Source organism: Brevundimonas sp. (assembly GCF_044336875.1).
Taxonomy (GTDB): domain Bacteria; phylum Pseudomonadota; class Alphaproteobacteria; order Caulobacterales; family Caulobacteraceae; genus Brevundimonas.
In genome coordinates, this window is sequence record NZ_JBIIOP010000011.1 from 57,672 (window position 1) to 114,114 (window position 56,443).

The window sequence follows — 56,443 nt, forward strand, 5'->3', positions numbered from 1 at the left end:
TCGTCGCCAGAGGCTGCGGCGTGAAGAATGCCGGATGGCGCGGCGCTTATGTTGACGCCGGCTTTTTCTACGCACGCCAATCTGTGTGGAGCGGCAGCGGATACGCCGGGGGGCCAGAGGGCGCGGCAGGCGGGGTTCGTGGCTCGAACCAGGCCGTGCTGATGATTAGGGAGGTGGATGCAACCCACTGCACAAACGGGGCCTACCTCAGCGACTGTATTGCGAATGTCTCCGATGCCGACTTCTCGAACGCCTCAAATATCGGGTTAGGGGTTCATGCAGGAGCCAACGTCTATGGCGGCGGCGTCAAGGCGGACGATTGCGGCCTGCGAGGCCTTCATGTGACGCTCGGCGGCCGGCTGGTTTCGGGAGAGTCTTCAAACGCCCTGGGCGCCTATCCATCGGCCCGGAATTGCGGTCAGAACGCCGCGCACGTCGACGACGGGGGCGAGCTCGTTCTCGAAAAGGCGGCGCTGTCTTCCAGAAACGGTCATGCCGTCGAGGTCATCAATGCGACAGCCCGCCTAAACGCCGCGACGATCACCGCCGCCAAAGGCCGCGGGATTAACGCCGCCGAGAACTCACAGGTCGGCGCCGTGTCGGCGCATATTTCCTCCGCCGAAGACTGGGCAGTGCGCCTCTTCAACGGCAGCTCGTTCAACGCCTGCAACGCTCGCATCCAGGGTCATGGCGGCGACGTCCATCTCGATGGCGGATCTCAGGCCAATCTCGCCAACGCCCGGCGAAGCGACGGCGAGAGCGAGATCATTTCGAACGTCTGGGGTGGAGAATATTCTCCCATGGGCAAGGTTACAGGCCTTGATCAGAGGATCCAGTTCAGGGACGAAACCTCGTCATTTGCCCTCTTCCCGGAAAGTCGTCCACACCATATCGTGCGTGGAGACTTGGCCGATCCGATACAAGTTGCGCTTTTCACAAGCACACAATCGCCCCACAAGCGCTTCGAGATTTCACACATCGGAACAGGGGCGGATGTCCTCATTTACGAAGACAGTCATCACTCCAAGCTGATCGCGACGCTTTCACCGCGCCAGACCTGCCGTTTGACGCCTGACGGCCGAGGCGGGTGGTTCACGTGACAATGCCCAGCGAGTTTCAGATGCTGAAATCCTCCGTCGAAAACCGGCCGTCCAGCCAGGCGACGATCCGCTCTGCGGCCTCATCCGGCGACATGGTGGTGGTGTCGACGACGATCTCGGGACTTTCCGGGGCCTCGTAGGGGCTGTCGATGCCGGTGAAATTCTTCAGCTCGCCGGCGCGGGCTTTCTTGTAGAGCCCCTTCACGTCGCGGGCCTCGGCCACGGCCAGCGGCGTGTCGACATGGACCTCGACGAACTCGTCCTCGCCCAGAAGTTCGCGGACCATCCGGCGTTCGGCGCGGAAGGGCGAGATAAAGCTGACCAGGACGATCAGCCCGGCGTCCACCATCAGTTTCGACACCTCGCCGACGCGGCGGATGTTCTCGACCCGGTCCTCCTCGGTGAAGCCCAGGTCGCGGTTCAGGCCGTGGCGGACATTGTCGCCGTCCAGCAGATAGGTGTGGCGGCCGTCGGCGTGCAGGCGCTTCTCGACCAGATCGGCGATGGTCGACTTGCCGGCCCCGGACAGGCCGGTCAGCCAGATCACCCGCCCCTTCTGGTTCTTGATCGCGGCGCGCGACGTCTTGTCGACCGAGGTGGCCTGCCAGTGGATGTTGTGGGCCCGGCGCAGGGCGAAGTTCAGCAGCCCCGCCCCCACCGTCCGGTTCGAGATCCGGTCGATCAGGATGAAGCCGCCCAGATCCTTGTTCTGGCTGTAGGGCGCGAAGGCCACGGGCGCGTCCAGCGACAGGTTGCAGACCCCGATCTCGTTCAGCTCCAGCCGACGGGCCGGCTGCTGTTCCAAGGTGTTGACGTTCACCTTGTGCTTGGGCTCGGTGATGGTCGCCCCGACCAGTTTGGCGCCGATCTTGAGCAAGTAAGGCCGGCCCGGCAGCAGGGGTTCGTCGTCCATCCAGACCACGGTCGCCTCGAACTGATCGGCGGCTTCCGGCGGCGCCTCGGCGCTGGCCAGGACGTCGCCGCGCGACACGTCGATCTCGTCGGCCAGGGTCAGGGTGATCGACTGGCCGGCGACGGCCTGGTCCAGATCCCCGTCGGCGGTGACGATCCGCGCCACGGTCGAGGTCTTGCCCGACGGCAGCACGCGCACCGCATCGCCCGGCCGCACGGTCCCGGCCGCGATCTGGCCCGAGAAGCCGCGGAAATCCAGATTGGGCCGGTTGACCCACTGCACCGGCAGGCGGAACGGATCGGCCTGCAGATCGTCCCCGACCTCCAGCCTCTCCAGCAGGCTCATCAGCGGCGGCCCCGCATACCAGGGCGAATGGGCGCTGGCCTCGGTGATATTGTCGCCGCGCAGGGCCGACATCGGAATGGCGTCGAAGCCCTTCAGCCCGATCTGGCCGGCGAAGGCGGAAAAGTCGGAAACGATGGCGTCGAACACATCCTGCGACCAGCCCATCAGATCCATCTTGTTGACCGCCAGGATCACGTGGCGGATGCCCAGCAGGCTGACCAGATAGGCGTGCCGCCGTGTCTGGGTCAGCACCCCGCGCCGCGCGTCGATCAGGATGACGGCGGCGTCGGCGGTCGAGGCGCCGGTGACCATGTTGCGGGTGTACTGCTCGTGGCCGGGCGTGTCGGCGACGATGAATTTGCGCTTCTCGGTCGAGAAGAAGCGATAGGCCACGTCAATGGTGATGCCCTGTTCGCGCTCGGCGGCCAGACCGTCGACCAGCAGGGCGAAGTCGATGTCGCCCCCTTGCGTGCCGACGCGGCGGCTGTCCGCCTCCAGCGCCGCCATCTGATCCTCGAAGATCATCTTGGAGTCATAGAGCAGCCGCCCGATCAGGGTCGACTTGCCGTCGTCCACGCTGCCGCAGGTGATGAAGCGCAGCAGGCTCTTGTGCTGGTGGGCGTCCAGATAGGCGTCGATGTCGCGGGCGATCAGGTCGGACTGGTGAGCCATCAGAAATAGCCCTCCTGCTTCTTCTTCTCCATCGAGGCGGACTGGTCGTGGTCGATCATCCGGCCCTGGCGCTCGGAGGTGGTGGTCAGCAGCATTTCCTGGATCACCTCGGGCAAAGTCGAAGCCGTGCTCTCGACCGCCCCGGTCAGGGGATAGCAGCCCAGGGTGCGGAAGCGGACGGACCTCATCTGCGGCGTCTCGCCGGGGCGCAGGCGGAACCGGTCGTCGTCGACCATGATCAGGGCCCCGTCCCGCTCGACCACCGGCCGTTCGGCGGCCAGATACAGGGGCACGATCGGGATCTGCTCCAGATGGATGTATTGCCACACATCCAACTCGGTCCAGTTGGAGATGGGGAAGACGCGGATGCTCTCGCCGGGCCGTTTGCGCGTGTTGTAGAGCCGCCAGAGTTCCGGCCTCTGGTTCTTCGGATCCCAGCGGTGCTCGGCCGTGCGGAACGAGAAGATCCGCTCCTTGGCCCGAGACTTCTCTTCGTCGCGCCGCGCGCCGCCGAAGGCTGCATCGAAGCCGTGCAGGCTCAGCGCCTGTTTCAGCCCCTCGGTCTTCCACAGATCGGTATGCAGGGCCGAACCGTGATCGAACGGATTGATGCCGCGCGCCACGGCCTCCGGGTTCTGGTGGACCAGAAGCTCGACGCCCAGATCGGCCGCCGCCTGTTCACGCATTTCGTACATGGCCCGGAACTTCCAGGTCGTGTCGACGTGCAGCAGCGGGAAGGGCGGCTTGGACGGATAGAAGGCCTTCTTCGCCAGATGCAGCATCACGGCCGAATCCTTGCCGATCGAATACAGCATGACCGGGCGCTCGGCCTCGGCCGCCACCTCGCGCATGATGTGGATGCTCTCGGCCTCCAGACGCTGCAAATGGGTCAGGCGCGCGGGGCTGGGCGTGGTCAGGGTCTCGGTCAGAAGGGCGGCGTCCACCAGGTCAGATCTCCATCGAAGGCTGACGTGACACTCCAATGTGCGACAGGTCGCAAGCGATGGATACTGCCAAAGGCTGAGAGATTTTCGGAACCGGGACCGTATGTGGCGACTTTATGGCGAAAGCAGAAAGACCATGCTCTCCATGAAATCCCTCGCCGCCGTCGCCGTCCTGTCCATCACATTGGCCGCCTGCGTGACCGCGCCTTCGCCGTCCGAGTATCGGGCGCCGCAACCGACCAAGACCATCGATCTGGACCGACTGTGGTCGGGGCGTTGGCACGAGATCGCCCGCCTGCCGGATCGGCTGACGGACGGCTGCGTGGCCGGCGCCTCGATCTACACCCCGGCCGGCGGGGACCGGATCGAGGTGCGCGACACCTGTCAGGTCGGAACCCCGGACGGCAAGGAGAAGGCCATCGGCGGCCAGGGCCGGATCCTGGATCCCGGCATGAACGCCAAGCTGCGGGTCCGTTATCTGCACGGCCTGGTGACCTGGGACTATTGGGTGCTGGACCGGGCCGACGACTACAGCTGGTTCATCTCGGCCGACCCGACCTTCGAACGGCTGTTCATCTATACCCGCGACATCCCCGACCCGGCCGAGGTGCGCGCCCTGACCGACCGGGCGCGGTCGCTGGGCTATGACGTCAGCCGGCTGGAGTATCCGGCCCAGCCCGCTCCCTGAAGCCGCAAGGGATCAGGACACCACCGTCGGCGCGAGGGGCCGCAAGGCCAGGCGACGCCCCAGGCGCATCGTCGGCTCCTCGATGAGGCGATAGGCCATCTCGGCTACGATCAGGGATGAGACCAGGGCCACCGTCACCAGGCCGGCATAGGACAAGCGACCTGCAAGCAGGCTCACGACGACATTGAAGACAATCACATGGGTCAGATAGAGGCTGTAGGACACCCGTCCCAGCCACGCGGCGATCCGCATCTCGAAGACGCCCCTCACCATTGGATCGGTCGCCGTCAGCACCACCAGAATGGTCGCGCCGACAAGAACGAACGGCGAGAATTTCGGCGCCGCAGGCGCCATCAGCAACAGCCAGGCCACGCCGATGGCGGCGATCAGCCCGACCTTCGGCACGCTTTGGGTCAGCAGTCGAATGCGGTCGAGATTGAAGAAGATGGCCGCCCCGATGGCGAAGAAGAAGGCTGTCCGCGTCGTGCCGAGAAGGCTGAACAGAAATGGATCAGCGACGAAATCAATCACCACCAGGCTGGCGACCCAGACAATGAAGAAGACGGCCAGCGCCAATCGCGGCCGCTGACGGACGCTCCACGCGATCAGGGGGAAGACGATGGAAATCCGCATTTCGTGGACCAGGGACCACATGGGATTGTTCAGCCACTCCTCAACACCCGTCATTGCGAGATGATTGAACAGGCTCCAGCCGGTCAACTGGTTCGCAGGCCAGCCCATGTTCATCCAATCGCTGACCTCTGTGGACGGCGCCGGCCGCAGCAGGGACCACAGGGCTGCAGCCGCCAGAATGGAGACCACGAACGGCAGATAGATCCTGCACACGCGCTTGATGATGTAGGGGCGATAGTTCCACCGCTCGACCCGTTCCAGGGTCAGGGCGAGCACGAAACCGCTGATGATGAAAAAGACGATCACGGCCGATTGGCCGCTGATCATCAGCCGCAGCGGCGTACCCTTCAGAATGGATATTGCGCTGCTCCAGAACCCGGCGGCGAACAGGTTGCTGGTCGATGCCGAATAGAGCGGCGACATCAGGACGGCGTGGTGAATGACGACGACGAGCGCCGCCAATCCTCGCAGCCCGTCAAGCGAGCGAAGCCGTGTCGGCCCTAATTCCGCGATGGTCCCCATGACGGGGATCGTTAACATAACTCCGTTCGTCGATCGACGTTGAAAATTCGCTCGCAGCCGGAAAGGCACGACAAGGGCCCCGGCGAAATCGCCGGGGCCCTCATTGATCTGCCAGGGTCGATCAGTTCAGCGGCTGGACCGCGATGGCCGGAGCCTGACCTTGAGCCGGAGCCTGGCCTTGAGCCGGAGCCGGGGCAGGCGCCGGAGCCGCCTGGATCGACGGCGCGGGCGGCGCCGTATTCAGGCCCGGCGTGGCCGACGAGGCGCTGTAGGGGCGCGGGCCGGCGGGTTCGGTCGGCGCCTCGACGCGGGCAGCCGGGCGATCCGCCGGGGCGGCGGCTGCGGGCGCGACACGACGCGGGGCCGGCTCGGCGCGGCGCGCGACCGGGGCCGGCGTCGCCTCGACGGGCTCAGCCAGGACCGGAGCCGGTTGAGCGGTCGGCGTTTGAGCGGTCACGCCCGGGTTGAGAGCGGCGGAATTGATCGCCGACGGGGCCGTCTGCATGGTCTGGACCTGGGCCGGCGCCTGGTCGGCGGCCGGGGCCGGCGCGGGTTGTTCGCCGCCGCCGATCATCAGGGCCGCGGCCGTGCCGATCACCGCAAGGGCGCCGATCGGCGCCACGATCATCCAGGTCTTGACCGGCTTGTTGCTCTTGGCGCGCTTCTGCGCATAGCGCGGCACGAAGACTTCGTCGGCCGTGCGCGGGTCGGCGGCGGTGGTGTCAGCGTCTGCATAAGTCATCGACATGATGTGTCCTCCATAACGTTGGTTGGGAAACACGCCGTCGTCTCGGCCCGTTCCGGCCAAGCCTGAATGACCTTCAAGAAACACCGATACGGACACAGTTGAGGCGACAACCGAACCTTTTGCGGGTGGCTCCTGGTCGATTGCGGCGGGAAATGCGCGTTTGGCTCTGGATTTCCCCAACGTCAAAGGAACAAATGGGACACGGCCATTCGGCAATCGCGATTGTTTCTCAGGTGTTTGTTCGCCTCGTGGTTGACCCGACAGGCCGCCTTCGTTCATCACGAAGGCAGGGCAGGACACGCATAGACCGGAGTAACGGCGCGCATGGGTTTGGTAGCGAATATCCGCCGGGACGTCCGGTTCGCGCGCGGCCTGTTTCGGCTGTTGAAACGCATCAAGCCGATCGAGCTCGATAGCGACGTCCTGCTGTGCGACGATTTCGAGGAGGCCGTCGACAAGTTCGCCGACAATATCGCGGTCGAGGACGAACGCCGCAGCCTGACCTATCGCGACCTGGACGCCATGGCCAACCGCTACGGCCACTGGGCCAAAAGCCGGGGCCTGCGCCGCAACGACACCATCGCCCTGATGATGACCAACCGGGTCGAATATCTGGCGGCCTGGATCGGCTTCTCCAAGGTCGGCATCGCCACGGCCCTGATAAACACCAATCTGGGCGGCCAGGGTCTGGCCCACTGCCTGACCATCTCCAACGCCTTCCAGGTGGTGGCGGACGAGGACTGCTGGCGTCAGATCGAGGCGGCCCGCCCGCTGGTCGGTCATAATCTGATGCTCTGGGTCCACGGCCTGGGCGAAGAGGACGAAACCAGCGATCGTCGCGGCCTGGACAAGCCGGTGCGCGGCGCCTCGTCGGTGCGTCCGGCCAAGTCGGGCCGCGAAGGCCTGACCAACCGCGACACCGCCCTCTATATCTACACCTCCGGCACCACAGGCCTGCCCAAGGCGGCCCGCATCCCCCATTCGCGCGCCCGCACCTATATGCGCGCCTTTGCCGGGGCCACGCGCTCGACGCCGGAAGACCGGATCTTCAACGTCCTGCCCCTGTATCACTCGACCGGCGGCCTGGTAGGGGTCGGCGCCGCCCTGCTGAACGGCGCGCGCCTGATCATTCGCAAGAAGTTTTCGGCGTCCAGCTTCTGGCCCGACGTAAAATCGTCCGGCGCCACCATGTTCGTCTATATCGGCGAACTGTGCCGCTATCTGGTGAACTGCCCGCCGCAGGACGACGAAAAGAAGCACAGGCTGCGCCTCGCCTTCGGCAACGGTCTGCGCGCCGACGTCTGGCCCGAGTTCCAGAGCCGTTTCAACATCCCCGAGGTGCTGGAATTCTACGGCTCGACCGAGGGCAATGTCTCCCTGTTCAACTTCGACGGCAAACAGGGCGCCATCGGCCGCGTCCCCTCCTATCTGAAGAAACAGATCAACATCCGCCTGGTCCAGTTCGACGTCGACAGCGAACAGCCGATCCGCGGCACGGACGGCCTGTGCCGCCTGGCGAAGGTGGGCGAGATCGGCGAGGCCATCGGCGAGATCGGCAACGACATCCGCCACGACTTCTCGGGCTATGCCGACAAGGCCGCCTCGCAGAAGAAGATCCTGACTGACGTCTTCAAGAAGGGCGACCGCTGGTTCCGCACCGGCGACCTGATGAAACAAGACGCCGAGGGCTATTTCTACTTCGTCGACCGGATGGGCGACACCTTCCGCTGGAAGGGCGAGAACGTCTCGACCTCCGAGGTCGAACAGGCCCTGATGGAGGCGCCGGGCGTGGACGAGGCCATCGTCTATGGCGTGCCGGTGCCGGGTCAGGAGGGCAAGGCCGGCATGGCCGCCCTGGTGGTCGACGGCAAGTTCGACGCCAAGGCCTTCGCCGAACACGTCGAGGCCCGCCTGCCCGCCTACGCCCAGCCGGTCTTCGTGCGGCTGATCAAGGCGGCCGAGACCACCGGCACCTTCAAATACCGCAAGGCCGATCTGGTCGCCGACGGCTTCGACCCCGAAAAGACCGGCGCGGCCCTGTATCTGCGCGGCGGCAAGACCGGCTACGCCAAGCTGACGGCGGCGGCGCGCCAGGCCATTCTTGACGGCGAGGGCCGCCTCTAAGGCTTCCGTCCGTTCCTGACGCAGGTCCATGCCAGGGTTCGGCATGGCCTGCCGACCGGTCGGAAGTGCACCAAGTACACGAAGTGCACCCTGTTTTTTTTGCGCATCCCGCCCGCGAAAGTGCACGGACTGCACGAAGTACACGCCGTTTTTCGCCCCCCTCCCGGCCCCGAGCGGCGTTTGGCGAAACGCCGTCTTAATCATTAACGCCGATAGCTTGACGCCTCTCGCGTCAGGATACCTGCGTCCATGTTCCAGATCATCGGCATCGTGCTGCTGTTCGGCCTCGTCTTCGGCAGCTACGCCATCTCCGGCGGCAAGTTCGAAGTGATCCTGCACGCCGCGCCCCACGAACTGATGGCGATCGGCGGCGCCGGCATCGCAGCCTTCCTGATCTCCAACTCCCTGCCGGTGATCAAGGGCTCGATGGCGGGTCTGGGCAAGACCTTCGCCGGCCCCAAGTGGAAGAAGCAGGACTACAAGGACCTGCTGTCCCTGCTGTTCCAGCTGACCAAGACCATGAAGTCTAAGGGCGTGGTGGCCCTGGAAAGCCATATCGAGAAGCCCAAGGAATCCCCGATCTTCCAGAAGTACCCCAAGGTGCTGAAGGACCATTTCGCCGTCGACTTCATCTGCGACACCCTGCGGATGATGACCATGAACCTGGAAGACCCCCACCAGGTCGAGGACGCGATGGAGAAACAGCTCGAGAAGCACCATCACGAGCACCTCGAAAACGCCCACGCCCTGCAGAACCTGGCCGACGGCCTGCCCGCCCTGGGCATCGTCGCCGCCGTTCTGGGGGTCATCAAGACCATGGGCTCGATCACCGAGCCGCCGGAAGTCCTGGGCGGCATGATCGGCGGCGCCCTGGTCGGCACCTTCATGGGCGTCTTCCTGGCCTATGGCCTGGTCGGCCCCTTCGCCGCGCGCCTGACCGCGATCATCAATGAGGAAGCGGCCTACTACAAGATCATCCAGTCGGTGCTGATCGCCCACCTGCACGGCAACGCCGCCCAGATCTCGGTCGAGATCGGTCGGGGCGACATCCCCTCCTCGGCCCAGCCCTCCTTCGCCGAGATGGAAGAGACGCTGAACAATATCAGCAACGACTGATCCCAAGACCCGTCCCGGAACGTCCCGGGGGCCAGCGGGTTTTCGATGCGGCATGACGCCGCCGTGATCTCGGCTTGCTCCGTCGTTCACGGCGGCGTTATCGTTTCCGGCGAGGCTTCAGACCTCGCGAACAGCATCCGGAGGACTCCCCCATGCGCATCACCGCCCTCATCGCCGCCTCGGCCGCCGCCCTCGCCATCGCCGCCTGCTCGAAGGCGCCGGAAGAAAAGGCCCAGGAAGCCGCCAGCGATGCGGTCGAGGCCGCCGGGACCGCAGCCGACGCCGCCGTCACCGCCGATCAGGCCGCCCAGGAAGCTGCGGCCGCCGCCAACGAGGCCGCCCAGGACGCGGGCACGGCCAACGCGCCTGAAGCCGCCCCCGGCTCTGCTCCCGGCGCAGCCATGACGCCGCAGTCGACCGAGGCCGCCCCAGCCCCGGCCGCCGCCCACGACGACGGCCACTAAGGCGTCGAAGAGGTTTTCGACGGATAGGGCCGCCCCGCAAGGGGCGGCCTTTTTCGTCCGGGCGACGAAGGTGCTAGAGCCCCGCCATGACTTTCGAAGACGCCTCCCCCAAACTCACCTGGACCGACGAGGACGAGCCGCGCTCGGGCCGGTTCGGCGACGTCTATTTCTCCAGGGACGACGGGCTGGCCGAGACCCGCGCGGTGTTTCTGCAGGGCTGCGGCCTGCCCGACGCCTGGGCCGGGCGGCGCCGGTTCACCGTGGCGGAACTGGGCTTCGGCACCGGGTTGAACATCGTCGCCCTGCTCGACCTTTGGCGACGCACCCGCCCCGAGGGCGGGCGGTTGCATATCTTCTCCATCGAGGGTTTCCCCCTGACCGCCGACGAGGCCCGCCGCGCCCTGTCCAACTGGCCCGAACTGGCCGAGGCCGCCCAGGCCCTGACCGAGGCCTGGCCGGAGCGGACGCCGGGTTTCCACCGGGTCGACCTGCCCGAATTCCACGCCGTGCTCGACCTCGCCGTCGGCGACGTCGCCTGGGCGCTGGAGCAATGGTCAGGCCCCGCCGACGCCTGGTTCCTGGACGGTTTCTCGCCCGCCCTGAACCCCGGCATGTGGTCGCCCGAGATCATGGCGCGGATCGCCGCGCGTTCGGCGCCCGGCGCCCGCGTCGCCACCTTCACCGTCGCCGGCGCGGTCCGCCGAGGCCTGTCCGACCACGGCTTCGTCGTCGAGAAAAAGCCCGGCCACGGCCGCAAGCGCGAACGTCTCGAAGCCCGGCTGGAGGGCGTGCTCTCCCCCTCCCCCGTCCCCACGCCGCGTGTCGCCGTGATCGGCGCGGGAATAGCCGGCGCCTCGGTCGCCCGCGCCCTGGCCGCATCGGGGATCGCGCCGATCGTCATCGAGGCCGATCATCCGGGCGCCGGCGGATCGGGTTTTCCCGCCGGCCTGGCGACCCCGCGCCTGGACGCCGGGGACGCGGTCATCGCCGGCCTCTACGCCCAGGCGCTGGAACGGGCGCGGCGCCTGTATGACGCCACCCCGGACGCCGTCCTCGCCGAAGGCGTGCTTCAACTGCCCCAGGCCGAACGCGACGCGGCCCGTTTCCACAAGATCGCCGCCCAATCGATCTGGCGCGACGGCGCCATGACGGTCGTCGATGTCCAGACCGCCGGTGATCGGCTGGGCGAGCCCCAGACCGACGGCGGGCTTATGATGGCCGACGCCCGTGTGGTCCAGCCCGCCGCCATCCTCGAAGCCTGGCTCCAGGGCGTGAAGACCATTATCGCCTCGGTCGCCCGGATCGAGCGCGTCGAGGACGGCTGGGCCATGCTGGACGACGCCGGCGCCGCCGTCGCCACGGCGGATGCTGTCGTCGTGACGGCCGGCTGGGGCGTCGCGGCCCTGCTCGACGGCGCCGGCCTGTCGCCCGTTCGCGGCCAGGCCGACTGGTGCGACGCTCATTCCGTCGGGGGCGCGGCCTGGGGCGGCTATGTCGCTCCCACCGCGACAGGTCTGCTGTACGGCGCCACGCACACACGCGGCGACGTCTCCACCGACACCCGCGACGCCGACAGCGCCCAGAACCTCGCAACGCTTCGCGCGCGCCTGCCCGACCTCGCCGCCAAGGCGGAAACCGGCGCAGGTGGTCGCCGCGCCGCGATCCGCGCCACAACCCGCGACCGGCTGCCGATCGCCGGACGTCGCGAAGACGGAATCTGGCTGCTGTCAGGCCTGGGCTCGCGCGGCTTCTGCATCGGGCCTCTGCTGGGCGAGCATTTGGCGGCGTTGATCACCGGCGCGCCTTCGCCGCTGCCCCATGCGCTTTCCGAACGGGTCGCTCCAGACCGAACAAGACAGGCCTAGTCGATCTTCATCCCCGGTTCATGTCCGGCGCCGACTGATGGTCCGTCACTCCCGGTCGAAGGTATTTCCAATGCGCTCCGCACTGACCGCTCTCGCCGTTTCGGCCATGGCCCTTTCCACCGTCTCCGCCTGCGCCCCCTCGGCAAAGATCGCCAGGACCGACGCCGACGAGACGGCTGCGGCGCGCTGTTTCCGCACGGACACGATCCGCAACTTCCGGGCGGACCGCCAGTCCAACCTCTATATTCGCTCCAGCCGAGACGACGTGTTCCAGATCAACACCAGCGGCGGCTGCTGGAGTCTGGACTCCGCGATCTCGATCGCCGTCAGGCCTACCGCAGGGGGATCGAACAATATCTGTGTCGGCGATCCCGTCGCGATCGTCGTTCCCAACGCCAATCCCGGCCAGGGCTCCTGCCGCGCCTTCGTCACCAAATCCCTGACCGCGGAAGAGGTCGCCGCCCTGCCCGACCGCGTCCGGCCCTGACCGGACTGCGGCCCGCCCGCCCATGCGCCGACTCGCTTGAATTCCGACGATCGCGGGTATCAAATCCTCCCCTCTTAGGGAGGATGACATGCGCGGAATCGCCAAACTCACCATCATCGTCGCAGCCCTGGTCGCAGCGACGCCAGCGGGCGCCGAAAACTGGAGCCGGTTCTCGTCCAGTGATCGAACGGCCTATCTGGTCGATCAGGACACCCTGACCGCTGTCGACGGCGTCGTGACCGTTCGCTTCGCCCGCATACCGACCCAGGGCGACGCCGGCGACCAGAGCCATGAGAGCGAGGAAGTCGCCATCCGCTGTTCGGACGGCCAGTCACGCACCACGGCTGACGTCACCCACGGCCCCGACGGCGCCGAAACCGACCGCGTCGCCGAGGACGGCGCATGGGAGGCCACGCCGTCCGGCGGCGTCTATGGCGCTCTCAAGTCCTTCGCCTGCGACGACATGCGGCCCCAGGGTGAGTCCTGGCCGACGATCGCAGCCTTCATCGCGGCAGGGCGAGGGTCCTAGCAGACCGGCCCCTCCCCGAATCCGGGAGGGTCGCATCCTGCAGGGCGCGGACACGCCCTGCTGACGCTCGTCCTCGTCGCCGTTCAAATCCGCTGTGACGTCATCAGCGGTCACCGCCGATGTCGCGGGCGAGCGCCGCCTGCACCTCGGCCCGCGCCGCTTCCATGTCGCGACGGAAGGTTTCGGATGTCTGTTCGGCGCCATAGGCGATCATGCCGCCCAGGATGCCGGCCTCGACGGCGCTGTAGCTGTGCGAGCCGCAGATGTAGCGGCTTTCGGCGAATTCCCGCCCCCTGGCGTACAGGGCGTCGGCCCGCTGGGGCGCCAGCTCGGCCAGGATCATGGCGACGTGCACGCCGTGGCCGGAATGACCCGACGGATAGTCCGGATTGCTCGCCAGATGCGCCGTCTTCGCCTCGCAGATCGGCAGATCCGTGCCGATGTAGGGGCGTTTCGTCCCCCAGTGATCCTTGGCCAGGCCGACCGTGCGATCGGCGCCGGAACGACGCAGCAGGGCGGTCAGCACCGGCGCCGTCTCCTCGGTCAGGCGCACGCCCAGGGCGGCGGCGAAATGGTCGTACATGTCGCCGGTGACGTCCGCCGTCGCCTGTTCCCAGCGTGGCGTGCCCTGCAGGGCGCGGGTCTGGCGGAAGATCTCGGCGTTGGCGCGGTCGCGCGGCGAACCGGGCGCGGGCGGAGGCGGCAGGATGGTCGTCAGGTCGGGCCGCGCCTCGACCGCCAGATAGCCGCGCGGCGGGGCGCCGGCGACCATTTCCACGGCCAGGTCATCGCAGCGGCGCGCGGTGCGCAGGCCGTTGCACACCGCTGCCGCGCCGCCGGCCAGACGCACCTCGAAGCCCGGGAAGCGCGGATCGGCCCACAGATAGTCGGTCGAGACATATTGCGCCCCGCTGGCGAAGGCGGCGCTGCGGCGGGTCACATCGCCGGCGCGGGCCTCGACGGTCTCGGAGTCGGCCCGGGTGCGGACGATGAAGCCCTGACGCACGGCGGCGCGGATCCTGTCCTGCTGAGCCACCGGATCATTGATGGTCAGATAGGCGGCGGCGGGGCTGGCCTCGTCGGTATTGACGAACATGGCGCGGCCCTGCAGCGACGGATGGTCCTGCAGATAGCCGGCGATCTTGTCGCCCTTCTCGTCCAGGGCGAAGAAGACCTTGCCGCGCGCCGCGCCCAGGCTGGGCCAGCCGCCGGCCAGCACGCCCTCGCGCAGGGTGGCGTGATCGCCGCGGACCTGGTCGGGCGTGATCAGATGTCCGGCGTCGAACACCGACCGGATCTCGGCGTCCAGGGCGCGCCAGGCTGCGGCGTCGAACGCCGGCGCCTCGACACCGCCCGGCACGGTCGGCTTGCCCGTCTTGGCGTTCAGCATGATCAGGATCGGCGCATGATCGGGATGGGCCTTCGACCAGGCGCTGATCTCGCCCAGGCAGGCGACGAAGGTCAGGCAGGAGCTGCGGAAGTCCAGGTCGGGGATGTGCAGGGTCTTGAAGCCGGGCTTCGACATGGTCTCGACGAAGGCCGCGCCGACCGCCGCCCCCTGCCCCGGCCGTCCCAGGGCCGACAGGGGATGGGCGAAACGACCGCCCTCGGGATCGTTCAGCACGTCGATCTCGATCTGGCGCGCGCCGGCGTCCAGCTGTTCCGTCAAGGGACGGTGGGCGTAGTCCAGCCCCAGGGCCAGAGGCGTCGCGGCGACCATGGCCGCCATCTCGGCCTCCGGAATGGCCTGTTTGTAGCTGTTGTGCGTGCCGACCACGGTGATGTCGTTCATCCGCAGCGCGGCGTCCATCCACGGCCGGGCGCAGGCGTCGCCGCCGCCGGCCCGCACGTCGGCGGCGGTGGGATCACAGGTCAGGGCGGCGCCGGCCATCAGGGCCGCGATCAGGGTCAGCATGACGGGTGTCCTTCGTCGAAATCTATCGGGCCGGGCAGCGCAGGGCGGCGCTGGCCGCGTCGTCGCCGGACAGGGACGGCGGCAGTTCGGTCGTGCCCCAGGCGGTCGGGGCCGGTCCCATGTGCAGGGTCAGCCGCCCGCCGGCCGCGATCTCGCTGTGGCGGAACCAGGCCCGGTCGAGGGGGCGCCCGTTCAGCTCGGCCGACTGGACGTAGCGGTTGGCCGGATCGGCGGCGCCCGGGGCCTCGATCACGAAGGTCCGTCCTTCGCCGATGGCCATCTCGCTGCGGGTGAAGATCGGCGAGCCGATCAGGTACAGGTCCTGGCCGGCGACGGGGAAGAAGCCCATGGCGTGGAAGGCGTACCAGCTGGACATGGCGCCGGAATCCTCCGGCCCCGGAGTGCCGCCGCGCGCGTCCAGGAAGCCCTTGCCGCGATAGTCGATGATCCGCTGCACCGACTTATCCGGCCGTCCGACATAGTGGTACAGCATCGGCGCCAGGAAGCCCGGCTCGTTGGTCATGTCGAACTGCAGCCGATCGAACAGGGCGTCTACGCGGCGGATGAAGGCGTCGCGGCCGCCCGACAATTCGACCAGACGCGCCACGTCGTGCGGCGCATACAGGGAATAGGTCCACAGGTCGGCCTCGTAGAAGAAGTCCGGCCAGGTGCCGCGCTTGGCCATATAGGGCTCGGCCCAGCTTCCGTCCGGGTTGCGCGGACGGATGAAGCCCTTGATCCCCTGGACCTCCATGTCCCGGTCGAACAGATTGGCGAAGTTTCCGGACTGGGCCCGGTAGCGCGCCGCCACCTCCGGCTGGCCCAGGCCGCACGCCACCTGGGCGATGGCGAAGTCGTTGTAGGCGTATTCGACCGTACGCGACCCGGCCCGGTCGTAGTCGGTCGAGATATAGCCCCGGTTCAGATAGTCGGGCAGGCCGCCCCGTCCTTCCTTCTCCGCGTCCGGCGGCGAGACGGTGGCGTTCTTGATCATGGCCTCGAAGGCGGCGCCATAGTCGATGCCGGTCATGCCCTTCACGAAGGCGTCGGCGACGACGACGTCGCTGTTCGATCCCCCTTGCGTGCGGCCATTGCTGTCGCCGACCCGTGCGTCCGGCATCCAGCCCTCATGGCGATAGACGTCGATCAGCGAGCGCAACAGGTCGCGGCTGCGCTCCGGCTGGATCAGGGTCAGCAGGGGCCAAGCGCTGCGGAAGGTGTCCCAGACGGCCTGATAGTCGTCATAATAGGGTTCGTCCGAGGTCCAGCCGGGGTTCTCGCCCGTGCGGTCCGACGGCATCAGCTGCAGGTGATACAGGGCGGTGTAGAACTGGCGCCGGTCGGCGGAACTGCCGCCCTCGACCCTGATCGGAGACAGGGCCTGCTCCCAGGCGGCGTGGGCCTCGGCGCGCGCCGTGTCGAAATCGGCGGCGGCCCGTGCGTTGCGCCGCGCCTGATCGACACTGACGAAGGAGACGCCGACCTTGGCGTTGACGACCCGGTCGGCCCGGCCGTCGAAGTCGAAACTGGCGCCGATCGGATGGTCGCCCTCGACGCTCAGGCTGGCGGCGTCAGAGAAGCCGTCCGCCCCCCAGGTCCGCACCCCGGCGGCGTCCTGATCCAGAAGGATGACGAAATAGACCCGGTATTCCCCGCCCAGGTTCCAGCCCCCGGCGTAGCGGCCCATGCCGCTGATCTCGCGCGCCGAGTTCACCGTCAAATCTGCGCCGAGGAATTTCTGGCCTTCACGACCATTGCTCTGGGTCAGGATCCGGTCCAGCCGCACGGTCAGATGGGCGTCCTCGCCCGAGCGGTAGGTATAGCGGTGCAGACCCGCCCGTTCCGTGGTGGTCAGCTCCACCCGCACGTCGGGCCGCGCCAGGGTGGCGGCGTAATAGTCGGGGGTCGCCGTCTCCTCGTTGGCAGGCGAGGTCACATCGGCCAGGTCCAGCACCCCCGTCGCCGGCATGATGCGGATATTGCCGTATTTCCCGGCCGCGCCCTGCAGGTGCAGGTGGCTGTAGCCCAGCACCCGGCCGCCGCTCAGATAGCCGAACTTGGACGGACGACCGTCGAAGCTTTCCATGTCCGGCCCCAGCTTGACCATGCCGAACGGGCGGGTCGCGCCCAGGAAGGACTGACCGTACCAGTCGACGCCGATGTAGGGATCCACCCAGGCCATCGGATCGCCGAGGTCCGGCTGCGCCGGCGCGGGCCCCAGACCCATCAGGAGACCGGCGGCCGCGAAGGCCGCCAGAGAACGGATTGACTTGCGCATGGGTCGAAGACTCCGGTCCGGCGGTCAGAGGTCGTGAATCGGTTCGGGCCGGCGACCTGGGTCGCCGGCCCGAGGCCTTGTCAGAAGCGGTAGGTGACGGCGGCGCGGATGTTGCGGCCCACCACCGAGCTGCCGATGTAGACGCTGTCGCCGACCTCGCCGTTCTCGATGGCGCCGGCGCGCGGATTGCCGTTCACCAGGCCGATCTCGTCGAACAGGTTGTTGACCATCAGGTTCAGCTGGACGCGGTCCGTCAGGTCGTAGCGGGCGTTCATGTCGACCAGCCAGTATTCCGGCAGATTGATCTGGTTGGCGACCTCGGCGAAACGCTGACCATAGAAGCCGATGTCGGCCTGGACCCGCAGGCGGTCGTTCAACAGGTTGACGCCGGGCGTGATGCGCAGGCTGTTTTCCGGCACCCGGATCAGACGGTTGTCGGAATAGTCGATCTGCTGGCCGGCGCTGTTGGTGTAGACGAAGTCGGTGAAGCGGGCGTCCTGATAGGTCCACATGGCGCGCAGGTCGAACCAGTCGACCGGGGTCCAGAAGGCCTCGACCTCGACGCCGTTGGTCTCGGTGTCGCCGAACACGCGGTTCAGCACCAGGGCGCCGTCGGGCGCCGTGCGGTAGTCGCTGATCTCATAGCTCTCATAGATCGAGCGGAAGGCCGTGACGTACAGGTCCAGGCTGGAACGGCTGAACTTCAGGCCGGCCTCGGTGAAATTCATCGTCTGTGTGACCGGATCGGCGCCGGCGTTGCCCAGGAAGCTGGAGATGCTGGGCAGGCGGAAGGCGCTGGTGTAGCGCACGAAGGCGCCCAGGTCCGGCTGGAACTGGTAGTTGGCGCCCAGGGTCCAGGAGGCGTGGTCGAACGACCGGTCGAAGCCGGTGAAGACGCCGTTGCCGGTGATGACCGAATCGTCGGCGGCCGTCGGGCTCTGGTTCAGGTTGACCCGACGACGTCCCTCGACCTCGCCCTCGATGTCGATCTTCTCCCAGCGGGCGCCGCCGTCGATGCGCAGCTTGTCGGTGACCTGCCATTCGTCGCTGGCGTAGAGGGCGAAGGTCTTGGACGAGCCGTTGGCGTTGTTCCACTCCGAGCCGTACGACATGATCCCGCCGTTGGTGAACTGGTACAGTTTGTCGCCCGAGCCGCTCAGCAGATAGGCGTCCAGCACCGCGGCGTTGTTCTTGACCTCGGTCAGGACCGCCGCCGAGTTGGTGCCGTACTCCTCGTCCACCGAGGCGAAATAGACGCCGAAGGCGGCGTTGTGCGATCCAAAGGCGTCAAACTTGGCCACCAGACGCGTGTCCGAGATGAACTCCTCCAGCGGCACGGTGTAGGAGCGGGCCAGGTTCACCAGCCCCAGACCGTTGCCGTTCTGGTTCGCCAGATCGAAGGCTTCGCCGCTGTCGCGATAGAACAGACCCAGGCTCTGGCCGGCGCCGACATAGGCGCCATAGGTCGAGGCCAGCAGGTCTTCGGCCGAGGCGACGCTGTAGGGGGTGATGCTGTTGCGGCGGGTGTAGCTGTCGCGATAGCGCATCCGGTGCTCAACCGTCAGGTTGTCCGTCAGCTTGTAGTCGCCGGTCATCGTCAGCTGGGTCAGCTCGACCGTGGTGCCGTCGGCGGCGTCGAACCCATAGACGCCGTCCGGGGTCAGGAAGTCGAAATGCTGCGTCTCGGGTCCGGCGATGGAGTCTTTCAGGACGTCATAGCCGGGCACGCCGACCGGATCGCCCGAGGCGTCGTTCATGAAGATGCCGCCGGCGGCGTTGCCGATCCGCTCGTCGATACGCTTGACGCCCAGCATGATCGAGCCGCGGTCGAAGTCGCGCGACAGGGTGGCGCGGAACTGGCCGCCCTCGTCCTGGCGATAGCCGGTGTCGCGCTGGCCGTCGGACAGGCGGTAGTAGCCGCCGACCAGATAGCGCCAGTCGGTGTCGCCGATCGGGCCGCCGACCCAGCCGTCCACGCGGTGGGAATTGTAGTCGCTGGTCTCGTATCGGGCGAGGCCTTCCGTGGTGTCGCCGCCGCGCCGGGTGATGAAGTTGATCACCGCGCCCGGGGCGTTGGAATAGAAGATCGACGACGGTCCGCCGCGCACGACCTCGATGCGCTGGGCCGTCTGGTCGACCCGCATCGACTGGTCGGCGTTCAGCCAGCCCAGGCCGGCGTCCGCCTGGGCCGCGATGCCGTCTTCCAGCAGGCCCACCGTCGAATAGCCGTCGTTGGGGATGCCGCGGACGCGGATATTGCCGCTGGCCTCGCCGGACGAATTCTCGATCCAGAAGCCGGGAACATTCTTCAGCGCCTCGCCGACGCCGACCGGAGCGCGCATCTGCAGGTCCTCCTCGGACACGGTCGAGATGGCGTAGCTGGCCTCGACCTTCTTCTGCGCGGCGCCGGCGCGGCCGGTGACGATCACTTCGTCAAGCTGGGCGGCGTCGGTCGCGGCGTCCTGCGCAAAGGCAGGCGAAACCCAGGCGACGCTGGACGCCAGGGCGGCGAGCAGGGACAGGCGAGAAGCGGAATGGCGGAACATGGAACGACCCCGTTGGTGACGAGGCCGCTACATGATAGTCATCAGTATCGTTTTCATGACACGTCTGCGAAGAATGCTGTCAGGAACGGGCGAACGGCTTGGAAGGCTTGATGACCGGATACAGACAACCGCTTCAGGATCGCTCGAAGCGCACCTTCGAAGGCCTGCTCGACGCTGCGGGCCAGCTTCTGGCGGAGGTCGGGCTGGAGCGTATATCGGCCAATCTGATCTGCGAACGCGCGGGCGTCACGCCCCCCGCCTTCTATCGCTATTTCGACGACAAACAGGCCATCCTGCTCGCCTTGGCGGAACGCATCCTGGAGCGGCAGACGGTCATCCTGAACGCCTGGGTCGAGCGCTATCGCGACAGCGGTCTGGAAACCCTTTCCAAAGCCGGCGTCACCCTCATGCGCGATCTGAACGCCGTGACGGCGGCCGCGCCCGAATGGCTTTGGGTCATGCGCGCCCTGCATGCGATGCCCGCCCTGTCCCACATCCGACTGATGGCGCACAACGCCTGCGCCGATCTGCTGACCGACGTCTACATGCCCTATCTGCCGCATGTCCCGCGCGAGGTCGTGCGCCGGCGCACCCGGATGTCGGTGGAAATCGCCTATGCGATGGACGAGATGGTCAAGGAGGGCGAAGCCGATCCGGACCTGCTCTACGAAGACGCCGCCCATGTCTTCCAGGCCATGTTCCACTACCCGGACTACGCCCCGCAGAACAGGCCAGCCCTCCCGCCCACGGCCCCGCTTCCTTTACCGCCGCTCGAGGCGCGGTCTCGCGTCCTGGAGTAAAGCCCGTCCAGTTGATCAGCGCGCCAAGGCCGTCTGGTCGATGGCTGCGATCGACCTGGCGCCGGTCAGGGTCATGGCCACCCGCATCTCCTTCTCGAACAGGTCGAGCAGATTGGCGACGCCCGCCTCGCCGGCCGCCGCCAGGGCGTAGACGAAGGCGCGGCCCAGCATGACGGCGTCGGCGCCTAGGGCGATGGCGCGCACCACGTCCAGACCGTTGCGGACGCCTGAATCGACCAGGATCTTCAGATCGCCCTTCACCGCATTCGCGATGGCGGGCAGCGCCCGGGCCGAGGACAGAACGCCGTCCAGCTGACGCCCGCCGTGGTTCGACACCACTATGCCGTCGGCGCCGAAGGCGACCGCGTCGCGGGCGTCCTGGGCGTCCAGCACGCCCTTGATGATCATCGGCCCGTCCCAGAAGTCGCGGATCCATTGCAGATCCTTCCACGAGATCGACGGATCGAAATTGGCGCCTAGCCAGCCGATATAGTCGGCCAGCCCCGTGGGCTTGCCCAGATAGGCCGAGACATTCCCCAGATCGTGCGGCCGTCCGTTCAGCCCCACGTCCCAGGCCCAGGCCGGATGGGTCATGGCCTGCACCATCCGGCGCATCTCGGCGTTCGAGCCGCTCATGCCCGAATGGGCGTCGCGATAGCGGGCGCCGGGGGTCGGCATGTCGACGGTGAAGACCAGGGTCTTCACTCCCGCCGCCTTCGCCCGCTCCAGCGCGCTCTTCATGAAGCCCCGGTCGCGAAGCACATAGAGCTGGAACCACATCGGCCGGTCGATGGCGGGCGCCACCTCCTCGATCGGGCAGACCGAGACGGTGGACAGGGTGAAGGGCACGCCGCGCGAGGCCGCAGCCTTCGCAGCCTGAACCTCGCCGCGCCGGGCGTACATGCCGGTCAGGCCGACCGGCGCCAGAATCAAGGGCAGACGCAGGGTCTCGTCGAACAGCCTGGTCTCGAGGCTGAGACTGGTCATGTCCTGCAGCACGCGCTGGCGCAGGGCGATGGCCTGCCAGTCCTCGACATTGCGGCGCAGGGTCTGCTCGGCGTAGGCGCCGCCGTCGATGTAATGGAACAGGAAGGGCGGCAGCTTGCGGCGCGCGGCCTCGCGATAATCGCCGGGCGACGAGATGATCATCGGACGCCCTACTGGAAATTGGCGAAGGCGCCGCCGTCGACCAGCAGGGCCGCGCCGGACATGTAGCCCGCCATGTCCGAGGCCAGGAAGGCGACGACCGAGGCGATGTCCTCCGGACGGCCCAGACGCCCCAGCGGGATGCGACCTTCCATATATTTGCGCTTCGCCGGGTCGGCGAGATCGTCCTTGTTGATGTCGGTGGCGATGGTGCCCGGCAGGACCGAGTTGCAGCGAATGCCGTGACGACCCAGCGCGACGGCGCACGACTGCATCAGGCTGTGCACCCCCGCCTTGGTCGGGGTGTAGTGGGTCTGCATCTCGCCGCCGACCAGGGCCGAGATCGAACTGATGGCGACGATGGAACCGCCCTCCCCCTGTTTCACCATCTGGTTCGCGGCCGCCTGGGTCATGAAATAGGCCCCGTGGAGATTGACCTCCATCGTGCGGCGCAGGGTCTCGACCGGCATATCGAGGAAGGCGTGGAAGGGGCAGATGCCGGCGTTGGAGACGAAGACGTCCACCCGACCGAAGGCCTCGACGGCCGCGTTCACGAAGGTCGCGGCGCTTTCCGGCAGGGCCACGTCGGCGTCGACGACGATGGCCTTGCGGCCCAGGGCCTCGATCTCGGCGACCACCTCGGCGGCGACGATGTCGTCCTTGTAGGTGTTGATGGCGACGTTGGCGCCCTGTCTGGCCGCCTCGACGGCCGTCGCCCGTCCGATACCCCGCGATGCGCCCGTGATCAGGACGACCTTGTTCTCAAGCAACATGCGGGCTCCGGCGTTTCTCTATTATGGTTTGGGCAGCCAACCGAGGTCGGCGCTGATGGCGTCGGCGGCGTCGGTGACGGTCTTGGTCAGTTCCGTCATCCGGGCGTCGGACATATATTGAGCGGCCGAGGAGACGCTGAGCGCGGCGACGATATGGCCGTCCACCGAACGGATCGGGGCGGCGACGCAGCGGATCTGGTCCTCGTTCTCTTCCAGGTCGAAGGCATAGCCCTTCTGGGCGTAGCCATGCATCCGCTCCAGCCAGACGGCGCGGGCGGACGAATCGAAGGCCGCGCCGGGGGCGGCGTAGAAGTCGATCCATTCCGGCTCGGTCTTGTCGAGGATCAGGGCCTTGCCCAGGCCGGTCGAGGCGATCGGATGCCGTTCGCCCAGGCGCGAGCCGATGTTGATGCGGCGACGACCGGCGACCTTGTCCAGATAGAGGGCGTGACGGCCGTCCAGCACGCCCAGGTGGACCGTGTCGTCGGTCTGGGCCGACAGCTGTTCCAGCCAGGGCCGGGCGACACGCGGCAGGTGCATCTGCTGGCTGGCCGCATGACCCAGTTCCAGCAGTTTCGGCCCCAGGCTGTAGCCCTCGCGCGGACGGAAAGACAGAAGGCGCCGATCGACCAGGGCCGAGGCCAGGCGGTGGGTGGTGCTGCGGGTCAGGTCCAGTTTTTCGGACAGTTCGGCCAGCGGCAGCGAGCCCTCCATCAGGGCGTCGATCACATCCAGACCACGCAACAGGGTCTGACTGCCGGACGCCTTCACGCCGACTTCTTCTTCCCCATCGACCTGTTCGGTCTTGATTGACGCCGCTCGTCCCATTTTGTAATCCTTATTCTCAGAATGTAGCAAAACGCGCAAGTCGTCCTACTCCACAGTATGGACTTTGAAGCGACGCACGGAGGAAAGCCAGTGAAATCCCGCATGATGGGAGCCAATCACCGAATTCCGGTGTTCGCTCGATGAGTCGCCTTCCGAAGATCAAGCACGTGCGCGCCTTCGTCGTTAAGAACGACGGCGCGGGCGGCGGCGCCGACTATCACGACCAGGGCGACGGCCACTGGATCGACGACCATATCGCCACGCCGATGGCGAAATACCCCGAGTATCGCCAGAGCCGCCGTAGCTTCGGCATCAATGTGCTGGGCACCCTGGTGGTCGAGATCGAGGCCGAGAACGGCGTGGTCGGGTTCGCCGTCACGACCGGGGGCGAACCCGCCGCCTATATCGTCGAGAAACACTTGGCCCGCTTCCTGGAGGGGCGCGACCCGACCGAGGTCGAGAAGATCTGGGACCAGATGTATTTCTCGACCCAGTATTACGGTCGCAAGGGTCTGGTGGTGAACGCCATCTCGGGCGTGGACCTGGCCCTGTGGGATCTGCTGGGCCGCCTGCGTCAGGAGCCGGTCTTCGCCATGCTGGGCGGGGCGGTGCGCGACGAGCTGCAATTCTATGCGACCGGCGCCCGGCCGGACAAGGCCAAGGAATTAGGCTTCATCGGCGGCAAGATGCCCCTGCACCACGGCCCCGCCGAGGGCGAGGAAGGGCTGAAGAAAAACCTGGCCGAACTGGAGGCCATGCGGAACGCCTGCGGCGACGACTTCTGGCTGATGTTCGACTGCTGGATGGCGCTGGACCTGAACTACGCCACCCGTCTGGCCCAGGCCGCCCACAAATACGGGCTGAAGTGGATCGAGGAAGCCCTGAGCCCCGACGACTATTGGGGCTATCAGGCGCTGAAGAAGAACGCCCCCCCGGGGATGCTGGTCACCACCGGCGAGCATGAGGCCACCCGCTGGGGCTTCCGCATGCTGCTGGAGATGGAATGCTGCGACATCATCCAGCCGGACGTGGGCTGGTGCGGCGGCGTGACCGAACTGATCAAGATCTCGGACCTGGCCGACGCCAAGGGCGTGCTGATGATCCCGCACGGCTCGTCAGTCTATTCCTACCATTTCGTGGTGACGCGCCATAACAGCCCGTTCGCCGAATTCCTGATGATGGCGCCGGGGGCCGACGAGGTCGTGCCCATGTTCCACCCCCAGCTGATCGGCGAACCCGTGCCGGTGAACGGCCGCCTGAAGGTGCCGGATGCGCCCGGCTTCGGCGTCGAACTGAACCGCGACATCGCCCTGCATCGCCCCTACGCGCGCTAAGACGAGAAGAGACCTCCCAGATGAAACTGCTCCGCTACGGCCCCAAGGGTCAGGAAAAACCCGGCCTGCTGGATGACGAGGGCCGCATCCGCGACCTGTCCGGCCATGTCGCCGACATCACCCCCGACCTGCTGTCGGCCGAGGGCCTGGCGAAACTCGCCGCGATCGACGTCGCATCCCTGCCCGTCGTCGAGGGCGAGCAGCGCTACGGGGTGCCGGTCAACGGCAGCCGCAAATTCATCGCCATCGGCCTGAACTTCGCCGACCACGCGGCGGAGTCGAACCTGCCCATTCCGGCCGAGCCGGTTGTCTTCACCAAGGCCATCACCTGCCTGAACGGTCCGAACGACGACGTGGTCATCCCGCGCGGTTCGGAAAAGACCGACTGGGAGGTCGAACTGGGCGTGGTGATCGGCAAGACCGCCTCCTACGTGACCAAGGAAGAGGCCCTGGATCACGTCGCCGGCTATGTCCTGATCAACGACGTGTCCGAGCGCGCCTTCCAGATCGAGCGCGGCCCCACCTGGGACAAGGGCAAGGGCTGCGACACCTTCGGTCCGGTCGGCCCCTGGCTGGTCACGACCGACGAGGTCGGCGACGTCCAGGATCTGGACATGTGGCTGGATCTGAACGGCAAGCGGATGCAGACCGGCAGCACCAGGACGATGATCTTCACCGTCGCCGAGATCGTCTCCTACCTGTCCGAGTTCATGACGCTGGAGCCCGGCGACCTGATCACCACCGGCACCCCGCCCGGCGTCGGCCTGGGCCAGAAGCCGCCCCTCTATCTGAAGGCCGGCGACCAAGTTCGACTGGGCATCCAGAAGCTGGGCGAACAGGGCCAGACCTTCGTGGCGTGGTCGCGATGAGCGCTTATTCCGGACGTTTCGAAGGCCGCACCGCCGTCGTCACCGGCGGCGCCTCGGGCCTGGGCAAGGCCTCGGCCGCCCGCATCGTAGCCGAAGGCGGCAAGGTGGTCCTGTGGGACCTCAATGCGGACGCACTGAAGGCTGCGGCGGAAGAGGTCGGCGCAACCCATGTGATCGCCGTGGACGTCGCCGAACCGGGCGCGGTGCAGGAAGCCGCCGAGGCTTCAGCAGCGGCTCTGGGCGGCCGCATCGACATCCTGGTCGCCTCGGCCGGGATCACCGGCGCCACCGTGCCGGTTCACGAGTTTCCGATCGACAGCTGGAAACGGGTCGTCGACATCAATCTGAACGGGATCTTCTACTGCTCGCGCGCGGTCGTGCCCTTCATGCTGGCCAACAGCTACGGCCGGATCGTCAATGTCGCCTCGGTCGCCGGCAAGGAAGGCAATCCCAACGCCAGCGCCTATTCGGCCTCCAAGGCAGGCGTGATCGGCTTCACCAAGTCGCTGGGCAAGGAACTGGCCGGCAGGGGCGTGATCGCCAACAGCCTGACCCCCGCCACCTTCGAGAGCCCGATCCTGGAACAACTGCCCCAGAGCCAGGTCGACTATATGCGTTCCAAGATCCCGATGGGCCGTCTGGGGGAAGTCGAGGAGAGCGCCGCCATGGTCTGTTTCATGGCCTCGGAAGAATGCAGCTTCACCACCGCCTCGACGTTCGATACGTCGGGCGGCCGCACGACCTACTAGGAGTCCCCGCAGGTGGCCTCGGACCTTCGCATCGTCGACAGCCATGTCCACCTGTGGGACCTGTCGCGTGCGCGTTACGGCTGGCTTCAGGACGATCCCCTGCCGAACAATCCGGCGGGGGACATGAGCCCCATCGCCCATCGTGACTATCTGCTGAAGGACTATATGGCGGACACGACCGGCTGGCGCGTGGACAAGATCGTCCATGTCGAGGCCGGCCAGCCCGTGGGTTGTCAGCTGTCGGAAACCGACTGGCTTCAGTCGCTCGCGAATGACACCGGTTATCCGGAAGCGATCGTCGCCGGCGCCGACCTGCTGGATCCCGATCTGGACGCCCTGCTGGAGGCCTACGCCGCCCGGTCGAACGTGCGCGGGATCCGTCAGATCGTCTGCTGGCACGAAGACCCGCTGAAGACCTATACCGACCGCGACCTGCTGCGCGATCCGCAATGGGTCGAAGGTTTCGCCAAGCTGGCCCGTCATGGCCTGTCCTTCGACCTGCAGCTCTACCCGTCGCAGATGGCCACCGCCGCCATCATCGCCGCCCGCCACCCCGACATCCCGATGATCGTCAATCACGCCGGTCTGCCGACCGACCGCGACGAGGCGGGCATGGAGCGGTGGCGCACGGGTCTGCGCCTGCTGGCCGCTCAGGCCCAGGTCTCGATCAAGATCTCGGGGCTTGGCATCACCGACCGCGCCTGGACGCCCGACAGCCTCCGCCCGATCGTGCTGGAATGCATCGACGCCTTCGGGACGGAGCGGGCCATGTTCGCCTCCGACTTCCCGGTCGAGCGCGTCCACGGCAGCTTCGACGCCTTCTATTCCGCCTTCGACGCGATCACGGCCGACTTCTCGGGCGACGAACGCGACCGCCTGTTCGCCGCCAACGCCGAGGCGATCTACCGAGTCTAACCAGTCCGCCGAAGCCGCACCAAGACGGCAAGGCCCCGAGGAACACCAGGAGAGTATCCCATGGTCATCGAGACCGACGCCGCCCACACGCCCGGAGGGCTCGTAAAGCCTGCCGGTTCCCTGAAGGGCCCGCTGGCCTTCGCCATCGCCTGCTTCCTGATCTGGGGCCTGGCCTATGGTCTCTTGGACGTGCTGAACAAGCATTTCCAGGAGACGCTGAGCATCAGCCAGGCCGACAGCGCCTGGCTGCAGATCGCCTATTTCGGCGCCTATCTGCTGCTGTCGGTTCCGGCGGGGATGTTGCTGCACGCGCGCGGCTACAAGTTCGGCATCGTCTCGGGCCTGGCCGTCACCGCCGTCGGCGCCCTGCTGTTCATCCCGGCGGCGGGCGCGGGCGCCTTCCTGCCCTTCGTCGGCTCGATGTTCGTTCTCGCCGCCGGCCTGTGCATCCTCGAGACCAGCGCCGACACCTATGTCAACGTCCTGGGCGATCCGGCCAAGGCGTCGCAACGTCTGAATCTGGCCCAATCCTTCAACGCCCTGGGCGTCTTCTTCGGCCCCCTGATCGGCGGCGCCGTCTTCTTCAGCCCGACCACGACCGAGGCCCTGGGCGGGGCGACCCGTTCGATCCAGATCGTCTACGGGCTGATCGCCGTCGGCGTCGTCCTGTTCGCCATCGCCGTCTGGCGCGCTCGCCTGCCCGAGACCGGCCTGTCCGACCACGGCGGCGCGGTCGCGGGCGACGCCCCCGCCAAGCCCCTGTCGCAACAGCCGCACTTCATCGCCGGCGTGATCACCCAGGCCCTCTACATCGGCGCCCAGGTCGGGATCGGCGCCTATTTCATCAATCTGGTCACCCACAACTGGACCGGCCTGTCGTCGCAACAGGGCGCCTTCATGCTGTCGCTGGCGGCGATCGGCTATCTGGTCGGCCGCTTCCTCGCCACCGCCCTGCTGCTGAAGGTCCGCCCGCGCGTTCTGCTGACCGCCTATGGCGTCATCAACGTCGTCCTGACCCTGATCGTCGCCGCCGGGATCAACATCGTTTCGCCGGTCGCCCTGATCGCCGTCTTCTTCTTCATGTCGACCATGTTCGCGACCATCTTCGCCCTGGGCACGACCGGACTGGGCGCCGGGACCAAGAAGGCCTCCTCCCTGATGGTCATGGCCATCGGCGGCGGGGTGCTGCTGCCCTGGCCGATGGGCAAGCTCGCCGACACCTATGGCGCCAATGTCGCCTTCCTGCTGCCCGCCGTCTGTTTCGCCGTCGTCGCCTGGTACGGCTGGAAGGGCGCGGGGCTGGGACTGAGGACGGAGGCTGAGTGATGCGCCTGAGAACCGCGCTTCTCGCCTTCACCCTGCTGGCCGGCCCCACCGCCGCCTGCGCCCAGACGTTGGCGCCGCCCCCGGCCGTCGCCCCCGCCGTCGCGCCTGCCGCGCCGATCGACCGTCAGGCCCTGGCGACCCGCCACAATGTCGTGCTGACGGCCATCGACCGCCATGCGCCGATCATGCTGGGCAACGGCGACCTGGGCTTCACCGCCGACATCACGGGCCTGCAGACCTTTCCCGAACAATATTCGGAACTCGCCCCCCTGCTGACCATGGCCCAGTGGGCCTGGCACAGCTTCCCCAATCCGAACGGCTACACCGAACAGGACGGCCTGATCGAGGCGCCCGTGCCCGGCCGGGGCGAACAGCCCTACGCCTGGATGAAGTCCTGGGCCGTGGCCGAGACCCAGCCCGCCTACACCTGGCTGCGCGCCAATCCGCACCGGATCTCGCTCAGCCGCATCGGCCTGACCTTCTCCGACGGCAGACCGCTGGACTTCGCCAGGGTCGCCGACACGCGCCAGACCCTGGACCTGTGGTCCGGCGCCCTGACCAGCCGCTTCACCTATGACGGCCGACCGGTCGAGGTGGTGACCCGCGTCCACCCGACCCTGGACATGGTCATGGTCGAGATCGCCTCGCCTCTGATCGCTGACCAAGGGCTGGGGGTTCAGGTCCGCTATCCGGCCGTGAACCCCGCCATCAATCCCGATCCGACGACCTTCGACAGCGACGGCGCCCGGAGCCTGGAGGTCATCGCCCACGACACCGGCGACATCCGCATCCGCCGCACCCTGGATGACACCGCCTATTATTCCGGCGTCACCGCCTCGGGCCGTATCGAACAGACCGGCCCCGACGCCTTCCGCATCGCCTCGACCGGCCGCGACCGCCTGACCGTCATGGTCCGCTTCGACCAGCAGGCCCAGGCGCCCGCGACGCCCGCCTACAGCGCCGGCGTCCAGGCCACGACCGCCCACTGGAACGGTTTCTGGACCCGGGGCGGCGCCGTCGACTTCACCGGCAGCACCGATCCCCGCGCCGCCGAACTGGAGCGCCGGGTGGTGCTGTCGCAATATCTGTCGGCGGTGAACGGCGCAGGCGAACTGCCGCCGCAGGAAGAGGGCCTGTTCTCCAACAGCTGGTACGGCAAGTTCCATCTGGAGATGCATCCCTGGCATTCCGGCTGGCAGGCGATGTGGGGCCATGCCGACCTGCTGGAACGCAGCCTGCCCTGGTATGTCGCCCACCTGCCCAAGGCCCGCGAGGAGGCCGCGCGTCACCGCGTCCAGGGCGCCTGGTGGCCCAAGATGGTCGGGCCGGAGGGCCGCAACAGCCCCAGCCTGGTCTCCCCCTTCATCATGTGGCAGCAGCCGCATCCGATCCTGCTGGCCGAACTGGTCTGGCGCGCCGAGAAGGATCCGGCCCTGCTGGACCGCTACGGCGAGGTGGTCGAGGCCACCGCCGACCTGCTGGCCTCCTGGCCCATCGAACGGGACGGCCGCCTGAACCTGGGAACCCCGATGATCCCGGCCCAGGAGAACTACGACCCGCTGACCACGACCAATCCGACCTTCGAAGTCGAATATTTCCGCTGGGCGCTGGAGACGGCGCAACAGTGGCGCGAACGGAAAGGCCAGCCGCGCAAGGCCGAATGGGACCAGGCCCTGGCCCGGATCGCCCCGCCGCCGATGAAGGACGGCCTGTATCTTCCGGTCGAGAGCGTCCCCGACTTCTGGCAAACGGCCATGTCCGAGGCCTGCCGCAAGCACGCGGCGGCGGCCCAGTGCAAGAACCGCGACCACCCCTCCTTCCTGATGGCCTATGGCTTCATTCCGGGCGAACGGATCGACCCGGAGGCCATGCGCCGCACTTTCGAGGCGGTCGAGACGAACTGGGACGTGCGCCAGACCTGGGGCTGGGACTTCCCGATGATGGCGATGACGGCCGCCCGGCTGGGGGAGCCTGAAAAGGCCGTCGACTGGCTGTTCGCCGATCTGAAGAACAATCAGTGGGGCCCGACCGGCATGACCCCGCGCGTCCATCTGGATGAGCACGCCGACGAACTGGTGCCGGTCTCGGCCGGCGCCGGCGGGGTCGAGATGGCGGTCAATCCGGACGGTCCCGGCTATCGCCGCGCCGCCGAGACCTATTTCCCGTCGAACGGTTCGCTGCTGATGGCCGTGGGTCTGATGGCCGGCGGCTGGGACGGTTCGACCGGTCCCGCGCCGGGCTTTCCGAAGGACGGCTGGACCGTCCGGGTCGAAGGCCTGACGCCCGCGCCGTAAGCAAGAAAACAGAGGAACGCCCCCAATGACGACCTCACGCCGCAACGCCCTGAAGGCCCTGCTGGCCGCCCCCGCCGTCGGCGCCCTTGCGAGCACGGCCCAGGCCCGGCAGGGGCCGGTTCACGCCCCCCTGCCCGCCCCCGGCCAAACCCCGGTATGGCCCGCGCCGAACACCGCCCCGCCCTCGACCCAGGAGACGCCGGTCGAGCGGCCGCGCTGGGACCGCCCGGTCCCGACCGACTGGATCGATCCGAAGACCGGCCACCGCATCCGCCGCGTCTCGCCCGACGGCGGCGGCGGAAAGCCCTATTTCTACAAGAACATGTTCCTGCCGCCGAAGTCCGGCGCGCCCGACCTGATGGTCATCTCGACGCCGCAGGGCATCTCGACCGTCGATCTGAACACCTGGGCCGTCAGCGTCCTCGTCCCCGAGCATGAGGCCGACCTGATGTTCACCGGCCGCAAGGGCCGCAACGTCTATTATTCGGTCACCGCGCCGGGCGAGGCCCAGCTGATGGACCGGGCCAAGACCCTGTTCGTCGTCGACGTCGACACCAAAGAGCGTCGCGAGATCGGCCGTATCCCGAACGGCCAAATCAACTCGGTCAACGCCGACGAGACCCTGCTGCTCGGCTTCGTCGCCTATGACAGCCAGCCGCTGCAGCCGACCGTGCCCGATCCGCGCAACCGCCGTTTCGACCAGGCCGAATACGCCGCCAACGGCCCGGACGGAAAGCCGCTGAACTTCGCCCGCGCCAAGGGCGTGCGGATGCTGCAGCGCTGGGCCGCCCGCTATCCGATGGAGATCTTCGTCATCGACCTGGCCACCGGCGAACGCCGGGTGATCCACAAGACCAACGAATGGATCGGCCACACCCAGTTCTCGCCCACCGATCCGCAGCAGATCATTTTCTGCCACGAGGGGCCCTGGCACCGGGTCGACCGGATGTGGGCCATTCGCGCCGACGGCACGGGCCTGAGAAAGACTCACCAGCGGACCATGAACTTCGAGATCTTCGGCCACGAATGGTTCAGCCCGGACGGGAAACAGGTCCACTACGACCTGCAGACCCCGCGCGGTCAGGTCTTCTGGGTCGCCTCGGTCGATCTGGAGACCGGCAAGCGCACCTATCGCCGGGTCGAGCAGAACGACTGGTCGGTCCACTACAACGTCTCGCCGGACGGCAGTCTGTTCGCCGGCGACGGCGGCGACGGCGACATGGTCGCCCATGCCCCCGACGGCAAATGGATGGTCCTGCTGCGCCCCGAACCGGTCGTGGACGCCGATCCGTCCAGCGACAAGGACGACCAGATCTTCGTCGAATATCTGCGCTCGGAACGGCTGGTGGACCTGTCCAACCACGACTACCGGCTGGAGCCGAACCTGACCTTCACCCCGGACGGCAAGTGGCTGGTCTTCGTCTCCAACATGCACGGGACGAACCACGTCTACGCCGTCGAGGTGGCGCGGCCGGCCTGACCGGACCTGACCGGACCTGGCCGACCCGCCCGGAAATCCCGTCTCTCCGTCGTAGCAACGCGTGCGTATTGCAAAATGCGAGAAGCTGTTGCAAGAAGTGGCACGTCGCCAATCCAACTATGCGCGACGCTATACCAAAAAATGACACCGGTGCCAGCGAGCGCCGGACTTGGGGAGTGAATGACTATGCGACGGATCAACACCCGGACTCTGTGCGCCGTCGGCGTGTCCCTGGCGGCTCTGGCGGCCGCCGCGCCAGCCCTGGCCCAGACTGCGACGGACCAGACCGCGCCGACCACGACCGAAGACACCCCTTCCGCAGCGGCCCAGGAAGACGGCGCCACCGAGGTCGGAGAGATCGTCGTCACCGGCTTCCGCTCCAGCCTTCAGCAGGCCCTGAACATCAAGCGCCGCGAGGCCGGCGCCGTCGACGCCATCCTGGCCGAGGACATGGCCGACTTCCCCGACCAGAACCTGGCCGAGGCCATCCAGCGCCTGCCGGGCGTCACCATCGACCGCGTCAACGGCCAGGGCACGACCATTTCGGTGCGCGGCCTGGGCTCGGACTTCACCCGCACGCGGATCAACGGCCTTGAGGCGCAGGCGGCGTCGGGCGGCAACCGCAATCGCAGCTTCGATTTCTCGATGTTCGCCTCCGAGCTGTTCAACAGCATCAAGGTCCGCAAGACCCAATCCGCCGAGATCGAGGAAGGCTCGCTGGGCGCCACTGTCGATCTGCAGACCGGTCGCCCGCTCGACTTCGGCGGCAACGGCCTGAACTCGGCCCTGTCGGTCCAGTCCTCCTACAACGACCTGTCCGAAAAAGCCGTGCCGCGCCTGGCCGGCCTGCTGAGCTGGACTAACGAGGACCGCACCTTCGGCGCCTTGGTGTCGATCGCCTATTCCGAACGTTCGCCGATCCTGGGCAGCTTCAACACGACCCGCTGGCAATCGGGTTCGGTCAATCCGCCGATCCCTGCGGGCAAGACCCTGGCCGACTATCCCAACTATCCGTACGGCCTGGGCCAGAACTTCGCCGGCTGCATCCCCTGCACCACGACGGCCGAACGCGACGCCGTGCTCAGCGCCTATTATCCGCGCATTCCCCGCTACACCCTGGGCAACACCCAGGAAGACCGACTGGGCATGACCGGCTCGCTGCAGTGGCGTCCCAGCGAACGCACGGAAGCGGTGCTGGACGTCCTGTGGTCACGGTTCAACTCCGAACTGGAAAGCCCCAATATCGAAGCCTGGTCCTTCAGCCGCGCCAATGTGAACAGCGTCGTCGTGCGCGACTACGAGATCGACCCCGACAAGAACATCCTGTCCTACGGCGTCTTCGACAACATGCTGGTGCGCGCCGAGAACGGGTTCACGCGCAACGAAAGCAACTTCTACCAGGCGTCCCTGAACGTCCGTCACGACTTCTCGGATCGCCTGCACGGCAATCTGAAGATCGGGGCCAACCGCTCGGAAGCCCGCACTCCGCTGAACGTCGCCTACGCCTTCGAAGCTAGCGGCGTGAACGGCTACAGCTTCGACTTCCGCGAGGATGACCGCAAGCCGACGATCAACTACGGCTTCGACGTCACCTCGGGCCAGCGCTTCACCCTGGTCAATGCGACGCGAAGCACTTCGGGCGGCAATTTCGACAACCAGGTCGGGGCCGGTTCGCTGGCCTACGACTGGTCCGACTCGCTCACCTTCAAGCTGGGCGGCGAGTACCGCACCTATGGGTTCGAGACCTTCGGCCTGACCCGCGCCAAGACCAACCCGACCGGCGCCGATCGCCTGACGGGCGTCGACAGCATCGGCCGCGTCGTGGACATCTCCGGCGGCGTGGATGCGGGCGCCGGCTCCGACCTCCAGTTCATCGTTCCCGACATCTCGAAGATCGCCGACTTCCTCAGCTTCTATGACGATCCGCTGGTCGCCAACCAGAGCGAGCGGGAGGTGGACGAGACGGACAAGGGCGTCTTCTTCCAGACCGACTTCAACACCACCGTCGGCGGCATGGTCCTGCGCGGCAACGCCGGCGTCCGCTACGCCCAGACCGAAGTGGTGGCCAAGGGCTGGCGGGCGGCGACAGCGGGAACGCCGCCGGTCACGACCTATGAATATCTGACGACCAAGAACGACTATGACGACGTGCTGCCGTCGTTTAACCTTGCGCTGGAGCCGCGCGAGGATCTGGTCGTGCGCCTGGGCGCCGCCAAGGTCATGTCGCGTCCGACCCTGGGCGACCTGACGCCGGGCGGCAGCGTGGCCCCGACGACGCGCACGGTCTCCTTCGGCAATCCGCTGCTCGATCCGTTCCGCGCCACCAACTACGACTTCTCCGTCGAATGGTATTTCCAGAACGAGGGCCTGCTGGCCGGGGCGGTCTTCTACAAGGACATCGACAGCTTCATCACCTCCGAGACCGTGCCCATCCCCTATAATCAGCTGGGGCTGCCGAACGAGCTTCTGCAGGGTGCCGCCCTCCCGACCGACATCTTCCAGGTCACGCGTCGCCTGAACGGCGCAGGCGGTTCGTTGAAGGGGATCGAGATCCAATATCAGCAGCCCTTCACCTTCCTGCCGGGCTTCTGGTCGAACTTCGGCTTCACCGGCAATGTCACCTGGGTCGATTCCGAGGTGAGCTATGGCACCGCCGGCACGAACCGCCTGACGGGTCAGTCGAAGAACACCGCCAACGCGACCCTGTATTACGAGGACGGCCCCTTCCAGGCCCGCGTGTCGGTGGCGCACCGCAGCCAGTATCTGCTGTCCTACCCGGGCGCGAACGGCAACTCGGAAGAGGGTGTCAACGACACCACCAATATCGACGCCTCGATGTCGTACGAGTTCACGCCGAATCTGACCTTCTCGCTCGAAGGCATCAACCTGACCGACGAATACACCGATCGATACGTCGATGTGACGGACCGCGTGTCCGACTACCGTCACACCGGCCGCGAGATCGCCGTAGGATTGCGCTGGAAGTACTGACCTTCCCTCCCTGAACGCTTTCAGCGCGATTGACTGGGCCCGGTGCATTGCACCGGGCCTTCTTTTTTGATCGACGAGCCTCGACGCGAACGGCTCAGGCGGCGCGGTCGACCAGGCCGACGACGCCGGTCGAATCCGTCACCCTGGGCCCCTTGCCGTCCAGGGTGTCGATGTTGCAGTCGCGGAAACGCCAGTTCTCGGCGTTGGCGATGGTCCCCGCTTCGCGCACATCCCAGTCCAGCCGCTCGAAGGTGAAGTCCTTCAGGGGCGCCTCGGGATAGGCGGCGGCCTCGAAGCCGATCTTGCCGCCGACGGCCTTTATGCCCGACAGGTGAACGTCGTGAATGCGAGGAACGCCCTGCTCGCGCGGCACCGGCGTGGCCAGAGCGCGCCAGTAGTCGGGTATGTCGGCCACGCCCGCCGGAATCTTGGCGTAGCTATAGTTCGGGTACCAGTTGAGATTGACCCGGAACAGGGTCGCCACGTCCTGCAGATGGATGTCGCGCAGCCGGATGTTGGAAATGACGCCGCCGCGTGTATGGCCGGACTTGAAGAAGATCCCCAAGGGCACCGGATATTCGATCCGCAGGCCGGAGACCTCGATATCCTCGAACCCGCCGGAGGTCTCGGAGCCGAAGGTCATGCCGGCCAGGGCGTCGCGCACGATACAGTCGCGGATCTTCACCTCGCGGCACGGTCGGGCGACGCGCAGCCCGTCCCAGTCGCGGCCGGCCTTGATGCAGATGGCGTCGTCGTTGACCGACAGGTCGCAGCGTTCGACCAACACGCGCTCGGACGAGTCGATGTCGATCCCGTCGGTCGAGGGGCCGCGGCCGCCCAGATTGTTGCGGATGATCAGGTCGGCGACTTTCACGTCGCGCGAATAACAGATGTGCACCGTCCAGAAGCCCGAGCGGGCTAGGTTCAGGCCCGAGACCTCGACCTGCTGGGAATCATAGACGTGGATCAGGCGCGGGCGGCGGCAGTCGTAGTCGGCGGCCCAACGCAGGTCGCGCGGGTCGTAGTCGCGCCGCATGGCCCAGTAGCTGTCCCAGAAGACCTTGCCGTCGCCGTCGACCAGGCCCTCGCCGGTGATCCTGGCGTCGGTCTGCTGGTAGATGTTCAGCAGGCCGGCGGGCCAGTCCATCTCGATCCCGGCGACGCGGGTGCGGACCATCGGATAGGCGGCGACATCCTGAACGCCGCGCAGGGTCGCGCCCCGACCGATCATCAGGGTCACGCCCGATTTCACGAACAGCGAGCCCGACAGATAGAGGCCCGGCTTCAGCACCACCGTGCCGCCGCCCTGCGCGGCCGCCGCGTCTATGGCCGCCTGGATCGGGCGGGTGTTGATCGCCGCCCCGTCGCCGACCGCGCCATAGTCGGCCGCGTCAAAAATCCTGTCCCGGCCCGCCTGAGCCAAGGCCGGGCGCGCGGACGCGAGCGCGCCCACCAATCCCAATTGAAGCAGTGTGCGCCGATACATTGTTCCGTCTCCTCCGCGCGGGCCGGCGCGATATTCGGTCGCGCTTCATTTCCCACATTATGTACTTCCATCTCACGATAGCGGACATTATCGTCCGTTCAAGCCAGCGGGCGACCGGTCGGCGTTTGGTCGCACGCGGCCGGACACCGGTTACCACGCGACACGACAATAATCGGGCGCGCCTGAACGCGCCTGCGGAGGAAACCATGTCCCTGCGTTCGCCCATTCGCCTCGCCGTCCTCCTGCTGTCGGCCGCCGTCGCCGGCCCGGTCGCCGCCCAGACCCAGCCGGTTCTGGCGCCCGGCGTGGAGGCGGAGTGGCTGACGCCCCGTCCCCGACCGACGCTGAACACGGACCCGTCCCGTCTGCCGTCACGGGCCGAGGCCATAGCGGCGGCGGACTATGTCGCCTCGGCCCAGATCGCAGCCATGGCGAAGGAGCCGATCGCCCTGTCCACCGGCAGCAACCTCAGCCAGATGTCGTCGAACTGGGTCGCCGCCACCTTCTATGTCGGCGCGGCGCGGCTGGCGCGCGTGTCGGATGATCCCGAGACCCTGCGGTTCCTGACCGCCGTGGCCGAACACTACAACTACAGCCTCCGCGGCGCCCGTTCGGGCCCGACCCTGCTGAACGCGGACGACATAGCCATCGGCGACCTCTACGAGGAACTCTACGCCCGGCGCGGTCAGGAGGGCGTGCTGATGCCGCTGCGCCAGCGCCTGGACTGGCAGGTGCCGCATCTGAACCGGTCGACCGAGACCCTCGCCCTGGTCTGGTGGTGGGCCGACGCCCTGTTCATGGCCCCGCCGGTGCTCGCCCGGATGTCGACCCTGACGGGCGACCCCAAATACCTGACGGCAGCGAACAGGGAATGGCGGCGCACGGCCGAACACCTGTGGGTCCCGGAGCAACGGCTGTTCCTGCGCGACGAGCGGTTCAGGGACCGCACCGAGGCCAATGGCGCCCCGATCTACTGGTCGCGAGCCAATGCCTGGGTCATGGCGGGCCTGGCGCGCTGGCTGGAATCGATGCCGGCGGACCATCCGGACCGCGCCTATTACGTCGATCTGTTCCAGAAGCTGTCGAGCCGTATTCTCGAGCTCCAGCAGGACGACGGCCTGTGGCGCGCCAGCCTTCTGGCGCCGGACGTCTATCCGGAGGCGGAAACCTCGGGTTCGGCCTTCTATGTCTATGGCCTGGCCTGGGGCGTGAACCACGGTCTTCTGGAGCGCGACGCCTATCTGCCGGCCGTGCGGAAGGGGCTGGCCGCCCTGAACCGCAACATCCTGCCCAGCGGCCTTGTGGGCGCGGCCCAGAAGACCGGCGACCAGCCGGTTTCGACCCGCCCCGACGAGACCGGCCTCTATGCGACCGGCGCCTATCTGCTTGCGGCCCTGGAAGCGGCCGACCTGCACGGCGAGATCCAGTCCCTGCCGCAGGCCGAACCCGCCCGTGACACGCCCGAGGTCGTCGCCGCCACCACGCCGACGCCGCCGCCCCCGATCACCGTGGTCGGCGAGGCGGAACTGCGCCGCCGCGAGGAGGAGATGCGCGCCACCCGCGCCCTGGCCTACGACCCCGCCGGCCTGAACCGGCCGTCGACCATCGAACGTCTCACACCGCCGCCCGCCGCCGAACAGCAGGCCCGCGCCGTGGTCCGGTTCGCGCCCGACCGGCTGGACGACCTGTTGTGGGAGAATGATCGCGTCGCCCACCGCATCTACGGCCCAGCGCTGGAGGCGCGCGAGGCGCCGTCCGGCTCGGGGATCGACGTCTGGGCCAAGCGGGTCCGCTATCCATTCATGGACCGCCAGTTGAAGTTCCCGAACTATCACACCGACCGCGGCGAGGGACTGGACTACTATGACGTGGGGCGCGGTCGCGGCGCCGGCGGCCTGGGCGTCTGGTACGACAACAAGCTGTGGACCAGCCGCAACTTCTCCACCTACGAGATCCAGGAGACCGGCGGCGACGAGGCGCGGTTCACCGCCACCTATCGCCCCTGGCCCGTCGATGTCGCCCGCAATGTCTGGGAGACGCGCGAATTCAGCCTGCCGCTCGGGTCCAGCTTCACCCGCATGACCTCGACCCTGTCGTCCAACACGACCGAGCCCCTGATCGTGGGCATAGGGATTTCGAAGCGTCGCAACGAGAACGGCGCTGGCCAGGTCACCCGCGACGCCGCCAACGGTCGGCTGATGTTCTGGGAGCCGGAGAACCCCGAACACGGCGGCCTGGGCATAGCCATCGCCGTCGACCCGGCCAAGGTCGAGGGTTTCGCCGAAGATGCGGACAACTATCTGATCCTGGTGCGGGTCACGCCCGGCGAACCCTTCACCTACTATATGGGCTCCGCCTGGGACCGCGGCCTGGACTTCCAGACTCGCGAGGCATGGGAAGCCTTCGTTCGCGAAAGCAGGTTTCGCTTTTAGCGCAACGGCGGCCCGTAAAACTCTGCGCGCCGCCGACCTTCACGATCCCGCCCGTCGCCTTTTTTGAACCCGTCCACGGGGCGCCGATACAGCCCACCCCGTGCTCAGACCGGCAGGGCCGTTTCGGACTTCACGCACGACAGGGCGAAGTGGGAACTGGCCGTGGCGACGGCCTCGTGCCGCAACAGGACGCGCATCAGAAACCGTTCGTAGTCGGCGATGTCGGCGGCGACGACCCGCAGAAGATAGTCCCAGTCGCCGGACATCGAATAACAGTCCAGGATATTGGGCTGCTGTCGCACGAACCGCTCGAAGGCCGCGCCCAGCTGGTCCTCGTGCGACTTCAACCGGACCTGGCAGATCACATCGACGGGACAGCCGACCTGGTTGCGATCAACCCGTCGCACGGTGCGCCCCAGCACCCCCGCCGCTTCCAGCGCCCGCACACGTCGCCAGCATGAAGCCGCCGAACTGCCGACACGCTCGGCCAATTCCGTCTGGGAAAGGGTGGCGTCGGCCTGAAGCACGCGAAGGATTCGGCGGCTGAGATCATCAAGATGAAATGCCTGTTTCATTTTTCACCCTTACCAGAAACATGAACACAGATCAGTCGTCATTTTATCGCCGTTTGAACGCCGATGTTCGCGCCAGATCGATACGAACCGCTTCATGTTCGATATCGCAACGCTTCCTCCTCGCCCCGCCGATCCCCTGCTCGCGCTTATCGGCGCCTTCCGGTCGGACCTCCGTGCTGACAAGATCGATCTCGGCGTGGGCGTCTATCGCGACGCCGAGGGACGCACACCCGTCATGGCGTCGGTCAAGGCGGCCGAACGGCTCCTGGTCGACCGGCAGTCCAGCAAGGCCTATCTCGGTCCGGAAGGCGATCTGGGGTTCGTCGCCGCGATTGCGGACCTGATCTTCACCGACATCGATGGATCAGCCCATCGCCAGGGCGTCCAGACGCCCGGCGGGGCCGGCGCCCTGCGGCTGGCCGCCGAACTTCTGGCCGAAAGCGGGGTTCGCCGCATTCATGCGGCCGCCCCGACCTGGCCGAACCACGGCGCGGTGTTCCAGGCCGCCGGCCTGTCTCTTGAAACCACATCCGTCTTTGACCTGAAGGCGCAGACCCTGGACGGACAGGCCTGGATCGCGGCCCTGGAAGCGGCGCCCGAAGGCGACGCCGTTCTGCTGCATGGCTGCTGTCACAACCCGACCGGTCTGGATCTGTCGCTCGACCTTTGGGCGGCGACCACCGAGGTGATCGCGCGGCGGAACCTGCTGCCGGTGATCGACCTGGCCTATCTGGGGCTGGGTGACGATCTGGAAACCGACGGCGCGGGAATGCGCCACCTGTTGCGCCACGTCCCCTATGCCCTGATCGCCTTCTCCTGCGACAAGAATTTCGGCCTGTATCGCGAGCGGACCGGCGCCCTGTTCGTCCAGGCGCCCAACGCCGCACGCTCCGACGCGCTGATGACCAATCTGTGCGCCCTCGCGCGCGCAAACTGGTCCATGCCGCCCGACCACGGCGCCGCCATCGTCCGCACCATTCTGGAAGACCAAGCCCTCAGGACAGGCTGGAGCACTGAACTGGCGGGAATGCAGGCGCGGATCGCCGGTGTTCGCGCAGCCCTCGCCGCGACCGCTCCGCAGTTGTCAGGCCTGGCGACCGGGCGCGGCATGTTCGCCAATCTGGCCGTCTCGCCCGAACAGGTGCAGCGTCTGAAGACCGAGCACGCCGTCTATATGGCGGGATCCGGCCGCATCAATCTGGCGGGCCTGTCAGAAGAGACGATCCAGACCTTCGCCGACGCCTTGCAGGCCGTATCGTGACCGCCGAGATCGCCCTGGCGCAGGGGCCGACGTCACGCCTGCTGACCCGGCTGTGGCGCGCGCCCTATCTGCTGTTGTCCTGCGCCGCCTTTCTGTGGGCCGGCAATTTCGTCGTGGGACGTTTGATGTCGTCTGGCCTGCCCCCGGTCAGTCTGGGCTTCTGGCGATGGGCCCTGGCCGCGCCCCTGGTCCTGCCTCTGGCCTGGCCGCATCTGCGCCGGGATTGGCCCGTGCTGCGCAAGGGCTGGCCCATACTGCTGGTGCTGGCGACGACCGGTCTCGCCGGCAGCAATCTGCTGGCCTATCTGGGTCTGACCGTGGTTCCTGCGACGACGGCTTTGCTGGTGCAGTCCGCCCTGCCGGTCGCCATCCTGCTGTTCGGCCTGATCGCCTTCCGCGAGCGCCCCTCGGGGCGCCAGATCGGCGCGACCCTCCTGTCCATTCTCGGCGTGGGCGCCATCGTCGGCGTTGCGGGATCGGGCGCCGCGACGCCGTGGATCGGTCTGGTCTGCGTGGTCGGAGCCATGATCGCCCAGTCGCTTTACGCCACCCTGCTGCGCCTGCGCCCCAGGGTCCATGCGACGAGCTTCCTGTTCGCCACGGTCGCTCTGGCGGCCCTGACGACCCTGCCTCTTCAGCTCCGCTGGGGCGCGCCCCTGCCCCTGGATCATCCGCAGGCTCTGGCCGCTGTCGCCTTCGTCGCCACGGGACCGTCGATCGCGGCCTTCTTCCTGTTCAATCGCGGCGTCGAACTGATCGGCGCGGCGCGGGCCTCGATCTTCTTCTACCTGATGCCGGTGTTCGGCAGTCTGCTGGCCGTCCCCTTCCTGGGCGAACGCCTGGGCCTGGGGCCGCTGATCGGCTTCGCCCTGATCGGCGCCGGCTTCCTGCTGGTCCTGACCGGACGACGGCCCGGCAGGCCCAGGACGATCTAGCGGGACGGCGTGACGGCGAAGGCCCGCCCCGCATCGGCCCGCCCCTTCCCGCCGCCGAGGAAGCCCTGGCCCTGTCGCCGACGCTGAAGATTCTGGTGACATCGGGCCGATACGACTCGCTCGCCAGCTGCGCCGCCGACGCCGCGCTGGAGCAGATCCTGCCCGCGCCGCTCCAGACCGCCATGAGCTTCAGATGCTACGAGGGCGGACACATGTTCTACCGCGACGCCGCCTCACGACTGCGGTTCAGCACGGACATCGCAAATTTCGTAAGATGAGCCCCCTCCCTTCGGCCGCCTGAGGGTCTGATCGCAGCGCGCATTCCATGGCGGCCCTAGGGCGATGCCCTTGCCCCCCGCCGTCCGACGACCACCAACAGGCTCATCGTCGCCAGCGCCGCATTCGTCACGACATGACCGGCGTGATGCGTCGACGCATGATAGATCGCCATAAGCGTCGCCTCCGCCATCAGGCAAACGGCGGCGACCAACATCGGACGGCGCAACAGCGACCATGAAGCCAGAGGCGCGATCATGGCGGTCGCCAGAAGCAGTTCGGCCCAGCCGATCAGTTGGATCGTGCGCAGGCTGGCGTCGGCGGGCCAGGTCATCAGCACCGCCAACATGTCTTGCGGCTGGGTCAGCTTGGCGTAGCCGGCGGCGATATAGAACATGGCCAGCCAGCTTTGCAGCACCCACAAGGCCAGGTGACGGTAAAACCGCGACAGCCGCCGCGGACCGGCCGAAGACATGAGGACGGCCAGGGTCATTGCGGCGCCTCCGCCTGGGGGGCGTCAGAGACGGAGCGCAATTGGGCGCCGGCGCCTTCGACCTCGGGGGAATAGAGGCCCGTCACGCCGCTGACCACAAGGCCGGCGGCGGTGCGACCGACATTCCGGCGCGCCCCATAGACGGCGCAGGGGTCGGGATCGCGGATGTCGGCGACCTTGCGCGCCTTGCTGGAGAAGGCGTCGCCGACCGCGTCGCCCATCGGCTCGGCCATCTGCAGGGCGTCGCCGATGCGTGACAGGGACGGCGAGTCCCGCCCGACATACTGGGCGTTGCGGGCCCAGGACAGGGCCGCGATCTGGCGGCCCGTGCCGGCCTCCAGCAGTTCGGTCTCGACGGCGAGCCCGCCCGTCGTCATCGGGGCCCGCAGATTGATCACCGGCACGAAGAAGCCCACCGCCGCACTGGCCGCCGACCCGGCGCGCCCCGTCGGCCGCAGCCGCACCACCGCCGTCCGCACGGTCGCCGTCTGGAGGGCCGGCTCGGGTGCGATGACGAACCGCTCGCTGACCTCGAAACAGATCTGCCGGTCGACCTCGCGCAGGACCATGGCCCGTTCGGCCGGGCTGAACCGTTCGCCGACGCCGGGGGCGAAGACGGCGGGTTCGAGGAAGACCCCCGCGACGGCGTCGGAGGCGGCGTCGTCCCGGCGTTGGCGCACCGAGGCGCTGAGACTGCGCGGCGGCGCCTGCAGCCCGTCATAGCTGGCCAGATAGCCGGACTGGACCGCGGGCGTGGTGTGGCAGGCGGCGAGGGCCGTGGTCGCCAGAAGTGGGATCAGGGCGAGAAGAGGCTTGGACATGAGGGTCTCCGTCACAGGATGGCAGGCATGGGGGCGCGCTGCGCCGAGCGGGTCGGCGCGGGTGCGGCGCGTTTCGGGGCGGTCGTCGGAAAGACGGGTCCGGGCGGTTGGGAGACGGACAAGGGGGAGAGCCCCCCCGCCGCCCGGACCGCTTCCCCTTCAGGGAAGGGTGATCAGGGTCGGGATCAGATCCAGGGCGCGGGCGGTCGCCAGGGCGTCTATGATCGGCGGGGCCAGCAGCAGGACGGCGCCGTCCATCACGGTGCGCACGAACCGGGCCGGATCGACCTGCAACGCCGCCTCGTCGCGCCAGGCCGATCCGCGCGGCCAGAAGCGCGGGGTCCGGCGACGATAGTGGTCGTAGTCCTCGCCAAAGGCCGCCCCCAGCCAGGCTTCCTCGCGCAGGACGGTGCGCCACAGGATCAGGACCGTCAGGCCCAGCACCGCCGCCGTCAGCACCAGGCTGCCGGTCTGGGCGCCGACGCCGAAGGCGGCCAGGAAGCTGAAGACATAGAGGGGGTTGCGGCTTACCGAATAGGGGCCGCGATCGACGATCTCGTGCGTCTTGCGCCCGCCGATATAGAGGGAGCACCAGGCGCGGCCGATGATGGCGGCGAAGATGGCCGCAACCCCAGCCATGACCAGGGCGGTTTCGAACACCGTGCCCTCGGACACCGGACGGACCACCGCCGCCGCCGCCAGAAAGGCCAGGATGACGCCGCCGAGCACGGCCTTGCGCCTCAGTTGGACCCGGCGCAGCGCGGCCCTGTCCGTCGCGGACGGGTCTGTCGCGGAGGCGGCCGGTTCGCAGGCGATCCCGGCCAGTATGGGCAACTCGCTGGAGGTCGCCACGCGGGACAGGCGACGCCCCTGGGCATAGACGCGCATATGCGCGCCGAGGTTGGTCGGACCGGAAGAGTGGGGGGTCAACATCGTCGTCGCATCTCGACAGGATCGCGCCCGCTAACTCGGCGCTCCGTCAATGACGTCGCCGTCGCCGGCGCCTCTCAAACGAAAGTTCAAAAAAATCCGCCGCCCCATTGCGCCGGGCGGAAAGCCGTTCAAAACAGGCCCCACGGACGCCGGGCGTTCGACCATCCACGGGTCCGATCCAAAGTGGCGCTGAGCGCGAAAGCCGAACTTCTCGCCGTCTATCTGGACCGACGCCCGGCGCTCGTCCGCTTCTTCACGGCGCGGACGGGGTCGACGGATCGCGCCGAGGACATCGTTCAGGACATCTATGTGCGGTTGCAGGCCCTGTCCGAGGCGGCGGCCCAGGAGGTCAAGGCCCCGGCGCCCTTCCTCTATCGCATCGGCGGCAATCTGATGCTGGACGGGGTCCGGGCCGGACGACGCAGCGCCGCGCGCGACCAGGCCTGGACCGAGACCTCGGGCGCCGCCGTCGACGGGATCTCGGTCGCCGACGCCCCCTCGCCCGAGGACGCCGCCTGGGCCCGGCTGAAGCTGGACCAGGTCGCCGCCGCCCTGGAGGGCATGCCCGCAAACGCACGCACGGCCTTCCGTCTGCACAAGATCGACGGCCTGACCCATGCCGAGGTCGCCGCCCGGATGGGGGTTTCGCGCAGCTCGGTCGAGAAATACGTCAGCGCCGTCCTCGCGCGTCTGCTGGAAAGGGTCGGCTGGCCATGACGTCGGGATTTCGCCATTTTTCATTGTGGGGCGCCGTCGTCGGCGGCGTCTCTTCTTCTGGACGTCCCGATCTTCGGGCCGCCGTCCGCCTGATCGCAACCGCATGACCCGCCGCACCGACCTTTCCCCGTCCGTCCTCGAACAGGCCTCCGCCTGGGCCGTCCGGCTGTCCGACGCGGCGGCGACCGAGGCCGACTGGCTGGCGCTGGAGGACTGGCTGGCCCAGTCGCCGGATCACGCCGCCGCCTATACCGAGGCGGAAGGGTTGCTGGCCGCCCTGGACGACGAAAGGGGCGCGCTGGACGCCGCCCTGACCCGCGCGGCCGCAGCCGACGTCGGCCCGGCCCCGCCCACGCGGCTTCGCCGCACGCCGGCGCCGGGCCGACGTCGCTGGATGGTCGGGGCCGGTCTCGCCGTCGCGGCGGCCGTGGTCGCAGGCGTCGCCCTGACGCCCGCCCTGATGGGCGCGACAACCGTCTATGTCACCGCCCCCGGCGAACAGAGGACCGTGACCCTCGGCGACGGCTCTACCCTGGTCCTGAACGGCGGCTCGCGCCTGACCGTGCGGATGACCGGCCGCGAACGGTCGGTCGAGATGGACCAGGCCGAGGCCGCCTTCGACGTCGCCCATGACGCCTCCCGCCCGTTCCGCGTGACCGTGGGCGAAAGCCGGGTCGAGGTGCTGGGCACGGCCTTCGACATCCGCCGCGACTCGGTTTCCACCCGCGTCGCCGTCACCCGCGGCCTGGTTCGGGTCTCCGATCTGGACGACCCCGCCCGCAACGTCCGCCTCGGCCGGGGCCAGTCGGTCGAGCGCGACGACGGCGACGGCGTCCTGCAGGTCTCCGCCGGCGCCGCCGAGACGGCCGGATGGCGCACCGGGCGACTGATCTACGAAGACCGCCCCCTGTCCGATGTGGCCACCGACCTGAACCGCGCCTACGCCACGCCGATCCGCCTGACGGGCGATGTCGGCGCCCTGCGTTTCACCGGGGTCCTGGCCCTCGACGGCGACCAGACGGCGACCCTGCGCCGACTGGAGGCCTTCCTGCCCGTTCGCGCCGTGCCGACGGACGGGGCGGTCGAGTTGCGGGCGCGCTGATCCCTTTCCCCATGTCCTTCGCCGTCCGTCGTCCCCTTCTGCTGACCGGCGCCGTCCAATGTCTGGTCTGGTGTCTGACAGCCGGCGGCGTCCAGGCCTTGCCGCCGCAGCGCCTGTCCATCCCGGCCCAGCCCATGGCCCGCGCGGTGCTGCAGCTGGGCGCCCAGGCCGGCGTATCAATCGGCGCCGGCGAGGCGGCGGCCTGCGGCCGGTCCCGCGCCGTCAACGGCGTCCATGAGACGGAACAGGCCCTGCGGCTGATGCTGGCCGACAGCGGCTGCACCTACCGCCGGATCGACGCCCGGACCTATCTGATCGTGCGGCGGCCGCCGCCCCCGACGCCCCGACCAACCTTACCCCCGCCCCCGTCGGTCGCCGCCCCGGTCGAGCTGGATACGGTCGTGGTCACGGCGACCAAGCGCGAGATCGCCCTGGCCGAGGCCCCCTATTCCCTGTCCGCCGTGGACGGCGCGGCCTTCGACGCCGCCGCACGCCGCGACACCGCCGCCCTGGCCACGCGGCTTGCGGGACTGACGGTCACCAATCTGGGGCCGGGACGGAACAAGCTGTTCGTGCGCGGTCTGGCCGACAGCGCCCTGACCGGCCAGACCCAGGCCATGGTCGGCCTCTATCTGGATGACACCCGCCTGACCTATGACGCGCCGGACCCCGACCTGCGCCTGGTCGATCTGGACCGCGTCGAACTGCTGCGCGGACCACAGGGCACGCTTTACGGCGCCGGCGCCCTGGGCGGGGTGCTGAAACTGGTCAGCCGGCCGCCGCGGCTAGACGCCTACGAAGGCGAAGTCTCGGCCGGGCTGACCTTCGCGGACGACACCGCGCCGGGCCATTCGGCCGACATCGTCTTCAACGCCCCCCTGCTGCGCGACCGGCTGGCCGTACGCCTCGTCCTGTACGACGAGGTGCTGGAGGGGGTGGTGGACGATCCGGGCCTGGGCCTGACCAACACCGGCGCCACATCGCGCACGGGCTCGCGGGCCAGCCTGCTTTGGCGGATCAACAGTCATTGGGAAGCGAACATCAGCAGCGTCTTCCAGGTGCTGGACCTCGACGACAGCCAGTACGCCTTCGAGCGGCTGCCGCCCTATGAGCGCGCCCTTTCGGTGCGCGAACCCAGCAGCAACGTCTTCAACGGCGCCGCCCTGGCGCTGCGCGGGGACTACGACTGGGGACGGATCAAGCTGACCAGCGCCTATCAAGGCCATGATCTCGGTCGCCGCTACGACGCCACCACGGCCGCCGCCCGGTTCGGCGCGAGCGGCGGCCCCCTGGCCTATGACGAGGCCGACAGCATCCGCGCCTTCGCCCTGGAGACCTCGATCGCCTCCGCCCCGGGCGCCGCCATCGGCTGGCTGCTGGGGCTCTACGGCTCGCACTACAGCCACGACCGCACGGGCGAGGTGCTGGATCTGGAGCCGGACGACCGCCTCTATGTCGCGGACAAGCGCGACGAGACCAACGAGGGCGCCGCCTTCGCCGAACTGGCCTGGTCGCCGACCGACCGGCTGAAACTGGTGCTCGGCGGTCGCTACTTCTACGTCTCGACCCAGTCCCGGACCGAGGCGGCGCTGGGCGAAGCGGCCACCGACGCCTTCGACGGCCAGAGCCAGGACGACGGCGTGGTCTCCAAGGCGGTGATCGAATACGCCCTCAACGACAGGGTCCTGATCTTCGCCCAGGTCAGCCAGGGCTATCGCGTCGGCGGGTTCAACGGCGGCGTCCTGCTGAACGGCGGCCTGGGCCAGCCGGGCAGCGGGCTCCAGCCCTACCGCGAGTTCCGCCCCGACACCCTGAACAGCCAGGAGTTGGGCGTGCGCTGGCGCGCCTTCGACGATCGGCTCGGGCTGCGTTTGGCCGCCTTCTTCGTCGACTGGAGCGCCATCCAGTCAGACCGGATCTCCGTCGACGGCCTGCCCTTCACCGCCAATGTCGGCTCCGGCAGCAACGAGGGGATCGAGCTTGAAGGCGTGTGGAGCGACGGCCCCTGGCGGGTCGACCTCAACTTCATGGGCGGCAATCCCCGGCTGGACGCCGCCGACGACAGCTACCCCCTGGCCACTGACGGCGATCTGCCCGGCGTGCCCAAGATGCTGGGCGCCTTCAGCGCCCGGCGCGAGACGCGGCTCTACGGCCGCCCGGCCTGGGCCAGCGGCGCCATCGGCTATGTCGGCCGCTCGACCCAGCAACTGACGCCCGAGATCACCACCGACATGGGCGGGTATTTCACCTCCGAATTCGCCGCCGGTCTGAGTTCCGGCCCCTGGTCGGCCACCCTGCGTCTGGACAATCTGTTCGGCGACGACGGCGACACCTTCGGCTACGGCAACCCGTTCCTGGTGTCGTCGGAGACCGTCATCACGCCGCAGCGGCCGCGGAACCTGTCCCTTTCGGTGTCGCGACGGTTCTGACCCCCGCCCCTCGATCGGCGCATCAGGCTCAACCATCCGCCCTCGCCGCAAACCGCGCCTGCCGCGATCCGGCGTCGCCAGCCTCCCCAAGCTTCGCGCCCTTCGCCGATCGGCGCCCCCCAAGGCCGACCGGTTTCGCCAACTGATCGAGAAGCCGCCCACCGACCCCACAACAAACTGAAACAACGAGATCGTCATGTGGGTGGCGGACAGAGAGTCTGAAATTTCAAGTTCTTAGCGATTTTCGCCAGCTACCCGTTATTACCTTGGGTTTCTCGAAGACGTTGCTTTAGCTCGAAAGGGCGTTGCCGGAGATTTCTGGCCATTTCGGGAAATTCCCCATCAAGCGCAAAATTTTTGATGGGTGTGGTGGCGGGTGTGCCGACCCCCAATCAAATCGTCCTCCTAACTGGTGGATAAGTGGCCCTGAGAGGCCGAAATCGATGATGGGTGAGATGGAAGTCGTTCAAGTCCCACATGTTTTCTCCGCCAAAAAGCTTCCGCCATATTCGCTGCATTTCGTGCGGTGAATAGGGGCCCAATTCGCCGCGCCCTTTCGCCAAGACCGACGAACCTTCAAACGCGTTTACTGCAGGCGGCGACATCGCGCAGCAGTGAACAACCTGAAGGCCATTTCACATTCCCGCCAGAATGGTTCCGTGTGAATCTCCGCCCTACAACCTTTTGGCGCAATGGAGAGAGGCGTGCCCAAACTACCGGAGCTCATGGGTCCTCTGGCGGTATCTCGGCTTACCAAGCCTGGCCTTCACGCTGTCGGCGGTGTGCCAGGGCTGGCTTTGCAGGTCTTGAAGTCGGGCGGGCGGACCTGGATTCTACGCGTCATGATCGGTCCTCGACGCCGGGAGATGGGGCTCGGAGGCTATCCTGGCGTCACGCTGGCCATGGCGAGAGAGGCGGCGCGCGAGGCAAGAGACCTGATCCGAAAAGGCATTGATCCCATCGAGGCCGCAAAGGAAGCGCGCGCGGCGCTCATGGTGACCCCGACAATTGGTTACACGTTCCGCGCCGCTGCGGAGGCCTACATCGCAGCCCACGAAGCGAGCTGGAAGAACCCCAAGCACCGCGATCAATGGACTGCGACGCTCAAGAACTACGCCTACCCGGTGATGGGCAAGCTCGATGTCGCAGCGATCGAACTGCCGCATGTCATGCGGGTTCTGGAGCCGATCTGGAACAAGAAGACCGAGACCGCCAAACGACTTCGAGGCCGTATAGAAATGGTCCTCGACTGGGCGGGAGCGCGCGGGTTTCGCTCGGGCCCGAACCCGGCGCGCTGGCGGGGGCATCTCGACAAGCTTCTGGCCAAACCTTCCAAGGTCCATCGGATAACGCACCACCGCGCCTTGCCGATCGATGAGATGGCCCCCTTCATGCAACAGCTTCGCACTGCGGAGGGGACAGGCGCACGTGCACTGGAGTTCGCGATCCTGACGGCCGCGCGATCCGGCGAAGTGCGGGGAGCAACCTGGAAAGAAATTGATCTGGACGCCCGTGTCTGGACGATCAGCGCCGAGCGCATGAAGGCGGCTCGCGAACATCGGGCGCCCTTGTCCAAGGCTGCGGTCGCCGTCCTGAACGCCGTGCCCTCGGGGCGGCCGGACGCCTATGTGTTCAAGGCTGCGCACGGCGGCCGGATTTCAGACATGACGATCTCCGCCGTGTTGCGACGACTGGAGATCGACGCCGTTCCTCATGGCTTTCGCTCCACCTTCCGCGACTGGGCGGCGGAGCGCACCACCTATCCCAACGAAGTCGCCGAGATGGCCCTGGCGCACGCCGTTGGAAACAAGGTCGAGGCAGCCTACCGGCGAGGCGATCTATTCGAGAAGCGTCTCGCCATGATGGATGACTGGGCCGAGTTCTGTTTCCGCCACTCCCGCTAGGGCTTCGATCCGAGGCATGATGTTCGGAAAACAGCCCCGCAGGCGGACGCCGAGAATGTCTGAGGTGGGGGGGGAAAGCAGTCTCAGCTCGGAGCGCCCTTCAGCGTCACTGATGCGCCATGTGTGGGCGGCTCCCCGTTGGCAAGGGCTGAGCTGACGTTCTTCTGCGCCTGGTCGGAGCGGCTGTTGGCGCGGTACGCATGACTGCTGGCCATAATGCCTTCCGCGAAGGTGGGTCGGTTCCTGCGCTTTTCGCCATTGGGCGAGCGCGATCCTGAGCGCCCCAGCAACGGCCATCGCGACGATGGCCAGGCGATCGCGCTGTTCAGGCGCTGGCCAAATTTCGATGAAGGCTCCGAGGACCGTCGCTTCCAGGTCGACGAGGATCGATTCCTTCGGTTCGTATCGGCCGGCAAGCTCCATGAGCGTTTCGCGCGCCACATCGATCGGCTTCGGAATCGCCGGCGGCGGAGGTTGGTGTGTTCGGCATCAAGGTCACGATCATCGAACCGGGCAGCTTTGAGACCACCTTCGGGAGTTCGGTCCGCCCGGCGCCTCCGATGCCAGAATATGACGCCTTGCGGCAGGCGAGGCGTGCCAGCTTCAAGCCGGAGGACGTTGGCGATCCCGCCGCTACCGCAGGCGCTATCCTTCAGATCGTGGATATTGACAACCCGCTGCTCCGCCTGGTCCCGGGCGCGACGACGATCGCGAAGTTCCAGGCCGCTTACGAGCAGAGGCTCAAGAACTGGAACGATTGGTCTGAAGTGTCGATCACGGCGCACGGATAATTGGCGGATCGACGCTAGCCGCTCCGACCGCGAGATGGGGCCCGATGTCCATCTCGCGGCCGATCGATCCCTCAGATATGCATCCCGCCCGCCACCTCGATCCGCTGAGCATTGACCCAGCCAAACGCATCCGAGAGTAGCCCGGCGATAACCTTGCCGACATCGTCCGGCAGGCCGACCCGGCCCAACGCCGTATGCTGGGCAAGAACCTCCTGCACTTTCGGGTTGTCGCGAACCGTGCCGCCGCTGAAATCGGTCGCGATCGGTCCTGGCGCGACAACGTTCACCGCGATCCTGCGTGGCGCCAGTTCAAGCGCCATGTTCCGGCTTAATGACTCTACCGCCGCCTTGATGGGGCCATAGCCGATGCGTCCTTCCATCGCGAACCGCGCCAGCCCGGAAGAGATGTTTACGATACGGCCACCGTCGTTGATGAGCGGCAGCAGCTTCTGCGTCAGGAACAGAACGCCTTTGAAATGCACGTTGTAAAGGCCGTCCATCTCCGCTTCGGTCATTGTCTCGAGGGTGCTGGCGGATGAGGTGCCGGCATTGTTGACGAGATAGTCGAAACGCTGAGTATCGAAACCAGCCAGCGCCTGGCGGACCTGTGCGGCAAAGTCCGCAAAGCTGCTCGCGTCGCCGACATCGAGCTGGAGCGCCAAAGCCTGAGCGCCCGCCTCCGTCGCGAGGGCCGCCACTTCCTCAGCCTCTGTCCGTCCGCGATTATAGGTGAGGATCGATCTGACGCCCTGCTCGGCCAAGCGCAGCACGGTGCTGCGACCGATGCCTCGGCTACCGCCGGTGATAAGTGCAATCTTGCCTTCCGACATGCCATATTCCTTCAGTTACCTGCCTTCACTGGCCGTGAATTTATGTCTGGCGGCTTCAGCGCGGAATGACGGAACCAGGCATTTTCTTGCCTATTCATGCCCCTCCACTTATCTTGCCTCTTCGCCGGAAGCATCAGAAACGGATGGAAGTGCGTGGATTCACTCGTGCAGGCCCTGCTGGACTACACCGATCGACAGAGCGGGGAGAGTCCCTATCTGACGTCGATCGATCGTATGGTGATCATGCGGTCCGATCAGCCAAAGCCGCCTAGCCATCTAATTTTCCAGCCTTCAATGTGCATTGTCGCACAGGGCGCGAAGTGGGCGACGTTCGGCACCGATAGCCTTGAATATCGAGCAGGACAGGCGCTGGTGATCGGCGTCGAAACGCCGTCGACCGGCCGTGTGGTTGAAGCAAGCCCCGGAAAACCCTGCCTAGTTCTGGCGTTCGAGCTGGATCTCGCGGTGATGCGCAGCGTCGCGGAGGAACTGGGGCGCCCCCCGAGGATGGCGGGCGAGGCCGGGCGCGGCGTGCTTGTTACCGATTTCCAGGGGGCGCTCGCTGACTGCGCCCTTCGCCTCGTACGCCTGCTCGATACGCCCACTGCGATCCCGACGCTCTATCCCGTCGTCATGCGCGAAATCTGCTATTGGCTTCTGGCCGGCCCGCATGGCGGCGACATTGCCCGCCTGACGCTCGCCAACAGTCCCTCACAGCCAGTAATCCGCGCCTTGCACAGTCTGCGCGAGCGCTTCCGCGAGACCGTCCGGATCGACGATCTCGCAGCGATCGCCAGGCTGAGCGTTTCGGCATTCCATCGCCAGTTCAAGGCGCTGACCGCGATGACGCCACTTCAATATCAGAAGCAACTCCGCCTGCTCGAAGCGCGGAGGCTGATGATCACCCACGCGGCCAATGTCGAAACGGCAGCCTATCAGGTCGGATATGAAAGCCCGTCGCAGTTCAGTCGCGAATATGGCCGCATGTTCGGCATCCCGCCGAAGCGGGACGCCATGGCGATGCAGGCGGCGATCGCGGAGGAGCGCGCAACGGCGACGGTGGCGGCTAGACGTACGCCCGCCCCACCGCGATGAAGGCGCGTCGATCCGTCAAGGCGCCCTTGGCTACGAAGCGATCTCGTCTCACAGGGCCTGATGGGCGGTCTCGAGCAGCGCCAGTCGCCTGGGCAGGACGTTGCGGACCGCTTCGTAAGCCTCGGGATGGAAATCCTTCGGCATTTCCATCAAGGCCCGGTCCGGCGCCGTCTCTGCGGCGTCGCGGACCTCGTCGACGATCTTGCGCATGAGCCTCGGGCCGAGGCCTGCAGCCTTGCCGCTTTCGATGAAATGCCGCCCTAGCACGGCGTCGATCCGATAGTGCGGCGTCGCCCCCAGGCTCATGGCGAGCCTATACTCCCGGCGCCGGATCTGGTTGCGATCGAAGGCTGGCTGAGCCGTCAGCACATCATAGAATGGCGTCAACTCGAACCGTCCGCCGGGTCTCAAGAAAAGGCTGAAATTCTTCGCGTGACCGTCTGTGGCCCCGATGAGCCAAAATAGAATCTGGCTCCGAAAAAAGGCGGCCCGATCTCGCGCAGGATCATCGGCCTCTTGGAGCCGCTCCAGCACCTGCGCCACGCTCGGCCCGCCCTTGTCCTGATACTTCTGGCTGGAGGGGACCGAGAGGGCCTGGCACAGGTCTTCCTGCGGCAAACGCAGCAGCCGACCGTCCGACCGCCAGGTGCGGTCGAAACGCTCAACCACCAGGACGCGCCTCTCGCCGAATGTAGCGACCTCCGTCTTGGCCGTCGCCAAACCGAAGGCGCGCATCAACGCCAGGCAATAGTGCTCGTTGTCGACACTATGGCTCAGGTCAACTTCGCCGGACGCCGTGGGAATCCGGCCCAACTGGGGTTTGAAGATGTGGGTGGTCGGGGTGATGCCGACAGGCCGCTTCCATCGCCCCTCATGGAACAGGAGCGCCGTCTTCTCCTGCGCCCCGGCGATGGAGATGCGAAATCCCTCGTCCGGATCGACGCCCAGGGGCGCGCGCGCCAGGTTCCCGAGCAGAGTCTCAATCTCGGCGTCGCTGATATCCTCCCCAACGATAGCCCCGGATACATCGACGTCGAGGCCATCCGGCAGGAATTGCATGGCCCCGACACAGTCTCGTCCTATCTGCTCCAGCAGGCTGTAGGAATCCGCGCCCCTGGCGCCGGTTTTTTCAGCCACCCGCCGTCGCACTGTCAGACTGTCCGGCAGCAGATTGTCGAACACCGCTGTAACCGGCGCGCCGCGCCAGGCGTTCGGCTGAAGCGGCAGAGATAGAGACACGGGAAATGCGTTCTCCCAATCCAGCCAATCTCGATCGTACTGGAAACCGACGCCGCCGCCGGGCCCCTTTTCCATTCGCCCAACGAGACGGCCATTGATCAGGACGTTTAGCGGGGGGTGGGCTTTACGCCGTCCCATCAGAAGATATCCGCAATGTCGCCCGGCGCGCTTTTCGTTCGCGGTTGAACGGTCATCTCCAGATTCAGGGCCGCCAGCAAGGCGTAGATGGAGGACAATCGCGACCCAGGTTGACCGCTTTCGATCTTGGAGACCATCTCCTGGCGCAACCCGGCGAGATCGGCGAGCGCGCTTTGGCTCATGCCGCCGGCCTTGCGGTAGCGCTGGATCAATAGTCCCAACTGCTTGGGGGATCGGGCGAGCGCACTCATATCGCACCTCCTATGCGATACAACGCATAATCCTATTTTAGTCGATTTTCCACATAATTCTCTTTTATGCTCTTTTTCGCATAAGAACACTGTATGCTGAAAATCGCATCAATCAAATGCGTCGGGCGCAGGCCGGCCCGGCTGCCCAGTTGGTAAGCCCGATCGTAGCTCCGTAGCCGCCGTTGTTCGCTCCGCGCGGCCGGAGACCGTCGACTTCGTCATGATCGACGGAGGAATCCACAAGCGCGACAGGCGACTGACGTGAGTCGATCAGGACGCCCTTCTCGAAGAGGACGGAGGTTTGATCTCTGACCTGCGCGCCCGCGCTGGTGTCTGACGCGAGTGAGGTCAGCCTCGCTCTCGACGCCGATCAAACGAGCCCCAGGCCGACCTTAGGTCGGCAAGGCAATCTATAACAAGAAGCTTCAAGCGAGCGCCTTTTGAAGGCTTTTTGCGCCCGGATAAGTTCCAACGGGCATTGAACCGCCCCCGACCGCTGAACCGCCGCGCAAGAAGCGCCGCCACGCTGTCGCGCCGGTCCCTTTCCGCCCCTGGTCCAGTCGCGCGGCTTCACGGTCGAGCCGCTGACCTCCGATCAGAACCTGTGGCTGATCTGGACGCGAACGATCCTTCCCAGTGGATCTTGTACGCTCCGGCCGCTACCCGGCGCCGGTCGTCCATCGCCCAACCGCACGGCCGGGCGGGCGTCGAACAGATTTTCGACTTCGAGCGCGACGCGCAGGGGGGATCGGCCTCGGCCCTCGGCCTGCGGGGACGTCCCTTTCCGCCTCCCCAGGGCGGTGCTGACCTTGAGGTTGAGTGCGGCGAAGGAGGAGAGCGGAGGTTGAAAACTCGAGTGGCGAAACGCCCGTCCGAGCCACTGCCGGCTCCCTCGGGTCGGACAAGCGCCACTTCCCCCACCGGATCGACGCCCGCGCCATGAAGCGCCCGCACCGCCAACCGAGCGGCGCCATTATCGCCATGCCGCGACTTTTTGAGCGTCGGCGAATGTCAGCGGTACGCGCCTCACGCCCCGACTGGATGCGATCTCGATGCCCAAGCTCCCGGCCTTGCCGCGAACGCCGTTTTCGGAACGGTGCAAGCGACGCCCGATGACGGCGGCGCTCCATCCCTGTTGCGCCAGGCTCTCGAGCAAGGCGATCTCGGCCGCGCTCCATTTGGGGGGAAGGTGCATATCGGACATCAGCCCATCTCCTCGTCGTCCTTCTCGCCGCGTGAGACGACGGCGGCCAGGACCAGGTCGCCGGTGACGTTCAGCGTGGTGCGGCACATGTCCAGGAAGCGATCGACGCCCAGGATCAGGCCGATGCCTTCCGGCGG

The 56,443-nt window shown here is 67.0% G+C and carries 47 protein-coding genes (1 of these 47 running past the window's edge); 27 read left to right on the forward strand and 20 right to left on the reverse strand.

The genetic code is table 11. The features are described 5' to 3' along the window. Positions 1-1,100: the 3' portion of a hypothetical protein gene (locus ACIQ1T_RS13045; protein WP_395944987.1), read on the forward strand. The gene continues 688 nt to the left of window position 1, outside the view; only the last 1,100 of its 1,788 coding nucleotides appear in the window; the start codon falls outside the window, past its left edge; its stop codon occupies positions 1,098-1,100. 16 nt (positions 1,101-1,116) lie between these two features. On the opposite strand, the gene cysN is transcribed toward ACIQ1T_RS13045, so the two are convergent. Both cysN and cysD read right to left on the reverse strand, forming a co-directional pair. Further along, on the reverse strand, positions 1,117-3,030 hold the full coding sequence (gene cysN / locus ACIQ1T_RS13050) for a sulfate adenylyltransferase subunit CysN (protein WP_395944988.1): 1,914 nt from the start codon (positions 3,028-3,030) through the stop codon (positions 1,117-1,119). Then, entirely contained in the window at positions 3,030-3,974 is a 945-nt protein-coding gene (gene cysD, locus ACIQ1T_RS13055; protein WP_395944989.1) for a sulfate adenylyltransferase subunit CysD, read from the reverse strand. Before cysD ends, cysN begins: the two co-directional genes overlap by 1 nt. 145 nt (positions 3,975-4,119) lie before the next feature. Here cysD and ACIQ1T_RS13060 point away from each other — a divergent pair, with 145 nt between their 5' ends. Beyond that, positions 4,120-4,662 carry a lipocalin family protein gene (locus ACIQ1T_RS13060; RefSeq protein ID WP_395944990.1) on the forward strand — a complete coding sequence of 181 codons (543 nt, stop codon included), beginning with the start codon at positions 4,120-4,122 and terminating at the stop codon, positions 4,660-4,662. 12 nt (positions 4,663-4,674) lie between these two features. Here the strand turns inward: ACIQ1T_RS13060 and ACIQ1T_RS13065 are convergent, their stop codons facing one another. Together ACIQ1T_RS13065 and ACIQ1T_RS13070 are read right to left on the reverse strand one after the other, a co-directional pair. Beyond that, positions 4,675-5,835, reverse strand: coding sequence for an acyltransferase family protein (locus ACIQ1T_RS13065; RefSeq protein WP_395944991.1), 1,161 nt, complete (start codon positions 5,833-5,835; stop codon positions 4,675-4,677). 103 nt (positions 5,836-5,938) lie between these two features. Further along, the gene (locus ACIQ1T_RS13070; protein WP_395944992.1) at positions 5,939-6,565 is read right to left on the reverse strand and encodes a hypothetical protein; all 627 of its coding nucleotides are present in this window, start codon (positions 6,563-6,565) and stop codon (positions 5,939-5,941) included. Between the two features lie 324 nt (positions 6,566-6,889). Between ACIQ1T_RS13070 and ACIQ1T_RS13075 the strand changes: the two genes are divergently transcribed. From ACIQ1T_RS13075 to ACIQ1T_RS13100, 6 genes are all read left to right on the forward strand, one after another. Further along, positions 6,890-8,689 (forward strand): long-chain-acyl-CoA synthetase, encoded by a 1,800-nt coding sequence (locus ACIQ1T_RS13075; protein ID WP_395944993.1) that lies wholly within the window; start codon positions 6,890-6,892, stop codon positions 8,687-8,689. A 249-nt stretch (positions 8,690-8,938) separates the two neighbouring features. Next, positions 8,939-9,805: a flagellar motor stator protein MotA gene (gene motA, locus ACIQ1T_RS13080; RefSeq protein ID WP_395944994.1), complete on the forward strand. Its 867-nt coding sequence runs from the start codon at positions 8,939-8,941 to the stop codon at positions 9,803-9,805. 152 nt (positions 9,806-9,957) lie between these two features. Beyond that, a complete protein-coding gene (locus ACIQ1T_RS13085) occupies positions 9,958-10,269 on the forward strand; it encodes a hypothetical protein (RefSeq protein WP_395944995.1) in 312 nt (103 codons plus the stop codon). Positions 10,270-10,355: 86 nt separating this feature from the next. After that, entirely contained in the window at positions 10,356-12,134 is a 1,779-nt protein-coding gene (gene mnmD, locus ACIQ1T_RS13090; RefSeq protein WP_395944996.1) for a tRNA (5-methylaminomethyl-2-thiouridine)(34)-methyltransferase MnmD, read from the forward strand. A gap of 70 nt (positions 12,135-12,204) precedes the next feature. After that, positions 12,205-12,621 carry a DUF6491 family protein gene (locus ACIQ1T_RS13095; protein ID WP_395944997.1) on the forward strand — a complete coding sequence of 139 codons (417 nt, stop codon included), beginning with the start codon at positions 12,205-12,207 and terminating at the stop codon, positions 12,619-12,621. An 88-nt stretch (positions 12,622-12,709) separates the two neighbouring features. Next, complete coding sequence (locus ACIQ1T_RS13100; protein ID WP_395944999.1) at positions 12,710-13,150, forward strand: hypothetical protein; 441 nt, start codon at positions 12,710-12,712, stop codon at positions 13,148-13,150. Positions 13,151-13,253: 103 nt separating this feature from the next. Here the strand turns inward: ACIQ1T_RS13100 and ACIQ1T_RS13105 are convergent, their stop codons facing one another. From ACIQ1T_RS13105 to ACIQ1T_RS13115, 3 genes are all read right to left on the reverse strand, one after another. Beyond that, positions 13,254-15,065, reverse strand: coding sequence for a Ca2+-dependent phosphoinositide-specific phospholipase C (locus ACIQ1T_RS13105; RefSeq protein WP_395945000.1), 1,812 nt, complete (start codon positions 15,063-15,065; stop codon positions 13,254-13,256). A 22-nt stretch (positions 15,066-15,087) separates the two neighbouring features. Beyond that, positions 15,088-17,343, reverse strand: coding sequence for a GH92 family glycosyl hydrolase (locus ACIQ1T_RS13110; protein ID WP_395945001.1), 2,256 nt, complete (start codon positions 17,341-17,343; stop codon positions 15,088-15,090). 80 nt (positions 17,344-17,423) lie between these two features. Next, positions 17,424-19,889, reverse strand: coding sequence for a TonB-dependent receptor (locus ACIQ1T_RS13115; protein WP_395945002.1), 2,466 nt, complete (start codon positions 19,887-19,889; stop codon positions 17,424-17,426). Between the two features lie 110 nt (positions 19,890-19,999). Between ACIQ1T_RS13115 and ACIQ1T_RS13120 the strand changes: the two genes are divergently transcribed. Next, a complete protein-coding gene (locus ACIQ1T_RS13120; protein WP_395945003.1) occupies positions 20,000-20,689 on the forward strand; it encodes a TetR/AcrR family transcriptional regulator in 690 nt (229 codons plus the stop codon). A gap of 15 nt (positions 20,690-20,704) precedes the next feature. Here ACIQ1T_RS13120 and lldD read toward each other — a convergent pair whose 3' ends face one another. From lldD to ACIQ1T_RS13135, 3 genes are read right to left on the reverse strand one after another with little or no spacing between them, the layout of a single operon-like run. Next, positions 20,705-21,838 carry an FMN-dependent L-lactate dehydrogenase LldD gene (gene lldD, locus ACIQ1T_RS13125; protein ID WP_395945004.1) on the reverse strand — a complete coding sequence of 378 codons (1,134 nt, stop codon included), beginning with the start codon at positions 21,836-21,838 and terminating at the stop codon, positions 20,705-20,707. Between the two features lie 8 nt (positions 21,839-21,846). Next, positions 21,847-22,608: an SDR family NAD(P)-dependent oxidoreductase gene (locus ACIQ1T_RS13130; RefSeq protein ID WP_395945005.1), complete on the reverse strand. Its 762-nt coding sequence runs from the start codon at positions 22,606-22,608 to the stop codon at positions 21,847-21,849. Positions 22,609-22,629: 21 nt separating this feature from the next. Next, positions 22,630-23,436: an IclR family transcriptional regulator gene (locus ACIQ1T_RS13135; RefSeq protein WP_395945006.1), complete on the reverse strand. Its 807-nt coding sequence runs from the start codon at positions 23,434-23,436 to the stop codon at positions 22,630-22,632. 140 nt (positions 23,437-23,576) lie between these two features. On the opposite strand from ACIQ1T_RS13135, the gene rhmD reads away from it, so the two are divergent. The 8 genes from rhmD (at position 23,577) to ACIQ1T_RS13175 (ending at position 35,394) form a co-directional block, all read left to right on the forward strand. Next, a complete protein-coding gene (rhmD, locus tag ACIQ1T_RS13140) occupies positions 23,577-24,770 on the forward strand; it encodes an L-rhamnonate dehydratase (RefSeq protein WP_395945007.1) in 1,194 nt (397 codons plus the stop codon). A 20-nt stretch (positions 24,771-24,790) separates the two neighbouring features. Then, entirely contained in the window at positions 24,791-25,639 is an 849-nt protein-coding gene (locus tag ACIQ1T_RS13145; RefSeq protein WP_395945008.1) for a fumarylacetoacetate hydrolase family protein, read from the forward strand. Then, entirely contained in the window at positions 25,636-26,388 is a 753-nt protein-coding gene (locus ACIQ1T_RS13150; protein WP_395945009.1) for an SDR family NAD(P)-dependent oxidoreductase, read from the forward strand. Before ACIQ1T_RS13145 ends, ACIQ1T_RS13150 begins: the two co-directional genes overlap by 4 nt. 12 nt (positions 26,389-26,400) lie before the next feature. Further along, the gene (locus ACIQ1T_RS13155; protein ID WP_395945010.1) at positions 26,401-27,303 is read left to right on the forward strand and encodes an amidohydrolase family protein; all 903 of its coding nucleotides are present in this window, start codon (positions 26,401-26,403) and stop codon (positions 27,301-27,303) included. A 60-nt stretch (positions 27,304-27,363) separates the two neighbouring features. Next, positions 27,364-28,629 carry a sugar MFS transporter gene (locus ACIQ1T_RS13160; RefSeq protein ID WP_395945011.1) on the forward strand — a complete coding sequence of 422 codons (1,266 nt, stop codon included), beginning with the start codon at positions 27,364-27,366 and terminating at the stop codon, positions 28,627-28,629. Further along, complete coding sequence (locus ACIQ1T_RS13165; protein ID WP_395945012.1) at positions 28,629-30,923, forward strand: hypothetical protein; 2,295 nt, start codon at positions 28,629-28,631, stop codon at positions 30,921-30,923. The genes ACIQ1T_RS13160 and ACIQ1T_RS13165 overlap by 1 nt, the downstream gene beginning before the upstream one ends. Positions 30,924-30,948: 25 nt before the next feature. Continuing rightward, positions 30,949-32,403 (forward strand): oligogalacturonate lyase family protein, encoded by a 1,455-nt coding sequence (locus ACIQ1T_RS13170; RefSeq protein ID WP_395945013.1) that lies wholly within the window; start codon positions 30,949-30,951, stop codon positions 32,401-32,403. Between the two features lie 180 nt (positions 32,404-32,583). Beyond that, complete coding sequence (locus tag ACIQ1T_RS13175) at positions 32,584-35,394, forward strand: TonB-dependent receptor (RefSeq protein WP_395945014.1); 2,811 nt, start codon at positions 32,584-32,586, stop codon at positions 35,392-35,394. A gap of 94 nt (positions 35,395-35,488) precedes the next feature. Here the strand turns inward: ACIQ1T_RS13175 and ACIQ1T_RS13180 are convergent, their stop codons facing one another. Continuing rightward, positions 35,489-36,880 (reverse strand): glycoside hydrolase family 28 protein, encoded by a 1,392-nt coding sequence (locus ACIQ1T_RS13180; RefSeq protein WP_395945015.1) that lies wholly within the window; start codon positions 36,878-36,880, stop codon positions 35,489-35,491. 206 nt (positions 36,881-37,086) lie between these two features. Here ACIQ1T_RS13180 and ACIQ1T_RS13185 point away from each other — a divergent pair, with 206 nt between their 5' ends. Continuing rightward, positions 37,087-39,312: a glycoside hydrolase family 88 protein gene (locus ACIQ1T_RS13185; RefSeq protein WP_395945016.1), complete on the forward strand. Its 2,226-nt coding sequence runs from the start codon at positions 37,087-37,089 to the stop codon at positions 39,310-39,312. A gap of 104 nt (positions 39,313-39,416) precedes the next feature. Here ACIQ1T_RS13185 and ACIQ1T_RS13190 read toward each other — a convergent pair whose 3' ends face one another. Then, the gene (locus ACIQ1T_RS13190) at positions 39,417-39,839 is read right to left on the reverse strand and encodes an Lrp/AsnC family transcriptional regulator (protein ID WP_395945017.1); all 423 of its coding nucleotides are present in this window, start codon (positions 39,837-39,839) and stop codon (positions 39,417-39,419) included. Between the two features lie 142 nt (positions 39,840-39,981). On the opposite strand from ACIQ1T_RS13190, the gene ACIQ1T_RS13195 reads away from it, so the two are divergent. From ACIQ1T_RS13195 to ACIQ1T_RS13205, 3 genes are all read left to right on the forward strand, one after another. Further along, positions 39,982-41,148, forward strand: coding sequence for an aromatic amino acid transaminase (locus ACIQ1T_RS13195; RefSeq protein WP_395945018.1), 1,167 nt, complete (start codon positions 39,982-39,984; stop codon positions 41,146-41,148). Continuing rightward, positions 41,145-42,083 carry a DMT family transporter gene (locus ACIQ1T_RS13200; protein WP_395945019.1) on the forward strand — a complete coding sequence of 313 codons (939 nt, stop codon included), beginning with the start codon at positions 41,145-41,147 and terminating at the stop codon, positions 42,081-42,083. The genes ACIQ1T_RS13195 and ACIQ1T_RS13200 overlap by 4 nt, the downstream gene beginning before the upstream one ends. A 95-nt stretch (positions 42,084-42,178) precedes the next feature. After that, positions 42,179-42,361 (forward strand): hypothetical protein, encoded by a 183-nt coding sequence (locus tag ACIQ1T_RS13205; RefSeq protein WP_395945020.1) that lies wholly within the window; start codon positions 42,179-42,181, stop codon positions 42,359-42,361. 56 nt (positions 42,362-42,417) lie between these two features. Here the strand turns inward: ACIQ1T_RS13205 and ACIQ1T_RS13210 are convergent, their stop codons facing one another. The 3 genes from ACIQ1T_RS13210 to ACIQ1T_RS13220 all read right to left on the reverse strand — a co-directional run bounded on the left by ACIQ1T_RS13210 (position 42,418) and on the right by ACIQ1T_RS13220 (position 44,606). Next, positions 42,418-42,852 carry a DoxX family protein gene (locus ACIQ1T_RS13210; protein ID WP_395945021.1) on the reverse strand — a complete coding sequence of 145 codons (435 nt, stop codon included), beginning with the start codon at positions 42,850-42,852 and terminating at the stop codon, positions 42,418-42,420. Then, entirely contained in the window at positions 42,849-43,673 is an 825-nt protein-coding gene (locus ACIQ1T_RS13215) for a DUF3313 family protein (RefSeq protein WP_395945022.1), read from the reverse strand. Before ACIQ1T_RS13215 ends, ACIQ1T_RS13210 begins: the two co-directional genes overlap by 4 nt. Positions 43,674-43,832: 159 nt before the next feature. Then, on the reverse strand, positions 43,833-44,606 hold the full coding sequence (locus tag ACIQ1T_RS13220) for a methyltransferase family protein (protein ID WP_395945023.1): 774 nt from the start codon (positions 44,604-44,606) through the stop codon (positions 43,833-43,835). Positions 44,607-44,789: 183 nt separating this feature from the next. On the opposite strand from ACIQ1T_RS13220, the gene ACIQ1T_RS13225 reads away from it, so the two are divergent. From ACIQ1T_RS13225 to ACIQ1T_RS13245, 5 genes are all read left to right on the forward strand, one after another. Beyond that, positions 44,790-45,323 (forward strand): RNA polymerase sigma factor, encoded by a 534-nt coding sequence (locus ACIQ1T_RS13225; protein WP_395945024.1) that lies wholly within the window; start codon positions 44,790-44,792, stop codon positions 45,321-45,323. Between the two features lie 103 nt (positions 45,324-45,426). Further along, entirely contained in the window at positions 45,427-46,425 is a 999-nt protein-coding gene (locus ACIQ1T_RS13230; protein WP_395945025.1) for a FecR family protein, read from the forward strand. 11 nt (positions 46,426-46,436) lie between these two features. Further along, positions 46,437-48,854 carry a TonB-dependent receptor domain-containing protein gene (locus ACIQ1T_RS13235; RefSeq protein WP_395945026.1) on the forward strand — a complete coding sequence of 806 codons (2,418 nt, stop codon included), beginning with the start codon at positions 46,437-46,439 and terminating at the stop codon, positions 48,852-48,854. Between the two features lie 725 nt (positions 48,855-49,579). After that, entirely contained in the window at positions 49,580-50,758 is a 1,179-nt protein-coding gene (locus ACIQ1T_RS13240; RefSeq protein ID WP_395945034.1) for a tyrosine-type recombinase/integrase, read from the forward strand. A gap of 479 nt (positions 50,759-51,237) precedes the next feature. Continuing rightward, positions 51,238-51,549: a hypothetical protein gene (locus ACIQ1T_RS13245; RefSeq protein ID WP_395945027.1), complete on the forward strand. Its 312-nt coding sequence runs from the start codon at positions 51,238-51,240 to the stop codon at positions 51,547-51,549. Between the two features lie 71 nt (positions 51,550-51,620). On the opposite strand, the gene ACIQ1T_RS13250 is transcribed toward ACIQ1T_RS13245, so the two are convergent. Beyond that, complete coding sequence (locus ACIQ1T_RS13250; RefSeq protein WP_395945028.1) at positions 51,621-52,379, reverse strand: SDR family NAD(P)-dependent oxidoreductase; 759 nt, start codon at positions 52,377-52,379, stop codon at positions 51,621-51,623. Positions 52,380-52,544: 165 nt separating this feature from the next. On the opposite strand from ACIQ1T_RS13250, the gene ACIQ1T_RS13255 reads away from it, so the two are divergent. Beyond that, positions 52,545-53,474, forward strand: coding sequence for an AraC family transcriptional regulator N-terminal domain-containing protein (locus ACIQ1T_RS13255; RefSeq protein ID WP_395945029.1), 930 nt, complete (start codon positions 52,545-52,547; stop codon positions 53,472-53,474). Between the two features lie 48 nt (positions 53,475-53,522). Here the strand turns inward: ACIQ1T_RS13255 and ACIQ1T_RS13260 are convergent, their stop codons facing one another. The 4 genes from ACIQ1T_RS13260 to ACIQ1T_RS13275 all read right to left on the reverse strand — a co-directional run bounded on the left by ACIQ1T_RS13260 (position 53,523) and on the right by ACIQ1T_RS13275 (position 56,431). After that, entirely contained in the window at positions 53,523-54,851 is a 1,329-nt protein-coding gene (locus ACIQ1T_RS13260; RefSeq protein WP_395945030.1) for a type II toxin-antitoxin system HipA family toxin, read from the reverse strand. Then, positions 54,851-55,102 carry a helix-turn-helix domain-containing protein gene (locus tag ACIQ1T_RS13265; RefSeq protein WP_395945031.1) on the reverse strand — a complete coding sequence of 84 codons (252 nt, stop codon included), beginning with the start codon at positions 55,100-55,102 and terminating at the stop codon, positions 54,851-54,853. The genes ACIQ1T_RS13260 and ACIQ1T_RS13265 overlap by 1 nt, the downstream gene beginning before the upstream one ends. A gap of 973 nt (positions 55,103-56,075) precedes the next feature. Further along, entirely contained in the window at positions 56,076-56,306 is a 231-nt protein-coding gene (locus tag ACIQ1T_RS13270; RefSeq protein WP_395945032.1) for a hypothetical protein, read from the reverse strand. After that, complete coding sequence (locus ACIQ1T_RS13275) at positions 56,306-56,431, reverse strand: cation:dicarboxylate symporter family transporter (RefSeq protein ID WP_395945035.1); 126 nt, start codon at positions 56,429-56,431, stop codon at positions 56,306-56,308. The genes ACIQ1T_RS13270 and ACIQ1T_RS13275 overlap by 1 nt, the downstream gene beginning before the upstream one ends. Positions 56,432-56,443: the final 12 nt, after the last annotated feature.

What these genes read in the sequence shown, in the direction of transcription:
- ACIQ1T_RS13060 (WP_395944990.1), top strand. Translation starts at nt 4,120, where the DNA reads ATGAAATCCCTCGCCGCCGTCGCCGTCCTGTCCATCACATTGGCCGCC.
- ACIQ1T_RS13220 (WP_395945023.1), bottom strand. Translation starts at nt 44,606, where the DNA reads ATGTTGACCCCCCACTCTTCCGGTCCGACCAACCTCGGCGCGCATATG.
- ACIQ1T_RS13105 (WP_395945000.1), bottom strand. Translation starts at nt 15,065, where the DNA reads ATGCTGACCCTGATCGCGGCCCTGATGGCCGGCGCCGCCCTGACCTGT.
- ACIQ1T_RS13075 (WP_395944993.1), top strand. Translation starts at nt 6,890, where the DNA reads ATGGGTTTGGTAGCGAATATCCGCCGGGACGTCCGGTTCGCGCGCGGC.
- ACIQ1T_RS13195 (WP_395945018.1), top strand. Translation starts at nt 39,982, where the DNA reads ATGTTCGATATCGCAACGCTTCCTCCTCGCCCCGCCGATCCCCTGCTC.
- ACIQ1T_RS13260 (WP_395945030.1), bottom strand. Translation starts at nt 54,851, where the DNA reads ATGGGACGGCGTAAAGCCCACCCCCCGCTAAACGTCCTGATCAATGGC.
- ACIQ1T_RS13065 (WP_395944991.1), bottom strand. Translation starts at nt 5,835, where the DNA reads ATGTTAACGATCCCCGTCATGGGGACCATCGCGGAATTAGGGCCGACA.
- ACIQ1T_RS13165 (WP_395945012.1), top strand. Translation starts at nt 28,629, where the DNA reads ATGCGCCTGAGAACCGCGCTTCTCGCCTTCACCCTGCTGGCCGGCCCC.
- ACIQ1T_RS13185 (WP_395945016.1), top strand. Translation starts at nt 37,087, where the DNA reads ATGTCCCTGCGTTCGCCCATTCGCCTCGCCGTCCTCCTGCTGTCGGCC.
- ACIQ1T_RS13150 (WP_395945009.1), top strand. Translation starts at nt 25,636, where the DNA reads ATGAGCGCTTATTCCGGACGTTTCGAAGGCCGCACCGCCGTCGTCACC.
- mnmD (WP_395944996.1), top strand. Translation starts at nt 10,356, where the DNA reads ATGACTTTCGAAGACGCCTCCCCCAAACTCACCTGGACCGACGAGGAC.
- ACIQ1T_RS13145 (WP_395945008.1), top strand. Translation starts at nt 24,791, where the DNA reads ATGAAACTGCTCCGCTACGGCCCCAAGGGTCAGGAAAAACCCGGCCTG.
- ACIQ1T_RS13115 (WP_395945002.1), bottom strand. Translation starts at nt 19,889, where the DNA reads ATGTTCCGCCATTCCGCTTCTCGCCTGTCCCTGCTCGCCGCCCTGGCG.
- ACIQ1T_RS13085 (WP_395944995.1), top strand. Translation starts at nt 9,958, where the DNA reads ATGCGCATCACCGCCCTCATCGCCGCCTCGGCCGCCGCCCTCGCCATC.
- cysN (WP_395944988.1), bottom strand. Translation starts at nt 3,030, where the DNA reads ATGGCTCACCAGTCCGACCTGATCGCCCGCGACATCGACGCCTATCTG.
- ACIQ1T_RS13160 (WP_395945011.1), top strand. Translation starts at nt 27,364, where the DNA reads ATGGTCATCGAGACCGACGCCGCCCACACGCCCGGAGGGCTCGTAAAG.
- ACIQ1T_RS13110 (WP_395945001.1), bottom strand. Translation starts at nt 17,343, where the DNA reads ATGCGCAAGTCAATCCGTTCTCTGGCGGCCTTCGCGGCCGCCGGTCTC.
- ACIQ1T_RS13175 (WP_395945014.1), top strand. Translation starts at nt 32,584, where the DNA reads ATGACTATGCGACGGATCAACACCCGGACTCTGTGCGCCGTCGGCGTG.
- ACIQ1T_RS13265 (WP_395945031.1), bottom strand. Translation starts at nt 55,102, where the DNA reads ATGAGTGCGCTCGCCCGATCCCCCAAGCAGTTGGGACTATTGATCCAG.
- lldD (WP_395945004.1), bottom strand. Translation starts at nt 21,838, where the DNA reads ATGATCATCTCGTCGCCCGGCGATTATCGCGAGGCCGCGCGCCGCAAG.
- ACIQ1T_RS13240 (WP_395945034.1), top strand. Translation starts at nt 49,580, where the DNA reads ATGGGTCCTCTGGCGGTATCTCGGCTTACCAAGCCTGGCCTTCACGCT.
- ACIQ1T_RS13120 (WP_395945003.1), top strand. Translation starts at nt 20,000, where the DNA reads ATGACCGGATACAGACAACCGCTTCAGGATCGCTCGAAGCGCACCTTC.
- rhmD (WP_395945007.1), top strand. Translation starts at nt 23,577, where the DNA reads ATGAGTCGCCTTCCGAAGATCAAGCACGTGCGCGCCTTCGTCGTTAAG.
- ACIQ1T_RS13270 (WP_395945032.1), bottom strand. Translation starts at nt 56,306, where the DNA reads ATGTCCGATATGCACCTTCCCCCCAAATGGAGCGCGGCCGAGATCGCC.
- ACIQ1T_RS13070 (WP_395944992.1), bottom strand. Translation starts at nt 6,565, where the DNA reads ATGTCGATGACTTATGCAGACGCTGACACCACCGCCGCCGACCCGCGC.
- ACIQ1T_RS13210 (WP_395945021.1), bottom strand. Translation starts at nt 42,852, where the DNA reads ATGACCCTGGCCGTCCTCATGTCTTCGGCCGGTCCGCGGCGGCTGTCG.
- ACIQ1T_RS13095 (WP_395944997.1), top strand. Translation starts at nt 12,205, where the DNA reads ATGCGCTCCGCACTGACCGCTCTCGCCGTTTCGGCCATGGCCCTTTCC.
- ACIQ1T_RS13170 (WP_395945013.1), top strand. Translation starts at nt 30,949, where the DNA reads ATGACGACCTCACGCCGCAACGCCCTGAAGGCCCTGCTGGCCGCCCCC.
- ACIQ1T_RS13180 (WP_395945015.1), bottom strand. Translation starts at nt 36,880, where the DNA reads ATGTATCGGCGCACACTGCTTCAATTGGGATTGGTGGGCGCGCTCGCG.
- ACIQ1T_RS13130 (WP_395945005.1), bottom strand. Translation starts at nt 22,608, where the DNA reads ATGTTGCTTGAGAACAAGGTCGTCCTGATCACGGGCGCATCGCGGGGT.
- ACIQ1T_RS13100 (WP_395944999.1), top strand. Translation starts at nt 12,710, where the DNA reads ATGCGCGGAATCGCCAAACTCACCATCATCGTCGCAGCCCTGGTCGCA.
- ACIQ1T_RS13215 (WP_395945022.1), bottom strand. Translation starts at nt 43,673, where the DNA reads ATGTCCAAGCCTCTTCTCGCCCTGATCCCACTTCTGGCGACCACGGCC.
- ACIQ1T_RS13250 (WP_395945028.1), bottom strand. Translation starts at nt 52,379, where the DNA reads ATGTCGGAAGGCAAGATTGCACTTATCACCGGCGGTAGCCGAGGCATC.
- motA (WP_395944994.1), top strand. Translation starts at nt 8,939, where the DNA reads ATGTTCCAGATCATCGGCATCGTGCTGCTGTTCGGCCTCGTCTTCGGC.
- ACIQ1T_RS13235 (WP_395945026.1), top strand. Translation starts at nt 46,437, where the DNA reads ATGTCCTTCGCCGTCCGTCGTCCCCTTCTGCTGACCGGCGCCGTCCAA.
- ACIQ1T_RS13230 (WP_395945025.1), top strand. Translation starts at nt 45,427, where the DNA reads ATGACCCGCCGCACCGACCTTTCCCCGTCCGTCCTCGAACAGGCCTCC.
- ACIQ1T_RS13135 (WP_395945006.1), bottom strand. Translation starts at nt 23,436, where the DNA reads ATGGGACGAGCGGCGTCAATCAAGACCGAACAGGTCGATGGGGAAGAA.